Source organism: Leptolyngbya sp. PCC 6406 (assembly GCF_000332095.2).
GTDB lineage: Bacteria > Cyanobacteriota > Cyanobacteriia > Phormidesmidales > Phormidesmidaceae > PCC-6406.
This window is the reverse complement of record NZ_KI913949.1, coordinates 2,829,373-2,887,043: the sequence shown is the minus strand read 5'-3', so window position 1 is coordinate 2,887,043 and position 57,671 is coordinate 2,829,373. Positions and strand designations below refer to the sequence as shown.

Here is a 57,671-nt window from a genome sequence, read left to right as displayed (position 1 = left end):
AATAAGCCCCTTCGCCTGCAATACCTTCTCGCAGAAGGGAAGTGCCCAGATCTGTAAGTTGATTGTTGAAGTGATAGATCAAAATGTTGGTATCAAAGAGGAATTTCATTGACCAACATCCTAAATATCCCAATCAAACTGTCGCTGGTGGTTCAGGGTAGCATCAATCTGGTCAACGCTGGCATTTCCCCAACAGCCTTGAGTCGCTTGCAAGATCCCATCAACCTCTAAAGCCTGAACATCAGCTTTTGTCCCCGCTTTCATGGGAGGCACCTGCGCACTACCAGCGCGAAGTTGATTGATCAAGTGACTGAGTAATTTCCACTGCTCCTCCAGACTGAGCAATTTCAAGTCACTCATCATCCGCAGTAAAATTGGGCTCATCTGACTCACTCGCTCTTCAATTATGCCTATATTGTAATTTCACAGTTCGTAGATTTCCTGCGTCAACCATGAAACCGCTGACCCGAATCACCTTGAACCCCGAAATCATGGGTGAAAAACCCTGTATCCGAGGGCTGTGGATCACCGTCGGTACCCTGGTGGGGCTAGTTGCTAGCGGCCATTCCATCGACGATGTGCTCACGGCCTACCCCTACCTCGAATCCGCTGACATCTATGAAGCCCTCGCCTACGCCGTTTGGCGAGCCGATTAAAGAGTATCAATCCAGCTATCTAAAGTATTACTCACTCTTCAACCTCCCAATCCTGAATCTGTAAACCCTCAACTCGCTCAAACTCTCGTGTATTGTGAGTCACCAAAGTTTCCTAGCTCTTTGTAGGGTGGGCATTGCCCACCATCACTTAGCCGGAGAATGTACGACGTTTCCGTTATGCCATGACTACCATCAAAGCCGATATGCCTTTGGAGAATGTGAGGTGAAGAATATGGGGATGTTAAGTTTTCGTGGAGGGAGTTGGAAGTTTGAGCGGTGGGCATTGCCTGGGCTGTTCATTTTGGGACTCTTTTTGAGTTCATGCACAATTCATGATCAGGTTTTCATCATCTCGACGTAACTCTCACTGTGTAAGCATTACGAACCTTGGACTTGATTCAGAATGTGCATGAATTTCAGCAGCAAAATTTCCACAAAGTAAACGCCCTAGGCATTGCCCACCCTACGACCCTCTGCTACTAAAATAATAATTTATTATTTTTTCTTCTTATCAAAAGCATCACTTAGCTTCTTGCCGAGTTCAGTGAGCGTTCCTCGATCACTAGGCTTGCCAGAATTGTATATGTAGGGAGATACATCCTTATCCAGTAAGGTTTTCACCCAATCCTGCTTCTTTTTAAACTGTAAGTGAAAGCTTTGTGGAGCACAGAATAGAACATAGTCACAAATTTTTACGACCAGCTCAAACTTCCTTAATCGCACAAGCACTTCCAAAAAGTTGTAAAGACCAGCAATTACGTTTTGTCTTGCCCCTGACGATATATCGTCAAGCTTTCTGGATGTGATTTTATTGTATAAAATTATTCCTTGTTTATCATGAATATCCTTGCACATCTGTTTTTGTTTTTCACGAATATGCTTGAAATCAGCACTTGATATCTCGTTGTAATTGCGCTTTTCTTTCAAATCTTGCCAATCCGAAATCACTAAAATGGAACGATACTGAAGAAACATTCCAGAAAGCTCTAAGTCTATATCTTCATTGTAATCAAAACCTGATGCAGCATAGGCAATTAAACTTTCAACAGCCTTTTCTTTCTGCTCTCTAGTTCCGTTAGCCCAATAATAAGTTGCCCACATTTTTGTAAATGTAGCATAGAAATTTTTTTCATTAGAACCTCTGCTAGCATCCTTGTTGAACTGATAGCTGTAGTCATCTAAATACTTTAAAGCAACGTCTTTCTTTCCTCTATCCACAAGGTATGCAGCTAAATTTAAAATTGCAGTCAACTTAATTTCTAGTGGGCTTGAGGCACGATTAATAATCTGCTTGTAGCTATCTATTACTTCAATTTCATTTTTTGCCAAGCGATTTGCATTCGCAGTCAGTAGTAAAGAGTGTTCTACATCGAGAGTTTTATCTCTATTAACTTGCTTTAACCTTTGGATACAATGGCCTTTAAATGCTCTGGTTCGACCTTCAAAATAATCACTCATAATTTGAAATATTTCTTTCGAGTATATTTCAAAAAATCTACGCTCATCATCAAGCTTGATTATCTTTAGCTTAACTAATTCATTGACGGCAGAATTGAATATATCAGACTCATGCTCAAGATTTAGGATGTATTGAGCTTTCTCTATTACGTTACTTAAGTCCTCTTGGGTTACAAGCAGACTTAAAACAACAAATAAATCTTTTGCCTTAGCTGATAGATAATCATATATTCTGCCAAACAAGAACTTGATTGCTGTATCTCCTTCTTTGATTTTAAAGTTAAGCGCATCTCCTAATCCTTTTTGAGCGAGGATAAAAGCGAATTGAAAAATAAACAAAGGTCGACCACTAGTTATCTCAAACACTTTATGAGAACTGTCAGGAGCTTCCAGATTTCTTCTAATAACTATTTCATTTCCGATCTCTTCATTTTGAATAACAGTTAGCAGAAATCTTTTTGTTTCCTCTTCGGTAAGTTCGTTAGTCTGATACTCTTGCCCAATATTGATATTGGCTGCTCTTGTTGTAATAATTACCTTATGATGATTAGTGTTAAGCTCGGAAATAAACTCCTCTATTTTATCTTTTTCTTCCTTTGGGAAAGTCTCGAAGTCATCTATTACCAATAGAATCCTTTTCCCCTCTATGTTTATAATCGGATTTTTATCGTCATTTTCTCTGTTAAACAGAACAGTATTCGCGCCCTTAATAAGCTCAGAAAAAGTTGATATCTTATTACTGATATCCTCAATTTTTCCTGTATAATAATCATATCTCCTGTCTTTTGCGGAAAGAAAGACTATATAATCAAAAACTTTTCTTTCGTCATTTGCAAGATCTTCACAAAGACTCTGAATAGTTGCTGTTTTGCCAACGCCACCATGTCCCCAAACAGTTGCACTAACAGATGATTTGTTTTTGATAAGGAAACTCCTTATCTTGTTCTTTATGCCAATATCAATGTATTTCTTGTAGTTATTTTCATAAGCGTTACGAATAGTTCCATTGTGACTTTTAATCTTAATTCCATCATTAGTTACATCTAGCTCACAAAGTTCATCCCATTCCTTATAAGTTATGCCAGTCTCTAGTAACTGGTTGTATTTTACTTTTCCAAGCAACTTTTCATCTATACTGTTAAAGAAGAATAACTCACGTCCGTATGAATTAACTTCAATGAAAGGAGAGAGGCGAAAATAGCTATTTACATCTGAACTTCCATATAAGCTATTAATTTTAAATTCTGCGATATTAATCGGACAACTCCAAGATGTATAATTCACCCCATCACTTTTATAAGAGATTCCTTTATAGACACTATTTTCAAAAGAATGGATATAAACAAGATCAACATTTTCTTTCAAGATTGACAAATCCGAGAATAGTATGCAGTCATATAGCTCTTGAAGAGCAGAAATTAACTTTTCTGGCGCATCTTCATACACAAATCCATGCCCTAATAGTTCATTTCTTATGGATGGATATTTTTCTAGCGCTTGGCTTAGTTTGCTTCTTTTAAATATTTCCTTGTCAACATCAAGCTTTCGACAAATTGCGACAACGCTTCCAATTGTTGGCTTGATTATGCTTTGAAAGATAAACTCTTTGTCTCCATAATGAAGTTTGAGAAGGTTTTTGTTCCAAAGATATCCTAATAGATAAATCAAAATATATTCAAAACGAGCCTGAAAATGCTGTTTTAGGGCTGACTTTTCACCCATAGATTGCAAAAAATCTATTCTCTGATCAATTTGTTTTCTAATATAGTCCATGGATTGTATTCCTTTTCTCTCTTTATTTTTGGTTCTTCGTTTTTAGTTGTGTTTATCTATTGAAGAGTAGATAATCTGGCTCTTCCGGTCTGGCTATGGTGTTTCAAAAGGAAATACCCACGGCAACAAAGCTCTTAACTTGAAATTGTCAAAATTGCCAAAGCCATAACCTAATCTCTTGATCAACTTAAGCTTGTTATTTATTCCCTCCACAACCCCATTAGTTATTCTCAGTTCAAAGTATGATGTCACCTCATCAAACCATCGTTTAATCGTGCCACAACTCTGATTGAAAAATGTCGATGAATCCGCCATCCAGTCCAGTAACTTTAACGTCCCTTCTGCCCAATTCTCGAAGGATTCAAAGATTTCTCTGAACTCTTCTTTCAATCGATGCATCGTTGCTAATTTAGGGGATACTTCGCTCACTTCTATGAGCTTCTTCTTCTGTTTCTCATTCAAATTCCCTTCGTTCTTTAGTAACGCATACTTACTGCCATTAAGACCCTCTATGACGCGCTCCCTCTCAGCCTTTTTTGCGATCTTCTTGGCCGCTCTCTTCTCCGCTTTCCGTTCGTTATCTAACTCCTCATTGACGAGTTTGGTGACATGGAATCTATCCGCGACAATGGTCGCATTCGGCATCATCTCTTTTACCAAACTTTGGTAGGGCTTCCACAGGTCTATGCTCACCCCTTCAATCCCCTCAAGCACCTCTGGTCCCCATTGGCTAAGGACTTGGCGCAATCCCTCTTGTGTTCGTGAGGGTAGAAGGGTGATCGGCTGGTGCGTCTCTAGGTTCACTAGCACCCCATAATAGTTACCCTGACCTTTGACGACCGCTATCTCGTCTATCCCGAGATATCTAATCGGTTCTGGGCTCTCGGGTAAATACGCCTTTCCGGCATCCTTTATCATCGTCTCAATCTGCTCGTCACTCAGCCCTGTCCGAGCCGCCACACTGTGAATGCTACTCCCTAACACTTGGCCGACAATCTGCTTCGCTAGCCGCTGCGTATACAACCGCCTTTTCTTAACAAAGGCCAGTTCTTCGCTAAACACTTGTCCACATTCCTGGCACCAAAACTGGCGGCGATTGACTCGCAACACTACGGGCTGTTGATTCCACGGCAAATCCTCAATGTTATACCGATGATTCTCATGCAAATGACGACTTCGCTTCCCACACCGGGGACACTCTGCATCTCGGCGGGTGGGGCTAATTACAAAAAATAGCCCCACCCCATCTATCATTGTCATATCCTCTACTTTTGTCTCAGGAAGACCCAGTAGCTCTGTCAATTGCCTCGCGTCAGATTCTGTGATCATGGCGCTCACCCATATATGGCGACTTTCTCTCACCCTTTAATTCTAGCCAATCCCTTGTATATCAAACACTTCACGCCTTTCTAGCGTTTATTTCTCTCTCCATTTCCCCTGCTCAGTAGCCCTTTGTCCATAGCCAGACCGGAAGAGCCGATAATCTCTAGCTGAAGGGAGATAGGCAGATCCCAGTCTATATAAGCACCCGAATAGGAATACTAGGCAGATTATAGCCCGTCTAGCATTTCACCGAGAAGAGATAGGTAGATCGTCAGCAATTATAAATTCAAACGGTATCAACAGATACAGACACGGGAAAGCATGTGATCATGGATTAAAACTGGATCCACTATAGGCATAGGCTTAGCGTCAAATTGTGGTTAACGGGTGAATTTTCCGATCTTTAACCACTGTGAGTGGGAGACTAATTTCTGTCGGAGAAGCTGAAACGCCCGTCTAGCGTTGAATTTACAATTGCTGGTAGATCGTGAGCTGTCTATCTTGCCCAAAGGGGGTGTTTAGACAAGATGGGGGGGTAGCTGAAGTGGTAGGTGGGGGATGGGGGTGGGTCGATCGCGCCCACAAAGCATCGCGATCGCACCTTGTATGGCAGCATAATGCAGAGACACCTTGCAGCAGATCTGGAGTGGTAAACGTGGCGGCCCCCGAAGGACAGAAATACGACCCCGCAGCGATCGAGAAAAAATGGCAGCGGGTCTGGGCAGAGCAGGGGCTAGATGTGACCCCCGAAGACAGGGACAAGCCCAAATTTTATGCCCTGTCCATGTTTCCCTACCCTTCCGGGAACCTGCACATGGGCCACGTCCGCAACTATACGATCACCGACGTGATTGCGCGGGTGCGGCGGATGCAGGGGTATCGAGTGCTGCATCCCATGGGCTGGGATGCCTTTGGCCTGCCTGCGGAAAATGCCGCCATCGATCGCGGCATCCACCCCGCCCAATGGACCTATCAGAACATTGATCAGATGCGCGCCCAGTTGCAACAACTGGGCCTCTCCTACGACTGGAATCGGGAAGTGGCCACTTGCTCCCCCCACTATTACAAATGGACCCAGTGGAGCTTTTTGCAATTCCTGAAGGCGGGGCTGGCCTACCAGAAAGAAGCGGCGGTGAACTGGGATCCCATCGATCAGACCGTATTGGCCAACGAACAGGTGGACAGCGAGGGGAAATCCTGGCGGTCTGGGGCCAAGGTGGAGCGCAAGTTGCTGCGGCAATGGTTCCTCAAAATTACCGCCTATGCCGAAGAACTGCTGCAAGACCTAGACCAACTCCCCGGCTGGCCAGAGCGGGTGCGGACGATGCAGGAAAACTGGATCGGCAAATCCACCGGAGCCCAGGTGGTGTTCACCACTGAGGCCGGGGACGAATTGCCCGTCTTCACCACCCGCCCCGATACCCTGTGGGGGGCCACCTTCATGGTGCTGTCGCCGGAGCATCCCCTAGTGGCAAAGCTGACCACCCCTGAGCAAAGGGATGTGGTCACCGCCTACCAGGCAGCGGCAGCGGCCAAGAGCGACATTGACCGCACCGACGACACCCAGGAAAAGACCGGGGTGTGGACCGGCAGCTACGCGGTGAATCCTGTCAATGGGGCGAAGATTCCCATCTGGATTGCCGACTATGTATTGATGGGCTACGGCACCGGGGCGATCATGGCGGTGCCTGCCCATGACCAGCGGGACTTTGAATTTGCCCGCAAGTTTGGTCTAGAGATCAAAGTGGTTGTCCAGCCCCAGGGGGAAACCCTGGAGGGGAATACGATGGTGACCGCTTGGCCCGGTGAGGGGGTCATGGTCAACTCTGGCCCCCTGGACGGGATTCCAGCGGGGAAAGGGGAGGGCCAGAGCGTGGCAGCGGCCATTCAATGGCTGGAAACTAACGGTAAGGGCAAAGGGGAAGTCAACTATCGGCTGCGGGACTGGCTGATTTCCCGCCAGCGCTACTGGGGGGTGCCCATCCCCGTGGTGCATTGCCCCAGTTGTGGCACAGTGCCCGTCCCCGACGACCAGTTGCCAGTGGAACTGCCCCAGGATGTGGAGTTCAGTGGGCGCGGGGCCTCCCCCTTGGCCCAGTTGGATCATTGGGTCAACGTGCCCTGCCCCTCCTGTGGGGAACCCGCTAAGCGGGAAACGGACACCATGGATACGTTTATTGATTCCTCCTGGTATTTCCTGCGGTTTGCCGATGCTCGCAATGAAGGGGCAATCTTCGACTCTGCCAAGGTGAATGACTGGTTGCCGGTGGATCAGTATGTGGGGGGGATTGAACACGCCATTTTGCACCTGTTGTATTCCCGCTTCTTTACCAAGGTGCTGCGCGATCGCGGATTGCTCAACGTTGACGAACCCTTCAGCCGCCTGCTGACCCAGGGCATGGTGCAGGCCCTGACCTACAAGAATCCCAAAACCGGGAAATATATCCCCCCCGCCCAGGTCAACCTAGAAGATCCCCAGGATCCCACCACCGGGGATCCCCTGGAGGGCTTCTACGAAAAGATGTCCAAGTCCAAGTACAACGGCGTGGATCCTGAAGCGGTACTGGCTAAGTACGGGGCCGACACCGCCCGCATGTTCATCCTGTTCAAAGCGCCCCCGGAGAAGGATCTGGAGTGGGATGATGCCGACGTGGAGGGACAATACCGCTTCCTGAACCGGGTCTGGCGCTTGGTCACCGGGTTCATTGCATCCCCAGGGGCAGATGTAGGGGCGAACGGCAGTTCGCCCCCAGCAGCCCTGACCAAACCGGAAAAAGACCTGCGCCGTGCCATCCACATCGCCATTAAAGAAGTTAGCGAAGACATCGAGGGCGACTACCAGTTCAACACCGCCGTGTCGGAGTTGATGAAGCTGAGCAACGCCCTCACCGATGCTCAATGCACGGACTCCCCTGTTTATGCAGAGGGCATCACCACCCTGGTCAAGTTGCTGGCCCCCTTTGCCCCCCACCTGGCGGAGGAACTGTGGCACCAGTTGGGCCATGCCAATTCCATCCACCGGGAACCTTGGCCGGAGCTGGACCCATCTGCCCTGGTGGCGGATGAAATTACCCTGGTGATTCAAATCATGGGCAAGACCCGAGGCACCCTTGATGTCCCAGCGGATTCCGACAAGGCGGCCCTAGAGCAATACGCCCGTGAATCAGAAGTGGCCCAGCGCTACATTTCCGGCAAGGAAGTGAAAAAGGTGATTGTTGTCCCCGGTAAGCTCGTCAACTTCGTCGTGGCATCCTAGTGCTCTTTCAAGCCTCAATTTGTAGGTTGGGTGCAGCGCTAGCGAAACCCAACATGGCCCACCGCTTTTAGGTGACCCTTCGTTTTACCCAACCTACGCAGACTCACTAGAATATGAAACGGTTTTACCGGCTTCGTAAGTACTTCTCTCGACGGCGACAGGTCTCTGTCTCCACCCTCGAAGCCATGGGGGATAGCCTCGTGGAGGAGTCTACCCTAAACCCAAATTTTTTCTTTCTGACCCTGGGCTCCTGTATCATTGCCAGCCTAGGACTGCTCTCCAATAGTGCCGCTGTGATTATTGGGGCCATGATCGTTGCCCCCCTGATGCTGCCGATCCGAGGGATTGCCTTTGGTATTTTGGATGCGGATCGGATCCTGATCCGGGAGGGGGCCAAGGCTCTGGTGGTGGGGACAGTATTATCGATCGCATTGGCTACCTTCATTGGCTTTTCCTTTGGCCTGGAACAGTACGGTAGCGAAATTGTCGCCCGATCTTCCCCCACGCTGCTGGACCTGGGTATTGCGATCGCGGCAGGGGCCATCAGTGGCTTGGCCAAGGTGGATCCTAAGGTCTCTCCCTCCCTGGCGGGAACTGCGATCGCGGTAGCCCTGATGCCGCCCTTGTGCGTAGTGGGACTGTGGTTGGCGGAGGGCCGTTGGCTAGAGGCTCAGGGAGCCCTGCTACTCTACGCCACAAACCTCCTAGGCATTACCCTGGCCTGCATGGTGGCCTTTTGGTTAGCGGGCTATGCCCCAATCCACCGGGCCAAACGCCCCATTCAGCTCACCCTGGCCCTCACCGGGTTACTGATGGTGCCCCTAGGGGCGGGCACCTTTGAACTCCTGCGTCAGGACCGCCTAGAGGTAAATCTCCGTCAAGCCCTTGTCGGGGGGACTGTCACCTTTCAGCGGGTATACCTGATCAGCATGAACACCCGCTGGGGGCCAGAGATCCCGGAAGTCACCTTAGCGGTCTACAGCGATGAACCTCTCACTCCCAAACAGGTTTTCCTGTTGGAAAACTATGTTCAAGACCGGATGGGGCAGCGCTTTCGCCTGATTTTTCGAGTCAGCAATTTTGATCAGGTGACCAGTTCGGATGTGCCCCTCGTTGAAGCAGGCGGTGAAGGCATCCCAGAAATCCTCCAGGAGTTCTCCGAAGATTTTCTGCCCCCTGGGGAGATCCTGACGCCCCAATCAGAGCCGTCACCCGTTGTTCCCCAATCACCCGTAATTCCCGACCTCCCTGAGGACACAACGGATCCTGAAACCCCGAAGCCATCCATCCCCTGATGTCATCCAGGACCGCTGGGGGGGTTGGGTTTGCTAGCATAGCCCTTACAGGATGTAGGTTTTCCGATGACATCTAGCCCCTCTCAGGAACCGACGATCGCAGATGTCCTCAACGAGTTGAGAGACTTCAAAGCCGATGTTGATAAGCGCTTTGAGCAAGTTGACCAGCGCTTTGAGCAAGTGGACCAACGCTTTGAGCAGGTTGAGCGGCGCTTTGAAAAATTAGACTACAAGTTTGATACCTATGAGAATGCATCAGACAAGCTAGTGCGCTTGGCAACCACCATTATCGTGGCGGCAGCTAGCGTCGCCGTCTTACCCTCCGCCCTGCAAGCCATCGGCCCCCTGCTCACTCAAATTGCGGCCAATAATCAGTAGGGCGGAGCAGGGCAAGTAGGGAGCTATTTCCCGCCAGAAAGTCTCTGCCTTGATCCCATAAGGAACACGACTTGGAAGGTTATGTCTTAAAACAAGCTGAAAAGCCTGCTACGTCGTTGTCTCCATACAGACATCCAGTTCCCTGTTCGCGTTAGCGGCTCCCCTAGGGAGCAACGGAGTCGTTGGCTTTGCCGCCCCAGAGGGGCTAGGGAACGGTCAGAACCCGGTGGTGTGGCTGGCTTTCTCCCTTCGGGAGACGCTGCGAGTTGGCGTAGTCTGTCTGAAAGACTTACGACTCCGCTCAGCCAGCGGTCAACGGGCTCGATTCTCCGTAACCTTCCAAGTCGTGTAAGGAACTCGCAGAAAAATGCAATCAGGTGGGATTTCCTTCGTCAGAAATTACCTTGGGATCAGATTTGGAATCCGCTGGATCTTTGGGACGGTGAAACCGGATTCCTAGGACCAGATCGTAGAGAAATCCAAAGAAGTCTCTGCCCCCATTCAAGATACCCAAGCTCTGGGGAGATCCTTTGGCATCCAGGAGCGGCTTCATGGCCTCGTAGGTGGGTTTATAGCGGTACCAGGGAATTGAGGGCCACAGGTGATGCACCAAATGGTAGTTCTGCCCCATGATCAGCAGGTTCAAAATGGCACTGGGATAGACCCGCGCATTTGTCCAGCGATCGCGGGACTCAAAGGGGCGATGGGGCAGGTAGTCGAAAAATAGTCCCAGGGCAATGCCCACCACCAGGGCGGGGGAAAACCAAAAATTAAAAATGTAGCCCAGGAAGTCAAACTGACAAGCAGTAAACACCAGAGCCGCCACCGCAAACCGTCCTAGGAACCATTCCAGCAGTTCCCAGTTGCGCCATAAGCGCCGACGAAAAAAATAAATCTCGTGATAGAAAAAACGGGCTGCAATTAGCCACAGCGGGCCGCCCGTAGAGACGAAGTGATCGGGATCATTCTCAGGGTCATTCACATGGGCATGATGCTGAAGGTGAACCCGTGTGAATACCGGAAAGGAAAATCCCAGGATCAGGGCGCTGCCGTGGCCTAGGGCCGCATTGACTCCCCGGTTGCGGTGGGCAGCATTATGAGAAGCGTCGTGAATTACGGTCCCGGCTAGGTGCAGGGCAAGCACATTCATGGTGAAAACACACCAATCCGCCCAACCCCACCAAAAATACCCCACCGTTGATGTCAAAATCAGGGCAGTTGAGCCCAAAAACATCAGTAAATTGGGGCTTAGCCCCCCCTCTGTCTTCAAAAACTCTGAGGGTACGGTCCTAGGGATTGTCAGAGGCGCTTCTGCCACCGACATACGCACGGCTCCTTCACTGCTAATTCTGTTAATTCCGGTAGTATACGCTACGAAGACCGCACAATAAAGTTTTGTGACGGTGCCTCATATTGCTGCGTTCCCCCTGGATAGGTCGCGATCGCAGGCGCAATGGCAAGGGGGAACGTGGTAGTATCCCAATTGCTTTTACATACCCTCTCAGGAGTTTAACCGCCTAGGCAGTTATTGTGGGGCACGGGTCGTTACGCCCTTGTTTTGCTCCAGACCGATAAAATTCAGTTCTTCATAGTTTCTCTCTGAATTTAGGCTTCTGAATTCAGCTTTGCGTTCAGCGTCCCAAGTCCAATCCCCTCCGTTACCCCCCCCTACTCCTATGCAACTGCAACCCGCTCTGCGACGCACCAAGATTGTGGCCACAATCGGTCCTGCGACCAGTGATCCAGACGTGTTGCGATCGCTCATTGAAGCTGGGGCCACTACTCTGCGGCTGAACTTTTCCCACGGCACCCACGAAGACCACCAGCGCAGCATTCGCCTCATCCGCCAGATCTCCTTTGAACTCAACCAGCCCGTCGGTATTCTGCAAGACCTCCAGGGTCCGAAAATTCGCTTGGGGCGTTTCGAGAACGGCTCCATCCACCTGAACCGGGGCGACACCTTTATCCTCACTAGTCGGCCCCTGCCCGGAACCCAAGCCATTAGCTCCGTCACCTACGATCCCCTCGCTGATGAAGTGCCCGTAGGGGCTCATATTTTGCTGGACGATGGACGGGTGGAAATGACCGTTGAGGCAGTGGATCGTGAGCAGCGAGAACTCCACTGCCGGGTCGAGGTGGGCGGCATCCTCTCCAATAACAAGGGGGTTAACTTTCCGGGGGTTTACCTCTCCATCAAGGCCATGACGGACAAGGACCGCACCGACTTGGTGTTTGGCCTCAACCAGGGGGTGGACTGGGTAGCCCTGAGCTTTGTGCGCAATCCCCAAGATGTCCTGGAAATCAAGGAGCTGATTGCCAACGCAGGCAAGCAAGTCCCCGTCATTGTCAAAATTGAGAAACACGAAGCCATTGAGCAGATGGACGCGATTCTCTCCCTCTCTGATGGGGTAATGGTGGCCCGAGGGGATCTAGGGGTGGAACTGCCCGCTGAGGAAGTGCCGATCTTGCAAAAACGGCTGATTGCTACGTCTAACCGCTTGGGTATCCCCGTTATTACCGCCACCCAGATGCTGGATAGCATGGCCAGCAACCCCCGCCCCACCAGGGCCGAGGTGTCCGATGTGGCCAATGCCATCCTGGATGGTACTGATGCAGTAATGCTCTCCAATGAAACCGCCGTGGGCAAGTATCCTGTGGAGGCCGTCGCTACCATGGCCCGTATCGCCCTCCGCACTGAGCAAGAGCGGGGAGCCCGTAACGCAGAAGATATGGTGGGTTCCCCCCGTTCTATCCCCAATGCCATCAGTCAGGCGGTAGGGCGCATTGCCTCCCAACTCCATGCCGCTGCCATCATGACTCTGACCAAAACCGGGTCCACCGCCCGCAACGTTTCCAAGTTTCGCCCCCAGACTCCCATTCTTGCTGTTACCCCCCATGTGGAGGTGGCTCGCCAGTTGCAACTGGTGTGGGGTGTCCGGCCCCTGCTGGTGTTGGATTTGCCCTCGACTAGCCAGACCTTCCACGCCGCCATGAATGTGGCCCAGGAGAAACATTTGCTGCGGGAGGGGGATCTGGTGGTGATGACGGCGGGCACGCTGCAAGGGGTTTCGGGGTCCACGGACCTGGTGAAGGTGGACATCGTTACCGCCGTGCTCGGTCGAGGGGTAGGCGTTGGTGAGGCGACGGTGAGTGGCCGTGCTCGGGTGGCCCACAGTGGGCTAGAGGTGAGCGACTTTAACCCAGGGGAAATTTTGGTGGTGCCCAGTACCAGCGCAGATTTTGTGGATGCCATCCGGCGGGCGGGCGGGGTGATTACGGAGGATAGCAGCCTCACGGGCCATGCGGCGGTGATTGGCCTGCGTCTGGGGGTTCCGGTGATTGTCGGGGTCAGTAATGCCACAGAAACCATCCGTGACGGTACCATCATTACTCTGGATACCCGGCGGGGCTTAGTCTATTCTGGAGCCCTTGGGTCCATTAAGGCCGATGCCCCCCTCTCGGTGTAGAAAAATTCTCTTCACCAATCTGGGCTAGCGATCGCAAATGGATGCGATCGCACTTTTCCGCTGCTGCCCGTTCCGCCACCGTGTTGTAGCCCCAGTCCGCCAGAAATAGGGTGACCGAGTCGAGGCTGGGCTGGGCCATCACTTTTTCCAGGGTTTTGTAGCGGTCTTCCATAAACCAGATCTGGGGTGGAGCACTGGCGTTGGCGGGGGGATGGTGAAGGAGCTGACTGAGGGTTTCCGCCTTAGGCCGCTTTACCTCCTTGCCCAAAATTTGCTCAGGGGACAGGTCAATACCCTCCCCCTGTAAAAGCTGGGCAATAAAGCGCCCTTCCTTGGTGGAAATGATTACGGGATAAATTCCCGCCGCCATCGCCCGTTGCACCCAAGCCACCGTGCCGGAATAAAACCGATGCTGAGACAGCCAGCCCTCCAGATCGGTCTGAATCCAGCGATCGCGCACGTCGTCCACCGCTGCCATTAAGCGACTCGGTTCCAGCCCTGTATTGGCCAGGAGATCGGGCACCATCCCGGCCCAACCAGACAAGACAGCGGTGTCCTCCACCCCATGGAGGAGGCCATGGAGGAGGAGTGGCATTTCCCAGCCCGTCTCAATCACGGGGCGGAGGGGATAGAATCGCGCCGCTAGACCGGGGGGTGGGGTGTCATCAGCGGGCTGAAAAACCTGACAGTAGGCTCGCCATGCCGTCTGGAAATATTCCACCAAGCCATCGCAGAGGACGCCGTCAAAATCCAGTGCCAGAATTGTAGGGGCTGCCATAGAATCAGTCTTTCAGAAGGTCAATAGGTAAGAACGCGATCTCGGGAAGTGCGATCGCTCTCCACTGTATCCGTTCTTCCTACCGCCGCCTTGGTATTAGCCAGGTCTGCCTCCCCATCCTCCACCAAAGGCAGCAAAATCTCGAACTCGGTGCCATAGGGGGGCGTCGTCTCAGTGGCCGAAAAACAGGGCGACCGCAGAATCATCTGTCCCCCATGCTTTTCCATCACGATCTGGCGAGTAATGGGCAATCCCAACCCCGTTCCCTGCCCCGCTGGCTTGGTGGTAAAGAAATCATCAAAAATCCGCCGCTGAATCTCCAGGGGAATCCCTGGCCCATTGTCCACGATCCGCACCGTTGCCCAAGGGCCAAGGTGGCTGCTGGGATCTAGGGCATCCTCCGGGAGCTGCTGACGCACCCCAGTAATGAGCCAAATACAGGGCTCCCAAGCTGCGAAAGAATCTTCCCCGCCGTTACGGAACTGCTCTGGGGCAGGGGGCAACGTCTCCAGGTGCTCCATCAGGGCATCAATAGCATTGCTGATTAAATTCATAAACACCTGCCCCATCTGGCCGCTATAGCAGTCCACTGCTGGCAGATCGCCGTACTGCTTCTCCACCACCACCCCTTCCTTGAGGCGGTTGCCTAAAATCAACAGCGTGCTGTCAAGGCTCTGGTGCAAATCCGCCAGATCTCGCTGCACCTCATCCATACGGGAAAAGATCCGCAAACTCGTCACCAAGTTGCGGAGTCGATCGGTGCCCGTCTCAATGCTCTGGATCACATTGGGCAGATCTTTCAACACAAAGGCCACGTCAATTTTTTTCTTGAGCTGTTGCAGCTTGGGGCTGGGAGACGCCAACTCGGCCTCATGGGCTTGAATCAAGGTCGCTAAATCAGCACTGTATTCCGCAATGTACTTCAGGTTGCCCCAAATGAAATTGACCGGATTGCGAATTTCGTGGGCCACCCCCGCCATCATCTTGCCTAGACTGGCCATCTTTTCCGTCTGCATCATTTCAGCCCGCGTTTTCTTGCGGAGCAACTCCGCTGTGAGCTGGTAGATAATAGCCTGGGCCTGCAACAAATCCTGCATATCCAGAAGAGCATGGGAATCGCCCAGAGCTACCACAATAGGCTCGTAGAGCCACTCTGGCGGACGCGCCACCGCCTGGAGGGCCGCAGCGGTAATGGCGCTATCGGCAGATAATTGCAGCAGCTCAGACCCCACAAAGTTATGGAGCATAGCTAGAGATCGGCGCAAAAACAGTTCTCGCCCATAGGCACGGCTCATGGCCTCTAGAAACCGGCGGCGAGAAATCATGCCGATGAGGATTTTCCCCTCGTATAGGATGACTCCTGGCAAACTCGGATCTGCTTCAAACTGCTGATAGGCGACCTGCCCTAAACAACTCCCCTCTACCACAAACTTATGGAGCCGCAGGGCTCCTAGGGTCGAGTCAATTTGCAATTCCGCCATAGACGCTGAGGAGGTAACAATAGGGCAACCATGGGCAGATGCATGGATAGTCTTTACCTTAGGTATAACAGCAAACCATCCCTACCTAAACCACGCTAACATCTGAAAAATTTAGGACGGGAAACAGGTTATTAATCAAGGGTTAAGTTCGGGTTAAGAGTACTCTCTAGGCGGACTAGATGGATTTCGGTCTATCCCTTTGGAAAGGGGGAGGGCTAGTACTAGTCTGGCCAAGTCACCCCCTATGCGACCGAGGCTCTCCCTCAGTATCCTCATAGAGCACCATTAGCGCGTCAGGCAAAGGGCATCTGGCTATGACTGGGATCCCGGCATCAGGAATTGCCTTAATCAAAGAATTTGAGGGCTGTAGCCTCACGGCCTATCCCGATCCCCTGTCGGGGGGAGCACCCTACACCATTGGGTGGGGCAGTACTCGCCGTAAGGACGGATCTCCCTTTCGCCTGGGGGATCGCCTCACCCAGGCCGAGGCAGACGATCTGCTGATGTGGAAGGTGGAGCAGTCCTTTTTGCCTCCCCTACGGCGGATTCCGGTTTGGTCCCAGTTGAATGACCAGCAACGGGGGCCGATTCTGAGCTTTGCCTACAACTTGGGGGCGGGCTTCTATGGCATCAGTGGTTTTGAGACGATTTCTCGGGTGCTGCGGGAGACTCGGTGGGCCGAGATGGAATACGCCCTGACCCTCTATCGCAATCCTGGGACCAATGTGGAGGAAGGGCTCCTGCGTCGCCGCTTGTCGGAGGCACGGGTCTTTCTCTCCGGCACGGCGAACCTGGGACTGAGTCAAGCGGGGCTGGACTATCTGGCCCGATCGGGGGCGCGCACCTATCGCCAAAATCGGCTCCTGAGCGACCAGGCCATTGCCTATGTGGCCTTCATTCGGGCCAATCCTCGGCCTACATCCGCCCAGAACAGTGGCACACCCTCGGTTCCTTCCCCCTCTCCTACGCCTACGCCCCGGCCTGCCCCAACCCCCACGCCTGCCCCTACACCTGCCCCTTCTACGCCAAGTACTCCACCGCGCCTGCTCTACCTTACGGAGCCCTACATGCAGGGGGCGGATGTGCGGGAAATTCAGTCCGCTTTGGCCCGGTCTGGGGCTGGCGTAGTAGTGGATGGGGTGTTTGGCCCTGGAACCAAACTGGCGGTGGAGCGTTTTCAGCGGGTGAATGGACTGGCGGTAGATGGATTGGTGGGGGAGCAAACGCGATCGCGCCTTCTCCAAAGAGTGCTCCGCCTAACGACCCCCTTGATGACAGGCAATGACGTTGCCACCGTCCAGCAACAGCTCCGCGCCAAAGGCGTCACCGTCACTGTGGATGGTGTCTTCGGCCCCGGTACTCGGCAAGCCGTCGAGCAATTCCAGCGCCATGCGGGGTTACTGGTAGATGGGGTAGTCGGCCCCCAGACCCGCAATCTTCTCAGCGCCCGCACCCTCTCCCTGACCTATCCCAACCTCCAGGGAGAAGATGTCGCCGCCGTCCAACGCGCCCTCACCCGATCCGGCATCTCTGTGACTGTGGACGGCATCTTTGGCCCCGGCACCGACTGGGGCGTAAAGCAATTCCAAGCCCGCAATAACCTCACCGCCGACGGCATTGTGGGCCTAAGAACCTGGGGGCGGCTGGGCCTATAATGACGGCAATCATCTACTTACAGCAGATTGGGCTGGTAAGAGGCAAAGTGGTGGGTGCCTCCCTTGGCGACGGTGATCACTGTCTTGACGCCTCCCCGGCGGGTGTAGTCTCCAATGACCCGCAGACCAATGGGGGCTAGCTCGGTCCAGAGACGATCTGCGATCGCATTTGTCACTGCTTCATGGCTAATGCGCTGGTCTCGAAAGCTATTGACATAGAGTTTGAAGGCTTTCAACTCCACCACCCAATCCTGGGGCTGATAGTCCACCACAATGGTGCCAAAGTCGGGATAGCCAGAGCGGGGGCACAGAGCGGTGAACTCAGGATGTTCGAGGTGAATAGTGTAGGCATTGGGGGAGGGACTGGGCCATTTTTCCAAAGGTTCCGCTGCCGCCTGCCAAATAGCGCGATCGCCATAGTCCCGATCTGGCCCAGGGGCAGGAGTGGGCAGCGTCGCCTGACTAGGAGCGGCCACATTGGCAGCAGCGACATTGGCAGCAGGGATACTGTGCGCCCCCAACGCCGCCACCAGATCTCTCTGCACCGTCGCTGTCGCCGCCACAATCAGACCGGGCGTCCGGTAATCTTGGCATTCATAGAGGGGGGGCAGGGGAGATCCATCCAGAGCAGTGACGAGGTGTCCCGCCTCTCGGGCTAGAAAGGCCAAAGCGGCTCCGTCAATAAACTGACCCGATGCCAGCACCACGCCGGCCAGCCCACCGTTGAGGATGCCATTCACCGTAGGCACTGCCACCGTGGCGGAATAGTCCTCAGCGATACTAATCACCTCATAGCGATCGCGCAGACTTTCCTTCAGCGCCGCCATCAGGGTTCCGAGAAACACCTGCTTACCGGGGGGGATGACCAAGCGATCGCACTGATCTAAATCCTGATGGAGCTGGCCCTGGAACGTCCCCTGCCCCCGCAGCCCATAGTAGTAATTCTCAAAGGCGGGATTAATGGCTAGCACCGCCTCGTAGTCATCCCGGTTCAGCACCGTCACGATGATTTGATAATTGGGATGGCCATCCATATAAAAGCGGGTACCATCGATGGGGTCCAGCGTAACCAGATAGTCCCCCATTTCCCCTAGGTCAATGGCACGGAAATATTTGGTGTTGTAGGACTTTTCATACTCCTCCCCATAGAAGCGAATTTGGGGAAAGGCCCCCAGCAAGGCCACCTCCACAAAGGTCTGGATGGATAAATCCGCGTCTGTTAGCGCAGCAGCAAAGGGATTAGCGGCATTTTCCTTCTCGGGCTGGGCCACAATTTTGTTCTGGATATGGCGAGCATAGCCAGCAGCGAGGCGCAGGGGCGGCAGCAGGGTTTCCAGGATTTGGCGGGGGGTGGGGCGCTCAGTCATGGGGGATGGAGGGCAAACATCGCCCCCATTATGGGGCGAATTGGGCATCGGCCTACCCTGATGACCGTCCTTATCCTAGTTATCTTATGCTAGGTATGGTCAGTCAACGCCCGATTCATGCTGTGGTGGCCAAGGATGCAGAGACACAAACGGTATTTGTCGTAACCGCCTATGAACCCGATGAAAACCTATGGCAAGCTGACTTCAAGGCTCGGAAAAACGTATGAACTGTGTAATCTGCAAACAAGGTACGACCCAAGCTAGCCTAGTCACGCACTAGAACGAGAAGGTGCAATTGTCGTGTTTAAGCGTGTGCCTGCGGAGGTCTGTGATAACTGCGGTGAATACTACCTCAGCGATTAGGTGACTGGGAAACTGCTAGAACGGGCGGAATCAGCTATTGCTAGTGGTGCTGAGGTTGAGATTCGTGGCTATGCTGCTTGAGGGGTTTAGTTAAAGGCAAGACATAGTAATCCGCATCTGCCGTTCCTCCTAGTCAAACCTCAATAGCCAAAATTTGATCAATCCCCCATATTAGATGGCAAAAACTCCTTGAACAATTCCTAGACGCATCCAAATCAAGATTCAGAAATGGAGCGATCGCCCGTGAACTAGCCACCTCCTGATATCGATTTCGAGTTAATTTCTTCAATTCCTGCTTAGCATTATTTAGATCATCTGGAATCCGAAACTTACTACTGACCTGCTGCTTCACAAGTTGCGGCATCTCCATCGCTGTCGCCACTGCCGGCAAATCCCCTAAATAAAAACTTTCCAACTCTCGGCACGCAATACGCACTAGCCCCTTTTGGCCACGTACCTCGGCCAAACCTCGACTCCCACCCAAGCGCCCCAAAGCCGCATTGACATTGCTGGCCATGGCTTCCTTCAGAAACTCAAACACGCTAAAAATCGTACTCTTGCCCGTCCCATTGTGGCCAACAAAAACACAGAACTGAGGCAAGTCTTTGACTTCTACCGATTGAAATACCTTGAAATTCTTGAGCCGTAGACCCTCAATTTTCATTTGACCTACCGATAAACGCCTGCCCCGGCTCCAACACCTCCACAATGGTGCCCATCGTGCTAGCAGAGACCGATTCGGCGGGTTCCAGCGCATTACTCATCTCCCCAGATAGGGAAATGGCCTCTTGCAACTGCACCTGGTCTAGTCCGTTAAATTGCTCCATCATTCTCCCTTAGACCGTTCTGGAACCGCCGTCACGAACCGGGCTACCGTCTCCCGCAACCGAACCATCCATCCAGTCCTCACCCACCAGGCGGTATCCGCCATCTCTTGAATGAGGCTCACGGTCTGATAACGTTCGCCATACTGATCTTGCCGCCTAAATTCCAAATCTGTCACCGCTACGCTGTCTAAAATGACCTCCCGGATGATCAAACTCAAGTCCGAGATTTGCGCCAAACTGCCCTCACGGGTTTCACCGCCTATGATTTAGGTCATGTCAATCCAATCGGATTGGGGCCGAATAGGGGGTGGGGTTGGATCTGGTTCTGTGCCATACGACGGCGGATTTTGACACCCTGGGGGCAGCGGTGGGCATTACTCTGCTCCAGCCCGGAACTCGGATTGTTCTGGCAGGGGGCTGCCATCCCACCGTGCAAACCTTTCTCGCCTTTCACCGGGACGAATATGCCCTGATCGAGCGACGGGCGGTGCCCTTGGAGCAGGTGGGACGAATCACAGTGGTGGATACCCAGCGGCGGGAGCGGTTGGGCTCCGTCGCGGACTGGATCGATGGGGTGGTGAAGCGAGGGGGCGCGATCGCACTTTACGATCACCATCCCGGAGGTGAGGGCGATATCCCCGCCACTGAGCGCCATGTGGAAGCCGTGGGGGCCGCTACCACCCTGGTGGTGGAGCAATTGCAGGCCCAGGGGGCGACCCTCACCGTGGCCCAGGCGAACGTCATGGCTCTGGGCATCCATGTCGATACCGGCTCTCTTACCTTTGAGACCACCACCCCTCGGGATGCCACCGCCCTGGCTTGGCTCATGACCCAGGGAGCCCTCCCCCGCATCGTGAGTGAGTTTATAGAGCCGGAACTGTCGCCCCTGCTGCGCCACTGGTTGGAAAATGCGATCGCAGATCTGCACCGGGAGCGCCACGGGGGCCACACCCTAGCCTGGGTTCACCTCGCCATGGACCACCACATTCCTGGCCTGTCGGGCCTTGCTGATCGCCTCATCACCCTCAGTGATAGTGATAGTTTGCTGCTGGCGGCCAGCTATCCCCTGGCGGCGGGCTCCGAGGGTAGTAGCAAACTTGTCCTCATTGGTCGTGCTCGGGGCCGAGGCGCTGCCCAAGGCGATCGACCTGGCTTGAACTTTGGTGCCCTATTTTCTCCCTTAGGGGGGGGCGGCCATGCCGCCGCCGCCGCCGTCACCCTCACGGTTTCAGAGCCATCAACGGGGGAAGTAGGGGAAGCAATAGGCGGCGGCTCTGCGAGTGAAACCCTGGTTCAGCAGATACTCCAACAACTCCGCCAGCAAATCCCCACCGCCCCCACCGCCCAAGAAATCATGTCTTCCCCGGTGCGGACGCTTCGGCCACACACCTCGATTCAGGAGGCCCAGCGCATCCTCCTGCGCTACGGTCACTCCGGGCTCTCGGTGGTGGATGAAGAGGGCTCTCTGGTGGGCATTATCTCCCGCCGCGATATTGATCTGGCCCTCCACCATGGCTTTAGCCATGCTCCAGTGAAGGGCTACATGACCACTAATTTGAAAACCATCACCACCACCACGCCCCTACCTGAAATCGAGGCCCTGATGGTGACCTACGACATTGGTCGTCTGCCCGTCCTTGACCAAGACCAACTGGTGGGGATAGTCACCCGCACAGACGTGCTACGCCAGCGCCACACCGACGGCAGTGAAGATTCCGCCCTGCTGTCGGCTCCATCGGTGCCCCGGTTGCCGTCCCCCGCCCCCACCCTCCTGCTACGGCAGATGAAGGCCCGATTAAGCCCCGACCTGTGGACCATCTTGAGTGCGATCGCAGATCTGGCCACCCGCCAAGGCTGGCATCTGTACCTCGTCGGCGGAGCCGTGCGAGAACTGTTTCTCACCCCAGACCCCATGCCCCTGAATCTTCAAGACGTAGATCTGGTGGTAGATGGGGCCGACCCCGCGCCCCCTGGAGGAGCCGGTCCTTGGTTGGCCCAGGCGGTGCAGGTCCAATACCCAGAGGTGGAGGTGCAGATCTATGGCCGCTTCCAAACCGCTGCCCTGGTTTGGCATCGGGCAACGGGAGAGCCCAATCTAATGATTGATATCGCCACTGCCCGCACAGAGTTTTACCCCTACCCCGCCGCCAATCCTGAGGTAGAAGCCAGTTCCATTCGCCAGGATCTCTACCGACGAGACTTCACCATTAACGCCATGGCCCTGCGCCTGACCCCCCCCCAGCCCGGACTGCTGCTGGACTTTTTTGGAGGGCGGCTGGACGTGCAGCAGCGGCAGGTGCGGGTGCTCCACGCCAACAGTTTTATCGAAGACCCCACCCGCATCTACCGAGCGGTACGGTTTGCGGTGCGGTTGGGGTTCACCCTCGATCCCCAGACTGAGGGCTTCATCCACCACGCCATCCATAGCGGCATCTACACCCAACTCCAGCGGGAAATCGTCCGCCTTCCTGGCCTTCAAACTCGGCTCAAGGCGGAACTCAAACTAATTTTTCAAGCCCCCTATTGGCAGACCGCTCTAGCCCTGCTGGATCGACTGGGGGCACTAGGGTGTTTACACCCCGACCTAGTCCTGAGTCATCGTCTTTGGCACCAGATGCGGCGGGTTAGCCGCTGGATGACCCAGGTGCCCGCCTTGGCCGGACTGGTGCCCTGGCAAATGCGCCTAGAGGTGCTGATCGCCGCGATTCCCGCCGACCCAAATCCCGATCCCAATCCCAGGGACAAACAAGAACTGACCCCTCAGAACCAGCGCGCCGTTGTAGCCACAAACCTACAACTGCCCCAGGAAACCGTGGACCGTCTGACCCACCTCGCAGATGTTGAAACAGCCCTAATCCCCATTCTGTCTCAGCGCCAGCCCCCTAGCGTTTTGGCCCAAGCCCTCAGTCCCTACGATCTCGGTACACTGGTGTTGGTGAGTGTGCGCCATCCCCGACCCATGGGTCAGATAATCTGGCGCTATTTGATGGCTTGGTCCCAGGTCAATGCTCCCCTGAACGGCCATGATCTACAAGCTCTGGGCTACCGCCGGGGTCCCCACTACCGGCAGATGCTCACCGCTCTGCTAGCGGCGACCCTGGATGGAAAGATCTGCGATCGCGCTAGCGCTGAAGCCTTTTTGCGCCACCACTACCCACTGCCAGAGTGATCCCAACTGATCCCAACAGTGTCCTTTGTATCTGCACCAAGGGGGTACAACAGGGTAGATTATGGAAAGTTTGTCTAAAAGTTTTCCAAACTACCTTCTGCTAACCTTCTTCAACCCACCGCCGTTCAGCGGCGTTCCTGAAATCTATGCCCCTGGCTTCCGGCACCGCCCTCCAAGACGGCCACTACATCATTGATGCCCTCCTAGAGGACGCCCCCAATGGAGCGCTCTACTGGGGCACCCACATCCCCACCGGGATGTCCGTTTACCTGCAAGTGCTAACGCCAGGGACCACGCCCCTCGGGGATACCGTCCAGCGGCGGCTCCAGAGCCTCGCCTTTGCTCCCCGCCCGCCGCTGCCCCAGCCCCTCCAAACCTTTGCCGAGGGAGATACCCACTACCTAGCCATGGGCACAGCCTTGGGGCAACCCTGGTCGCAACTGTGTCGCCACCGGTCTCCCGCCTCCCCCAAAGTGGCCCTGGCCCTGACCCGCCACACCGCAGAGGGCGTGCAGTGGCTCCTGACCCAGGGGCTTCCCTCCGTAGACCTGTCCCCCAACCGAATTTGGCTTCCCACCGATGGCCTCCCCGTTATTTTGACAGGATTGACTTCCTCAGCCCTGCCGACCCCGACTCAGGAGCTAGCCACCCTAGCCCATCCCCTGCGGGGCTTAGCTGCCCTGCTTTACAGTCTGCTCATGGGGCAATTGCCAGAGCTAGAGCATCTCGCCCAGTGCAGCCAGACCCTAGGCCAGCAGCAGCCCACCCTGAGTCCCCTAATCATTCAAGCCGTCCAGGCCGGTCTAGGGAATCTGTCCCCAGAGGCAATGTCCTCGACCCATCAGGCCCTCGCCGATCAGATTGGGGCATGGCTCCAGACGTTACCAGATAGCCTGAATCCAGTGGCGGTAACGGTGGGGGCGACAGCAGCGGCAGTTCGGTCAACGGTGGGAACGGATGCTCCGGCAGCACCGACCGCTGCGTTTCCTCCAGAGGCAAAGGGGGCTGGTCCAGATCTGGCCTTACCGGACCCGTCTTCGGACCTATCATCAACATCGGCTGAGGTCAGCGCAACGGTGGCTGTTGCCCCGTTGCCCCAGCCTAACGCCAGCCTCCAGCAGAAAAATCCCCAGCAAAAACCGCGATGGTCAAAGACCAGCCCTAAAGGCCCATCGCGATCTTCCCACCGTCGGCTCTCCATTGCTCTTTTGGGGACAGCCCTCGTCGCCGCTGTCGGCGGCGTGGCGGCAGGTGCTGCTTGGCGACTCACCCCCAGCGGACTACCGGGTCAGGTCCGCTTAGACCCGGATCAGAGCTTCCCCTCCCGCAGCGATTGGTCTGGTGATCGCCTAGACGCCACCTTCGAGAGTCCCTTCTTACCCGAGGGTGATGGTATTCGCCCCCCCATTTCCGATCCCGCCTGGAATCGGCCCCCCACTTCAGATGATTGGCCCAGCTCAGATTTTGGATCCCCCACCGATTCCCAAAATTGGGATGCAGACTTCAACAGTCCAGCCCCCCCGCTGACACCCCGCAGCACTCCAGTAGAAACGGACAACACAGCCCCCCCTGAGGTGAACCAACCCAGAAACCCCATGCCAGAGCCAATGCAGCCCGAAGTCGCCCCACCCCCCCCTATCGCTCCGGCTCCCATCCCCGAAAACGTTCCCGCTCCTGCCCCTGCCCCATCCTCCGAATGAAATACACCCGTACCTACCCAGAGGCAGATTGTTTACGGGGGAATAGGCCATAAGTCAGGGCAGCTTGGAACGAGCGAGTTATAATTTTCCGTAAGCGGCTGTAATAAAGTGTGACAATAATGAGTAACCCAATGGTGCGTGCCTTTTTTCTCGGTCGCGCCCTGGCCTCAACGGTGGGGGAGCAGGTAGAGCGAACCGTGACCGATGCCCTCAGCAGCCTAGGGCAGTTCGATGCAGAACAGCGAGAAACTCTCCGCCAGTTTGCGGATGAGGTCATCGCTCGGGCTGACCACGACGAGGCCGAAGCCTTGCAAAATCGTCCCACCAGTCCGGGAGCAACAGCGGCAGGATCGGCCCAGCCAGATCTCCAGGCCACTATTGATACGCTGCGGGCAGAAATTGCCCAAGTGCGCGCATCCCTGCAACAATATCGAGCCGCGTCTAACTAGGCTGGGTTTTTCGCTGGCGGTAAAGACAGACAGAAATTGAGACTCTGTCTGGTTCTAATCTGTCTGGATCTAGATCCACAGCATTCCTGAGACAGGAAACGGGATGGGTTGGGGTGCAGGGCTCCGCTAGGTCAGTTTTGTCCATGGCTACGTTGTAATGGTTAGGAGCCTGAGTGTCTGCGCTGTCTAAAGATTCTTCCGTTTTCTTGTCGGCCTCCCCTGATCATGGCACTGGGGCCGATGCTGTTGAGAACCACGGGGCTGGGGATTTAACCCCCGCGCCGAAGGGAACCATTGTTTTGGTGGATGCGATTTCATCCCCCCCTTCTGAGGAACCTCCCCTCCCTCCGGCAGTGCCCAAGGAATCCCTCCCGACCCATAATGCCAAAGCCTATCGCTGGAGTCGGCGGCGCTATTCTCGCAGTCGGCGCACCATTGATATTTGGTCCTTTGTGTTGCGTTTGTTGGGGGCTCGTTGGCTCTATGGCAAGGCATGGAGCTACGGGGGCACCATCACACCAGAAAAACAGGCCCAGCGCCGACGGCAACAGGCGGTCTGGATCCGAGAAACTCTTTTAGATTTAGGGCCGACCTTTATTAAGGTGGGGCAACTTTTTTCCACTCGTGCCGATCTGTTTCCGGCGGAATATGTGGAGGAGTTGTCGAAACTCCAAGACCGAGTGCCCGCCTTTAGTTACGAGCAAGCCCAAGAAATTGTGGAGGCGGACTTAGGCAAGCGCATTCCCGATCTGTTTCGCAGTTTTGACCCTATTCCCCTCGCTGCCGCTAGTTTGGGCCAGGTCCATCGTGCCCAACTCCACTCTGGTGAAGAGGTAGTGGTTAAGGTGCAGCGCCCCAGCCTCAAGAAGCTGTTTGAAATTGATCTCTCGATTCTGAAGGGGATTACCCATTATTTCCAAAACCACCCCGACTGGGGCAAAGGTCGGGATTGGTTGGGAATCTATGATGAATGCTGCCGCATTCTTTGGGAAGAGATTGATTACCTGAACGAGGGCCGCAATGCTGACACCTTTCGCCGTAATTTTCGGGGACAGGACTGGGTCAAGGTGCCTCGGGTTTACTGGCGCTATGCGTCTCCTCGGGTATTGACTCTGGAATATCTCCCCGGTATCAAAATCAGCCACTATGAAGCGCTGGAAGCTTCGGGTCTGGATCGGAAGCGACTGGCTAATTTGGGGGCGCGGGCCTATTTGCACCAATTGCTGAATGATGGATTTTTCCATGCCGATCCTCACCCCGGTAATATCGCTGTGAGTGCGGAGGGGGCCTTGATTTTCTATGACTTTGGCATGATGGGCCAGGTGCAGCCCGCTACTCGCGATCGCTTGATGGTGACCTTTATGGGGGTGGCCCAGCGGGATGCGGGGCTAGTGGTGGCTTCCCTGGTGGATCTGGGGGCTTTGGTGGAAGTGGATGATATGGGGCCGGTGCGGCGGTCAATCCAGTACATTCTGGATAATTTCATGGATCAGCCCTTTGAGGAGCAGTCGGTGACTGCAATCGGGGACGATTTGTATGCGATCGCCTATGATCAGCCTTTCCGCTTTCCCGCCACCTTTACCTTTGTGATGCGGGCCTTTTCCACCCTGGAGGGGGTGGGTAAGGGGCTGGATCCGGATTTTAATTTCATGGAAGCCGCTAAACCCTTTGCAGCACAACTTATGTCCAACGGCAATTCTCCTAACTCTACTGATACCCTATTCGGTGAATTGGGTCGGCAGGCGGCCCAGATGAGCAGTACTGCCCTAGGGCTACCCCGACGCCTAGAGGACACCCTCGATAAGCTGGAGCGGGGTGATATTCGGGTGCGGGTGCGCTCAATTGAGACGGATCGGATTCTGCGGCGGGTCAGTGGCGTTAATATGGCCACTAATTACACTCTGCTGGTGGGAGCTTTTCTTCTATCAGCTACGATTTTGTTGGTGTATGAATATCTATGGCTAGCGATCGCAGCTGCCGCTGTGGCTACTGTGGCAGGTTTTGCTCTAGTGCGGCTACTGTTGCGTATTGGGCGGGCCGATCGCCTACCGTAAGGGTTACGAGGGAACGTCAATGTTAAAGCGCTTCTTTTCTGGAATGACGGACCTCGGGCTGCTGCGTTCCAGTAACCAAGATGATTACTATATCGACCCTGAAGGACGATTTTTCATCGTGGCGGATGGCATGGGGGGCCATGCGGGCGGATAGGAGGCTAGCCGGATTGCGACCAGTACTATTCGTGAGTACCTGGAGAAGGAATGGGAGTCTAATGAACCCACTCAGCGCCTGCTTCAACGTGCGTTTCTCTTAACCAATCGGGCTATCCTCAACGATCAATCGAAACACCCTGAGCGTGGTGACATGGGCACCACCGCCGTCGTGATCATCTTTCGTGACGAGGATGAGCATCCCTGGTGTGCCCATGTGGGGGACTCGCGCCTGTATCGGTTGCGCGGCCCTAAGCTCGACCAAGTGACTGAAGATCACACCTGGATTGCTCGTGCTGTGCGAGATGGGGAGTTGAACATATCCCAATCTCGTACCCATCCCTGGCGGCATGTGCTGTCTCAGTGCTTAGGGCGTGCAGATTTGAACCGCATTGATATTCAGCCTGTGATTATCCAGGCGGGGGATCGCATCCTCCTGTGTAGTGATGGGCTAACGGAGGAACTCTCCGATGCTCTGATCGCGTCCCATATCAAGTCCATTCGGGCCTGTGACAATGCTGTCAAAGCTCTGATTCACTCGGCTAAGCAGCGCGGTGGACGGGACAATATCACTGTGATTTTAGTTGCGATCGCAACCGAGAAAGACCTCGCCGACCTGCCTGAGGTAGAAACCGGATTTGTAAAACCCTAGAAAGGGCGAAAGGGCGTATCTAGGATTCACAGTGGACGACCTTAGGGTATAATGTGAGTTTTGGAACGCTTTTGACGGAGAAGACACTATGGCGCGTTATCGAGGCCCACGCCTCAGGATTGTACGCCGACTGGGCGAACTGCCTGGACTCAGCCGCAAATCCCCCCGGAAGAACTATCCTCCTGGTCAACACGGGCAAGCCCGTAAGAAGAAGACCGAGTATGCCGTTCGTCTAGAAGAGAAGCAGAAGCTGCGCTTCAACTACGGCCTGACCGAAAAAAAACTCCTGCGCTATGTGAAGAAAGCTCGTCGGGCCGGTGGGTCCACCGGGCTGGTATTGCTGCAACTGCTGGAAATGCGGTTGGACAACACCATCTTCCGCCTTGGCTTTGGGCCGACCATTCCCTCTGCTCGTCAGGCGGTGAATCATGGTCACATCACCGTAAATGGCCGGGTGGTGAGCATTCCCAGCTACCAGTGTCGTCCTGGTGATGTCATTGGCGTGCGCGATCGCGATGCCTCCAAGAAGCTGATCGAAGCTAACCTGGAATTCCCCGGTCTGGCCAATGTTCCCAGTCACCTAGAGCTGGACAAGGCCAAGATGGAAGCCAAGGTCAACAGCGTCATTGAGCGGGAGTGGATCGCCCTCAACGTCAATGAACTGCTCGTGGTTGAGTACTATTCTCGACAGGCTTAAGGCTGCCAGCCTGAGAAGATTTTTGGCGTACCGTTGCGTACCCTTACCGCGCTAATGTTCTCAAAATGAAACCCCCAGAGTCCGTCAGCTCTGGGGGTTTTCTGTGTCTTGCTAAGGGGCAGCGGGGGGCAACACCGGTAGAGATTGATTCCGATTGGTATTGGTGGGGGCTGTGCCTCCATTGGCCGGGAGGGCATTTAACACAGCTTGGGCAATGGCCTGTTGAGGATTGAGCTCCAGCGCCTTGGCCAGCGCTTGGCGGGCTTCCGCCCCACGCCCCAATTGCCCCAGTGCGACCCCAGCCCCCGTCCAAGCGTCGGCATTGGTGGGGTCGAGGCCAATTACTTGGACAAAAGCATTGAGGGCTTCGTCATAGCGCTGTAGAGAGATTAGGGCAGTGCCCCGGTTGTACCAGCCCGTGATAAAACGTGGATCCAGATTCACAGCCCGGTTCGCAGATAGCAGCGACTCCTCGTAGCGGGAGAGGTGCCACAGTACCACGCTACGGTTGGCCCAGATTAGGGGATTGTTTGCATCCCGCTGGAGAGCATTTTCGTAGGCGGCTAGGGCATCGGTATGCTGCCCCACGCTGCGGAGGATGCTGCCCAGGTTGGTCCAGGGGCGGGCAGCGGTGTCGTCAAGCTCAATGGATTGCTGGGTGGCGGCGATAGCTTCGCCATAGCGCCGCAGGTACCACAGCACCACTCCACGATCGCCCCAGGCAGCGGCATAGTCGGGGCGAATGCCCACCGCTCGACTAGTGGCAGCCAGTGCTTCCTCATATTGGCCCTGGCCCGCTAGGGCTTGGGCATACTGTGCCCAGGCTTCGGCAGGCCCTAGATCCCACCAGTCGCCATCACTCTCCTGGAGAGCTTGCTGACAGGCAGCGCCAGCGTCTTCGTACTGGCGGGTTTTGTTCAGGGCGGCACATTGCCCCACCAGGGCTCGGGCAGACCCGGAGTCTAAGGCTACTGCCTGGGTATAGGAGATTAGGGCCTCGGTATGGAGATTTCCCTGGGCCAGCACCCGACCCTGGTAGGTCCAGGCGAGGGCCAGTTGGGGGTTTAAATCCACCGCCCGATCAAAGGCGGCTACGGCTTCTCGGTAGTTGGCCTGCTGGAACTGGGCAATGCCCTGGTTTAGCCAAGCTAAGGCCGGCGCTGTAGGCCCCCAATTCCCATTCCCCGCCAGCGCCGCCTGACAACTGGCAATGGCATTTCGGTAATTTTCCAGAGCTAAATAGGCTTCGCACTCGTGCAGGAGGGTGCGCGAGTCTTCTGGCTCCAGCAGCAGGGTTCGGGCATAGGCCACTAGGGCTGCCGCCGGATCGGTCTGGCCCGTGAGAATCAACCCCCGGTATTGCCAAGCCAGTGAGGGCGACTGGTTGCCCCAACTGCCATCGACCCGGAGGGCATCGTTGCAGGCATCCAAAGCGGGTTCCAGATTACCCAGTTCATACTGGGCCATGCAGATATAGGTAAAGGCCAGGGAGTTCTGGGGGTTAAATCGCAACGCTTGCATAGCAGATGCGATCGCATTGGGATACTGATCCTGGGCTAGCAGTACTCCACCATGGCGTGCCCAGAGTCCATCATTGCGGGGCTCCAGTTCAATCGCCGCCTCACAGGCTTTCTGAGCTTCGGCATACTGGCTAGCAGCGGCTTGCAAGTCACACAGGTTACGCCAATAGTCCACGTCCTGAAGATCTTGCAGGTTTTCTTGTGCAATGGCAGGCACCCCGCTCCAGACCATTAGGCCACCCACCACCAGTCCCAACTGCCACCAGATTCCCCTTTTTTCCCTGCTTTGTGCTGCAACGTCCTGCGCCATTAGCCTCACCTTTCCTACCCCCATCAGAATAACGGCGTCCCCGTCCCAAATCCCTAACTTTTACGGACTCCCTGCTCCACCCATCAGTCCATCCATCTATGTCAAGTACGGAAAGGGTGAAGGGGGGAGGGCTGTGCCCGTGCGAAGCAGGGGGGAGGGTAAAGGGCTGTGCCCGTGTGTAGCAGGATGGAGGGGGATTGTAGGGCGCACCAGGGTTCCATTTTAGCAAATTGGAAATTGCTGGGTCGCGCTGGCTATTGATCCCGTAGGTTGGGAGACCCAACAAACTGCTGACTTCGTAACTCAAAATTCAAAACTCAAAACTCAACCCCCCATCCGGCTTCTATACTGAAATTCCAGACCAACTCCCTATCATCATTCACCCTTGATTCAAGCCGAAACCCTGGCCCTTCTGGAGTGGCCTCGCCTGTGTCAGCACCTAGCAACCTTCACCGCCACCAAGTTGGGTGCGATCGCGGCGCGGCAGTTGCCTCTGCCCACTACCCAGGCTGAGAGCGAGGGGCTATTGGCCCAGACCCGTGAAGCGACTCAGTTAGAAACCCGTCCCCCCGGCCTGAAATTTGCTGGCATCCAGGACATTGGGGAGTCGTTAGAACGGGCGGTGCGCCAGGGGCTACTGGGGGGGGAAGAATTACTTGCGATCGCAACTACGGTGAACGGAGCCCGCCAACTGCGGCGGGCCATTGATGGACAAGACGCAGTGCCCGTACTGCAAGGTCTGGTGGCGGATCTACGGACCTATCCCGAACTGGAACAGAGCATCCACCACTGCATCGACGATCGCGCCCAGGTGACGGACCGGGCCAGCCCCAAACTGGGGGGGCTGCGGACCCAGATTAAACAGTGCCGGAGCGAGATCTACGCCAAACTCCAGCGGATTTTGCAACGCCAGAGCGGGGCCATTCAGGAAGCGGTGATTACCCAACGGGGCGATCGCTTCGTCATCCCCGTCAAAGCACCGCAAAAGGATGCCATTCCCGGCATTGTCCACGACGCCTCTACCAGTGGAGCCACCCTCTATGTAGAACCCCACAGCATTGTGGAGATGGGGAATCGTCTGCGCCAATTACAGCGCCAGGAAAAGACCGAGGAAGAGGCCATCTGCCGCGCCCTCACCGCCCAAGTGGCGGCGGTGGCGACGGATTTGGAACGGCTGCTGGCCATTGTCACCGCCCTGGATCTCGCCGCCGCCCGCGCCCGCTATGGCCTATGGCTCCAGGGGAATGCACCCCAGTTCATCACCCCAGGGGAACAAACCACCCTGCGCCACCTGCGCCATCCCCTGCTGTGGTGGCAGCACCACCACGAAGCAGGACCGGAAGTCGTGCCCATTGATGTCGTGGTCAACCCTCGTCTGCGGGTGGTGGCCATCACCGGGCCAAATACGGGGGGCAAAACCGTCACCCTCAAAACCCTAGGGCTGGCGGCGCTGATGGCAAAGGCGGGGATGTACGTGCCCGCTAAGGAGCCGGTGGAACTGCCGTGGTTTGATCAGGTGCTGGCGGACATTGGCGATGAGCAGTCCATCGAGCAAAGTCTTTCGACCTTTTCCGGTCACATCAAGCGCATTAGCCGGGTTCTGGCAGCGCTGGAAACGGAAGGAAATGCCCTGGTATTGCTGGATGAGGTCGGAGCTGGTACCGATCCCTCTGAGGGGAGTGCTCTCGCGATCGCATTGCTGCGCTACCTGGCGGACCAAGCCCGCTTCACCGTCGCTACCACCCACTACGGTGAACTCAAGGCCCTGAAGTATCAGGACGACCGCTTTGAAAATGCGTCGGTAGAATTTGATGAAAATACCCTCTCCCCCACCTATCGGTTGCTGTGGGGCATTCCTGGACGCTCCAATGCCCTCACCATTGCCCGTCGCCTAGGGCTAGCAGCGGAAATTGTAGATCAGGCCCAGAACTATGTGGGGCTGGGCAGCGGTCAGGATGTAAACCAAGTGATTGCAGGGTTGGAGGCTCAGCGCCAGCAACAGGAGACCAAAGCAGCGGCTGCCGCTGCCCTGTTGGCAGAGACGGAAAAACTCCATGCTGAAGTATCTCGCAAGGCGGCGTTTTTGAAGGAGCGGGAACGGGAGCTGCAACAACAACAGCAGGCGGCAGTGCAGGCAGCGGTGACCGAGGCGCGAGCAGAAATCGCCCAGGTGATTCGGCGACTGCAACAGGGGGAACCTACGGCCCAATCGGCCCAGAAGGCGACGGCGGCGGTGGCCGCGATCGCGGCCCGCCACCGGCCAGCCCCACCCCCGAAACCCGTAGGCTTTCGGCCTCGGGTGGGGGATCGCCTCCGCATCCCCAGTCTGGGGCAGACCGCTGAGGTGCTGACAGATCCCGATGGCGACGGCAAGTTCGCCGTCCGCTTCGGCATCATGAAAATGACCGTGAGCCTAGAGGATGTAGAGTCTCTCCAGGGGGAAAAGGCAGAACTGCCCGCCCCCAAACCCCCCGCTCCAGATCCAACTCCACCGCCCCCGGCTCCAGCTATCCGCACGTCAAACAATACCTTCGACCTGCGAGGGATGCGGGTTCATGAGGCAGAGGCGCTCCTAGAGGATGCGATCGCAAGTGCCCTAGGGCCAATCTGGATCATCCATGGCCACGGCACGGGTAAACTGCGCCGTGGGGTGCAGGAGTTCCTTCAGCACCATCCCCAAATCCAGCGATTTGAACCCGCCGACCAAGCCGACGGTGGCACCGGCGTCACCATTGCCTATCCCTAAAACAGAAACGGAGGTGAACGGCTACATATAGCAGGAGTCCCTATCGTTAGAACGGTTCAAAGCCTGGAACGAACAAGGGGCCTAGGCCCCTTGTCCTAACCTGGATGACCACTGCTATACCTGGGCCTCGGGGGACTTTTGCTTCGCCTTCGCCTCCAAATCCTCCAAGCGGCTTTTGAGATCTTGGTTGGACTTTTTCAACTCCTCCAAATCCTGCTGGAGCTTTTGCACAGCAGCATCCTTGTCGAGGCGCTTCTGCACCTTTTGCATGGCTTCCTCCGCCCGCCGCCGCACACGACCATCGTCGATGTGGTCGGCGATGGAGCCCAGCACCGACACCGCTCCCCCATCTGCCATCAGGCCCAAAGCCGCGATCGCGGCCATCTGGGTCCGGAACTGGGGTTCACGGGAGATCGCCTCCAACCGCGCTAAAATCCGCGTCACATTAGCCTTACTTTGTCCCGTCGAGATAGAGCCCAAGGCCCGCACTGCCCCAAGGCGCAGCAGGTTGGGCAAAGTCGGATCAGTGTACTGGAAAATAATCTCCAACGCCGCCTCCGAAGTTTTGAACTGGCTGACGCCCCCCAAAGCTGCCGATCGCACCACCTCATTCCAGCCCGCCCGTTCCTGCAAGACCCGCTTCAGTAGCGCCAGGGTCTCTCCCTCCTCAGGAATCTCGGGGAGTCGGGTCGCTCCCACCTGACCTAGGGCACGGGCAGCAGCAGCCTCCACCGCATAGCTCGCATCTCCCTGGACTACGACCTGGGTCAGTGCTTGGTAGCTGGGGAGGGTTTTAACGCTCCCCAGGGCCGTGACCACCGCCCGTCGCACCTTGGGATGGGGATCCTGAAGTCCTGCCAGCAGAGCCTCTACAGCTTGATCGAGCTTTAGCTCCGCCAACTGTTCCGCCACCTCGGCCTGCACCCCCCAGAAAGCATCCCCCTTCAGTGCCGCTCCCAGAACCTTCACCGCCTCTAGCCCCCCCTTTTGTGCGATCGCTTCGGCAGCGTAAATACGGGAAATGGGGTCCGGATCATGTTCAAGTTGGGCCTTTAGCTCCGGCAGGGGATAGTCCAACTTCACCGTCTTCGTGTAGGGGTTACCCAGGTCAAAGCTGATGAAGTCGGGCTTGTGCTCCAGGGGAAAATAGAGGGCCTGCTCCTGCTCATGAATGCGCACCGTCACCGGCTTGACCGTCACGGTTTCCCCGCAGTAACCCAGGCCAATGGAAACTTTTAGATCAAACAGACCGCTCTGGGGGCTCTTGTCCCCCGCCTTAGCCTGGGTTTGGGTGACAGTGATTTTAGCCATATTGCTGTCGCCATCCCACTTGTAAGCCACCTTGTAGTCGGGGTGACCGCCTCGGAACACGTACTGATCAAAGAGGAACCGCAGATTGCGCCCGGTGCTGGCCTCAATGGTGCGGATCAGGTCTAGGGTTTCCACGGTGCGGTGGGCGTACTGGTTCACAAAGCCGTGGATGGCTTGCCAGAACAGATCATCCCCCAGTTCCGCCCGGATCATGTGGTAGACACAGGCTCCCTTTTCGTAAATGTGGCAGTCGTAAAGTTCGATGGGCTCCCGGTAAACATGGGTAACCATGGGGCGACGGTAGCGACTCTTATCCTCCGAGAGATAGCTGCGCATTTCCCCCAGGCGATAGTAGGCCGCTTCCTCTGCGCCATAGACGTGGTCCGTCCACAGCACCTCAGAGTAGGTCGCCATACCCTCCTTGACCCAGGCGTGGGACCAGTGATTGATCACCAGCAGATCGCCAAACCATTGGTGGGCCAGTTCATGGGCCACCAGCATTTCTGGAAAGCGATGGTCGAGGGCGGCCCGCTCATCAATCAGACATTGATCGGTGAGCAGGGTGCAGGAGGTGTTCTCCATACCGCCAAAGGTGAAGTCGGTGATGCAGACTTGGGCGTATTTGGGAAAGGGGTAGCGGTGGCCGAAGCGATCGCTAAAGAAGGCGATCATTTCTGGGGTTTTGCCCATGGTGCGCTGGGCATCCGCCTTGCGCCCCTTGTCTACGTAATAGGTGACGGGGATGCCCTCCCACTCGTCACGAATTTCGTCAAAGTCCCCCACCGCCAAGGTCATTAGGTAAGTGGGATGGACCTGCTTTTGCACCCAGTGAAAGATTTTGAATTCGCCGTCCTCCAGCGTTTCCAATAATTCCCCATTGGAGAGGGCTTGGTAGGGCTTGGGCACCCGTACCCGAATCTCACTGGTGGCCAACTGTCCCGGATAGTCAAAACAGGGAAACCAGTAGCGGGAGTCTTCATCTTCTCCCTGGGTCCAGACTTGGATGGGCTTCTGGGGCTGGTGTTCGGTGGGGGTGACGAAGTATAGCCCCCGCTGGGGATTGTCGCTGCGGTAAGCAATGGTCAGTTCTAGGCTGGTTTCCGCTTGGGCGGGCTGACTGAGGGTGATGGCCAGTTTTTCCCCGTCGTGGTCAAAGGTTTGGGCGATGGAGCCGATTTGGACGGATTCGATGTGGAGGTTAACGGCATCTAGGCGCAGGTGCATGATGCCATCTCGCACGGGGCGCAGACGAATGCGACAGGTGCCGCTGTAGCACTGTTGGGGAATGTTGAGGTCTAAATCCAGGGCCACATGTTCGACTTGGCCGGGGCGGTCGGGGGTGTAGTGGGGCCGTGCTCCTGGCAATTCAAAGGATTTGTGGGTGGGGGTGTCGGTATCCAGGTGGGAACGGTGGCGGGAGACATTCAACATTGCGCGTATCCTTGCAGCGGTGATTCAGGGCGGGGGGAGGATAGTGCTGTGGGGGGGGCAGTCTGGGGTAACACCCCGCGCCATCGCGCCACCCTGGCCCTTCTAACAGAGTAACGCTTGAGTTGGGCCGGACGGGGGTAGGATTTTCAGCGTTTTCCCATGGTTTCCCATGGTTTCCAACCCATAGCCCTACACCCATCGTCGAGAAACTTCTAGCGGCGAACTGGGAGCCAGGGTAAGGCGGCAAAGGAAAGCGTCTTTGTGAGGGACTCGCAGGAAAATAACGTACCCGCAGATCCCTAACGGGAAAATTCTGAAGGGGACATCATTCTGGGGCGCGGTGGAACTGGCCTAGTAGGGTATTGGGAATAACTGAATCGTCCCACTGGAGAGGATCTTCGCCCATGCGCACAACGATGAGGTCCAGAGAAGGAATGATATAGACTCGCTGGAGTCCTCTTCCGTCTAGGTAAAAGGTGGGGGCAACGAAGGGAGCCGTAGCTGCCTGATTGACGTTGGGGTAGTCTGGCGTACGGGCCTTAACCCAGATGTGGTAGCCGAAGGTGGGCTCTAGGGGAGAGGGCGTGACCATGGCCTCAATCCAGGTGGCGGGAACGATCTGACGATCCCCCACTCGGCCTCCGTCTAGGATGAGCTGCCCCACCCGTGCCCAGTCGCGGGCGGTGGCAAACACACAGCAGAAGGTTTTGGGATTGCCGTCGGGGCGATCTAGCCAGATGGTGGCATCGGCAGTTCCTAGGAGTTGCCACAAACGGCTGGAAAGGTAGTCAGCATAGGGCTCCCCCGTGGCTCGCTCAATCACGAGGCTGAGGATCTGGGTATTCACATTGTTGTACTCATAGATCTCGCCGGGGGGCCGGAGACTGGGGATCGCCAGCGCTGTAGCCATAACATCGGAGCCCAGGTACATTTGCACCAGATCGGAGGTGACGGTGTCGGAGCGGTCATCATTTCTTAGTCCCGACTGCATGTGGAGCAAGTCTTTCAAGGTGATGGCGGCTCGGGCGTCATTTCGCCACTCCGGTAGGTATTGGGCAGCGGGGGTCTCTAGGGATTCGATGTGCCCTTCTGCGATCGCAATTCCCATCAGCAATGCCAGCAGGGTTTTGGCCATGGACATGGAATTGAAGGTGGAGTTAGGGCCATAGCCCTGCCAATAGTCCTCCAGCACAACATGACCCTGGTGCATCACGATCAGCCCCATGGAGTCGCGTTGCTGAGCATAGTCGCGCACCTGTGCTAGGGCCGCTGGATCGAGGGGGGTCTCCCCTAAGGACCGCTCGGGCAAGGGGGGGGCCGAATCGCCGGGAATGGTTTGAAGCGGCTCGTACCAGTCCACCGCCATGATCGGTGCAGCGGGATAGGTGGCAGCGCGGGTGAATAGCCGCCAGTCGGTTAGGGTCGCGAGGGCGATGGGAAGCACTAGACCACCTGCCAGCAGAGGATATTTCCAGAAATGAGCCATCGCGATTGTGCCAACAATATTCCATATTCCATCTAAGAAATCATTCCCTGCATTGGACCAAAGGGCTCGCTCTGGCTGGTTCACACTTTGGCCTCATCCTTCAATCCGAGATAGGAGACACTGGCACCTTCTGCTATAGCGGTATTTATCTCAATTCAGTACGCCCACGGTAGAGGCGCACAACTGTGCGCCCTTAGGGATGTAAGCAATCCAAATGCATGTTGCTATAGAACAGGCTCAGTACGCTCCCACAGTAAAGGAGTTTAAGGTATGGGAGAATTACGGCACAGATTGGCATGAGGAACCTTTTGGGACTGAAAACCCTCAAACCTTCAGAGGGGCATCGGGGGCAGAAACTCCCGTCCCCCAGCTAGGCTCAACCCCTACCCCGCCCCTGTCTTGAGGTAGGGGGATAAAACGTCACAAAATGATGGCTGTGGTAGTATCTTGATGTTTTTGCAAAGATTCTCGCCCGGTACCGCAGCCCCAATTTTAGGAGGCACAGGCGTGCACAGCGACTCAACCCCTCAGGACCTAGCCCAAGACTTCGATATGCATAATAACCGCAACTGCCCTATCCCCATTCGCGTTGGCGTTATTGGCGTGGGTAACATGGGGCAGCACCATGCTCGGGTTCTAAGTCGGCTAAAGGATGTTGAGCTGGTCGGGGTTGCCGACGTTAATGTCGAACTAGGACTGGATACCGCCAGTAAGTATCAGGTGCGGTTTTTTGAGGTCTATCAAGATTTGCTCGACCATGTGGACGCAGTCTGTGTGGCGGTCCCCACCCGTCTCCACCATGCCGTCGGTATGGCCTGTTTGCAGGCGGGCATCCATGTGCTGATTGAAAAACCCATTGCCGCCAGCATTGCCGAGGCAGAATCCCTCGTAAACGCAGCAGCCGAATATAACACCATCTTGCAGGTGGGGCACATTGAGCGCTTCAACCCCGCGTTTAAGGAACTTCACAATGTCCTGCGGACCCAGGAACTCCTAGCCCTGGAAGCCCGCCGCATGAGCCCCTATTCCAACCGCGCCAATGACGTGTCCGTGGTGTTGGATCTGATGATCCACGACATTGACCTGATGTTGGAGCTGGCTGCGGCCCCGGTGGTGAAGCTCACGGCCAGTGGCAGCCGTTCCCCCAATTCCAGCTATCTGGATTACGTGACCGCCACCCTGGGCTTTGCTAATGGCATCGTCGCCACCCTCACCTCTAGCAAGGTAACCCATCGCAAAATTCGTGCGATCGCGGCCCACTGCAAACATTCGTTGACGGAGGCAGATTTCCTCAATAACGAGATTCTGATCCACCGCCAAACCACCGCCAACACCATGACCGACTACGGTCAAGTCCTCTACCGCCAGGATGGGCTGATAGAAAAGGTGTACACCAGTAATATTGAACCGCTCCATGCGGAACTAGAGCACTTTGTCAACTGTGTTCGTGGGGGAGAACAGCCCTCTGTCGGAGGAGAACAGGCCCTCAAGGCTCTACGTCTAGCTAGCCTAATTGAACAGATGGCCTTGGATGGTAAGGCTTGGCAAGGCCCAGACTTGGCGGCCTCCAGCCTGGAATCCGCCGCTGCGGTGGCGGTTTAGTATCCGATACTGACAAACGTTAAGGGACGGTTAGTTAAAACCGCGCCTATACAGCCACTAGCGCAGCATACCCGAAGGGTTATAACCCGCCTGCGCGGGTGAGTGAGTCTTGTAGATACTGTGTTAGCACCTCAGCAGTCTTGACCCTGAGGCGCTAGCACAGTATCTTCCGGAACTACTGCCGCACCAGTCCAACATTTTCCGATCCCTTCTCCCAGGAGGCTACGGTGTACACATATAGCGCTTCTCACTCGGGTTAAGTACAGGCAAGGGGCTTAAGCCCCTTGTGCCCCGAATTGCCATCAAGTTGAGCTGTACCTCATCCATTAGGGAACCGCTATAAGTCACTGTTTGATGTGCATCCCGGCCTGACCCCCTCCAGTCCTCCCCCTTGGAAAGGGGGAGGACTGGAGTTTCCCCCGGAGATTGCCTTAGAAACTGCTGAAGGGGGGTAGCACCATGGGCAGGATAATCCCCGCCAGGATGCAGCCGACACCCAAAATCAACGACCAGAATCGGTGGTAGCTGTTGATCGTTTTGCCGCCACTGGTGTAGCGAATCAGATCCATCCAGGGCGCAATGCCCCGGCGGAACCATCCCAGGGTGCTGCCGCTGGTGTTGATCAGATCCTTCACCTGACTGGCTCCAAATAGGAAATTCCCAATGGGGCCAAACCGCGAAGAATAGCGCAGGAATAGCATTCCCGTTTTGTCCTGGAGCTTCAGATCAGAGCCAAAGCTGTAGCCCGCCTGTCCCCGGCCAATCAGTTTGCCATCCAACTTCACCGGCTGTCCCCGCAGGGGGCTGGCGTAGGGATCCGACATCAGGGTCAGCACATCGCTCTGGGGAGCCCGGTTGAAGTCCGGGTACATCACCGAGCGCTTCACCAATATTCCAGCTCCCAGACCCAGAAATGCTCCCATCAAGAAGCCCCAGTCCGTGGGCAGCAGCAGTAAGCCCACGATCAAGCCCACGATTAGGCCCAAGGGTTCAGCGGTGTAGAGCAGAATATCTAGGGCAAAATTGCCGTAGAGCCGATGCTTACTGAGGCGTTTACCCTCCTGCACCACCCGCCCCATATCGAATTCAATGGTGAGGCCCAGTTGCTCGGCATAGGTGCTCAAGGCCCGCACCCGTTTGCCCGTCAGGGGATGGGTGGAGTTCAATTCCATCCACCAGCCCCAGGGGTTAAACAGATCCCACAGGAAGACCCGACCCACGCGCTCAGGGCTGGCGGCTACCCGGTAGGCGGTACCCGTTGAGTTAGCGGACTTAGCATCGTAGATCCCCAAGGCGCGGGTGCCCTCCATCAGACGGCTGGGTTCCTTTTCCCGTTGTCCTTCCTCCACAATGCCGTAGGCGATTTTTACCAGGGCACGGGAGAGCGCGTTGGGGTTACCCGTAGACTCAGCAGCAAAGTGGTCGGCAAAGTATTCCCGAGTCCGAGACAGGTAGAGAATCAGGTAGGTGCCCACGATATAGAACACATAGGCGGCCAAGGCCAAACTTTGGGCTACATCCTTGGCCTTGTTATCGCCGCCACCTCGGGACATCCGCTGACCAAAAACGTAAATCAGGTACATGACCTGCACTAGGGTTGCCGCCAGGGTCATCAGGGCAAAGTCCCAATGGACGATGTGGCCCAGTTCATGGGCATACACCGTGGCCACCTCTTCATCCTCTAGATAGGTGAAGAGCCCCTGACTCACCACCAATCGGGCGGTGTCTGGCAAAGATCCGTAGGTGAAGGCGGTGGGATTTTGGTCGTCGATGATGCCGAGGCGAGGCTGCTTGAGTTTGTGCTCTCGGCAGACCTGCTCAATCACTTGGGCCGCCTCAGGGCTCTGGCGGCGGATATCTGCTAGGGAAACCCAGCGGGTACCGTAGAGCCAGCGCTGGGTCAGGTCCATGAGGAATGGCGACAGGAAAAAGACGACGGCGTTGAAAAGGATGGTGAGTACAACTGCGATCGCTAATCCAAAACTGGGGTTCTCACTCTCCATGATGAAGACCAGCCCCAGCAGCAGCACAAAGACCATGCCAAAGAGAAGCCCCATGGTTACTAGGGAGGCTAGGGCTAGACTGCCCCCGATACCCTTCATAGCGACTTTGACGCCCCTGATCGCAGCTCGACTTGCTTTGGGCGAAGAGGAGAACCTCTCCTCAGGATTGACAGACGACATACCAACCTCCCACGGGGTGTAACTGTCAGTGGATAGTACGGAAATGGCCGAATACGCCATGGCACTATCGGCCATGGTTTGTTCTCGCAGGCTTCCAGCCTGCCTTTAGCTACCGCAAGTGCAACGCTTGTGCAACGGTGAAGTTCTATGCCATCCGATACGGGTTTCAGGCGGGACATCCAGCCTAGATTCGACACTGATGCTATCCACAACCATAGGCTAAAGATTTCGGAAACCCCCACTCTTTTTCCATGAAACTTAACGACTCCGAGTCTTGACACGGTAGCCGGAGCCTACAAATCCTGCTTAGGGACTCGCAGGAAAATAACGTCCCTGCTCCGCTGATCGGGCTTGCTCCCGAAGGGAGAAAACCTGGCCACTGGGTAGACTATTAACCCGCAGATCCCTTAGGGGATTTCTGGCCCAGCAAATCCCGGCTGACCGAAGGGCCATCTCGTAGGGATACATGGCTATGGGTCCAATGCAGAAACTATATTTTTGGGAAATGGCCTTAACAAATGCGGGCCACACCGTCCGGGAAAATCGTGCCGCAGAAATTGGTGGATGCCGAAACCCGAATGCCCTCCAGACTGGCTTGGTCTAGGGAGGCATCGGTGAGGTCAGCGCCACTCAAGTCCGCCCCCGTCAAAATCGTACGACTCAGATCCGCCCCCCGTAGATTCGCCCCCGTCAGGTCTATTGCGGATAGGTCAGAACCGCTCAGATTGGCCCCGCTCAGGTTAGCTCCCCGCAAATTTCCCCCCGACATCTGCACATCCACCAGATTAGCCGCCGTCAGCACCGCACCACTCAGGTTGATGCCGCGCAAATCCGATCCCTGAAGATTGATATTAGGTAGATTCGCCCCCGCCAAATCCACCCCTTGCAGGGAAGCCCCTTCGGAAATCACCGCCTCCAACTGTGCTCCCCGGAGGTCACTGAGACTGAGGGTGCTGCCCGTCAGGTTTGCCCCCACCAAGCGCGTCCCCTCCAGCCGCGCCCTCGTCAGATCCGCTCCCTGGAGATCGGCGAGGAAAAGATTGGCACGGAGGAGATCGGCGTCGGTCAAGTCGGCACCAGTGAGATTTGCTGAAGACAGGTTCGCCAACCGCAGTTGGGTCTGGGTCAGATTTGCCTCTCCCAAGTAAGACAAACCCAAATCCACTTCAGTGAGGTTTGTTCTCGTCAAGTCCGCCGATCGCAGATCCGCTGCCCGCAGGCTCCCTCCCTGGAGATCGGCATCGATCACCGTGGCCAATCGCAGATCCGCCAGGAAGAAATCCGCCGCCGCCAGATTGGCTTCCGACAAGGTCGCTCCGTTGAAGCTGGCTCCCTCCAGGGAGGTTCCCGCTAAATTCGTAGCTGTCAGATCTAAGTTACTGAAGTCCACCCCGTCCAAATTGGCATTGCTCAGGTCTATCCCAGCCAAGTTCACGCCAGCTACCCCTAGGGTGACAAGCTGGTGCACCAGTCGCCATTTGTCCGTCAGTACGGTCTGCTCGGTCACCACCGCTCTGTGCAGGCGAGCCCGGTTGAGATTAGTCTGGGTCAGGTTGGCGCGGGTCAGGTCCGCGTTACGCAAATCTGCCCCTGACAGATTTGCTCGGGTTAAATAGGCATCCCGCAGGTCTGCCCCATTTAGCCGCGCCCCTTCTAAATTTGCTCCCCGCAGGTTGGCATGGCGTAGGTAGGCTCCATTCAGGTCCGCCCCCCGTAGATCGCAGTCGGTGCAGGTACGGGTTTCCACGAGACGGGTCACGTGGTTGGGATTGGCTGCGATGGCCTCTGGACACAGCAGTAGCATTCCCCCCAGCAACCAGGGCAAGCTGTGGCGCATCGTAATAGGAGTCATAACGGGGGTCTCTAGGGGATGTTCCTATGATGGCGATCGTGGTGGCGGGGGGCAAGGGTGGGGTGATGGGGTGATGGGGTGATGGGGTGATGGGGTGGTGGGGTAAATCCTGTAGGGGCGGGTTTAGCCCTTATGTAGCGGGTAATTCAGGATGGGAGGCTCAAAACCCGCCCTACCCAGTGCCGGGTAATCCAGGATTGCCCCTACGTTCAATCCCTTGTGGTTGCCCTTGTTGCCGGGTGACCCGTGTGTGGGCTTTGGGGTAGGGGCGCGGTTTCCGCGCCCAATGCAAGATGTCGCGTAGGGGCAATCCCTTGCTTGTCCTATGCCCTCCGGGCAGGCTCCGCCCTAGCGTTAGCCTTAGCGTAGCCATGCCGGAGGCTATTGCCCGAAGGGCTATACAACTCGGTTGCTCCCCAGGGCGGTTGCTCGCGGTGGTGGGTGGTTCCCCGGTCGGCTATTGCCCGAAGGGCTATACAACTCGGTTGCTCCTGCGGAGCAACCGACCCAACTCAAAATGTTAGGTAATGCCCGGAAGAAACTTCCCTTACCCTGGCTCTGCCCTTGGGACTGCTGTGTCCACACATCTTGGCCCTCACCCCTAAGCCCTAAGCCCTATCGGGCAGGCTAAGCCATAGGGTGAGGTCATACAAAACCGGGGAGATCACGAATGATCTCCCCGGTTTTGGCTCTATGGCGTCAGGTTAGGAGCAAGGCGAGGACTACATCATGCCCATGCCACCCATGCCACCCATGCCACCCATGCCACCCATGCCGCCCATGCCGCCCATGCCGGGATCACCACCACCAGCAGGGGCCGGAGGCTCAGGTTTCTCCACAATGAGGACTTCTGTGGTCAGCACCATACCGGCAATGGAGGCTGCATCTTGCAGGGCAGAACGCACTACCTTGGCGGGGTCAATGATGCCGCTGGCTACCAGGTCTTCTAACTCCCCGGTCATGGCGTTGTAGCCATAGTTGCCATCCAGAACGCGGACCTTTTCTACGATCACGCTGCCTTCGGCACCGGCATTATCGGCGATCTGACGTAGCGGAGCTTCTAGGGCTTTGATGACGATGTCTACACCGGTTTGGGTTTCAGCATCCAGGCCCGTCTTAACCGCCTCCAGCTTTTTCGCTAGGTGCAGCAGGGTGGCTCCACCACCGGGTACAATGCCTTCCTCCACAGCGGCCTTGGTGGCACTGAGGGCATCTTCAATGCGGAGCTTCCGATCCTTCAGTTCGGTTTCCGTGGCGGCTCCGACCTTGATCACGGCGACACCACCTGCCAGTTTGGCTAGGCGCTCGGCCAGTTTTTCCTTGTCGTAATCGGAGTCGGTGCGGTCCAGTTCCTGGCGGATCTGGGCGATGCGTTTGTCGATATCCGCCTTATTGCCGCCCTCAGACACGATGGTGGTGGTGTCTTTGGTGATGGTGATCTTGCTAGCGCTGCCCAGCATTTCCAGAGTGGCTGTTTCCAAATTCAGACCGACCTCCTCGGAGATGACTTGGCCGCCGGTGAGGACAGCAATGTCTTGCAGCATGGATTTGCGGCGATCGCCAAAGCTGGGAGCTTTCACTGCTGCAACATTTAGCACCCCCCGAGCTTTGTTCACGACTAGGGTGGCGAGGGCTTCCCCTTCTAGATCTTCAGCAATAATCAGCAGAGGAGTGCTTTCCCGAGCAACACGCTCTAGCACCGTGACGAGATCTTGGATGGAGCCGATTTTTTTGTCGGTGATGAGAATGCGGGCATTCTCTAGCTCCGTGACCATGCGTTCTTGGTCGGTCACGAAGTAGGGGGAAATGTAGCCGCGATCGAACTGCATCCCTTCTACCACGTCTAGTTCGGTGGTGAGGGATTTGGATTCTTCAACGGTGATCACGCCGTCTTTGGTCACCTTGTCCATGGCGTCGGAGATCATCCGGCCCACTTCTTCGTCGCTGCCTGCTGATACGGCGGCGACTTGGGAGATCGCATTGCCTTCGACGGGACGTGCGATCGCGGCAATTTCTGCCACCAGGGTAGCGACGGCTTTATCAATACCCCGACGCAGACTGATGGGGTTGCTGCCAGCGGCCACGTTTTTCAGCCCTTCCCGAATCATGGCTTGGGCTAGGACGGTTGCGGTGGTGGTACCATCCCCGGCCAGATCCTTGGTTTTAGAGGCGACCTCTTGGATGAGTCTGGCCCCGGTGTTCTCATAGGGGTTCTCTAGTTCAATTTCTTTAGCGATGGTGATGCCATCGTTGACGATCTGGGGTGCCCCATATTTTTTCTCTAGGACCACGTTGCGGCCACGGGGACCGAGGGTAATCTTGACTGCGTCTGCGAGCGCGTTGACCCCCTTTTCGAGCGCCTGTCGTGACGCTTCATCGAAAATGACTAGTTTCGCCATATCCCGTCTCTGTAGGTTTCTGCAATTGAAGTGCTGGCACTCCCATTGGGTGAGTGCTAACTCCGATAGCATACCGCTCTCTGTAGGGGGGGATAAGTCGCAATAACCGTCCTCTGGGGGGTGTTGGGGTATTGGGGTGATGGGGTATTGGGGTGTTGGCGAAGCCTGCCCGGAGGGCTTAGGGGTGATGGGGTGGTGGTGACAGGTGACAGGTGACAGGTGACAGGAATTTTAAGTTTTGAATTTTGAATTGCATTTGCCGTAGGGGCGCGGTTTCCGCGCCCAATGCAGGATGCCGCCAATGGTAGGGGTGTGGTTTCCGCGTCCAATGCAGGATGTGCCACCAATGGTAGGGGCGCGGTTTGTGCGCCTAGGGTTGACGTTTTCGGGAGGGGGTTGTTACGCTAACCAGCAGGTCATAGCACAGGCAATCCATGCAGTCCTTGACGGCACAAGTTTCTTTTTTCTATTTTTGGTGGTTTAGCAGGGTTCACGGGTCGTGAATTCAGCTTGTGCTGACCACCCCCAGTGAACCGCAGAGTCCCCTCTGCGGTTTTTGCGTTTTTAGGCCACCGCCTGCCCCAGTCTCTACCGTGAGTTTCCCCATGTCCTATTTCCCTAGTTCCACCTACGGTTTTTGGTTTTACTTTTTTGCCGGGACAGGCTCCGGGTGACTCGGCATGGTGCCCGATGATCAGCCCTGGAGCCGCCCCCGGTTCCAGGGCTTTTTGTTGGTGCCCTTTGCTATCACCGCTTGCCCAGAAGTTCTGCCTAGCGTGTGTGTTTCATCCTTTTCTGCAACGCTCTAAACCTTTTTCTATCGCAAATCTCTTTTCAATTCTAAACCCATGCAAAACGCCAAACTGATCGCTAAAACTGACGCTACTGTACCGACTACCGTGATTCACTTGACCCCTGAGGTTACGGTGGGTGGCCCTGAGTTGCTGATTGTGGGTGGTCCCTGTGCTGTGGAGAGTCTAGAGCAAATGGAAACCGTGGCTAAGGCTTTGGCAGCGGCTCCGGTGCAGGCGCTCCGGGGTGGGGTCTTCAAGCCTCGCACGTCTCCCTACAGCTTCCAAGGGCTGGGGGAAAACGGGCTGGCGATTCTAGATCGGGTGCGCCGTTTGTACCGGGTGCCGGTGATTACGGAGGTGATGGCGATGCACCAGATCGATGCGATCGCAACCCATGCTGATGTCCTCCAAGTGGGCAGCCGCAATATGCAAAATTTTGACCTGCTGAAGGCGTTGGGGCAGGTGGATAAGCCTGTGGTGCTGAAGCGGGGGCTAGCGGCCACGCTGGAGGAGTTCGTCATGGCGGCGGAATACATTGCGGCCCACGGCAATACTCAGGTGATTCTCTGTGAACGGGGCATTCGCAGTTTTGACCCCTATACCCGTAATGTTCTGGACTTGGGGGCGGTGGTGGCCCTGAAGCAAATCACCCATCTACCAGTGATTGTGGACCCCAGCCACGCGACAGGGAAGCGAGAGTTGGTGCTGGGGTTGGCCCAGGCTGCGATCGCGGCGGGGGCTGACGGGGTGATGGTGGAATGTCATCCGGTTCCGGAGGCGTCGGTGTCTGATGCACGGCAGGCACTATCCCTGGAGGCGATGGTGGCACTCGTGGATCACCTGCGACCCATTGCAGCGGCGGTGGGTCGTCACATTCCCCAACCGATGCCACAGGTTCAGCCTTGTCTAGGGGTCGTTAGTGCCCGATAGCGCCTTCCCCGAGGGAATAGACTCCCTCGGGGAACCGCTCAGGGGCGATTCTGGTTCGACCTATCCGGTTCAGCCCAAAAAAGGCTTGGCGAGGAAAAAGCTGGCGATGGATTTTGCATCTACGGCTTCCCCCGCTAGGATGGCCTTCTCAAGGCGTTCGGGAGACATGAGCACGACTTCGATATCCTCGTCGTCGTCTCCCGCTGGGGGCAGGTCGATCTTTTCTAAGTCGGTTGCGAGGAAGGCGTAGATCAACTCGTCGGAGTAGCCGGGAGCCAGGGGAAAACTGCCTAGGGATTTCCAGGTTTGGGCACGGTAGCCCGTTTCTTCTTCGATTTCCCGTTGAATGGTGGTGGCGGGGGTTTCGTCGGGTTCTACGGTGCCAGCGGGGAACTCTAGGAGGCGACCTTGGAGGGCAAAGCGATATTGCCGTACCAGCACCAGTTCTCCCTGGGAGGTGACGGGCACGGCCAAGGCCCCGCCGGGATGGCGAATGCATTCCCATTGCCCTTCGGCTTTGTTGGGCAACCTGAGGGCGTTAACCTCAAAGTTGAATTTGCGACCCTGATAGAGGAGATGTTGCTTGAGCAGTTGGGGCGGTTCTTGACCGAGGGGCATAGCTAGGTAGAACTCTATAGGTCTATGTATTCTACCTGCCTATCTTCTCTGGTCAGGGTGAGGGGGGAGAGTGGGGTCAGCCCACAGGTCAACGCCAGTGGTGGAAATGCCTTGAACTAGCTCGGCAATGGTTTTGCCGGAGATGGGATCTACCCAGTCCGCTGCGATCTCCGCCAGGGGCACTAGGACAAAGGCCCGTTCGTGCATTCGGGGGTGGGGTAGTTGCAGGGAGGGGGTCATCATCACTAAGTCGCCGAACAGCAGTAGGTCGAGGTCGAGGTGGCGCGGACCCCAACGTTCACGGCGCTCTCGCCCAAAACTGGCTTCGATGCGGAGTAGGCTGCGGAGCAGTTCCTCTGGAGCGAGAGCGGTGGTGAGCCGTACACAGGCATTCAGATAGTCGGGCTGGGGTGGCCCTACGGGGGCGGTTTTGTAAATGCGGGAACCTAGGACGCCTTGGATTTGGGGATGGCGGGCTAGGGCCGCGATCGCACCTTTGAGAATATCCGAGGACGGCCCTAGGTTGCTGCCTAGGGCGATCGCGCAGGAAACCCACGTCATGTTGCGTCCCTCCCTCAGACCCCCAATTCTCCCCATCTCCACTAGAGGTGGGCCTGGATACGTTGCACCAGTTGTTCTGCCTGCTGAACCCCTTCGATGCGGGCAATGGGCTGGCCCTGTTTGAACAGTACCAGGGTGGGTAGGGCTTGGATTTGGTATTGGGAAGCCAGTTGGGGATAGCGATCGCTATCAATCTTGACGATTTTGATCTGCCCCCGGAGTTGGCGGCTGACCTGCTCCAAAATGGGGGCCATCATTTGACAGGGACCGCACCAGGTGGCGTAGAAGTCTACGAGGATGGGCAGGTCGCTTTGACTCAGCAGGTCTGAGAAGCTAGTGAACTGTTGCTTAGTAGCCATGGGTGATCCGGGGAGAGGCTGACCCCTCCATGGTAAAAGTAGCCGTGGTGGGCCTGGTGTTTTCTTCGGAAGTCTGTAGATTTCTTCTGGGCGGTTGGGCGTGGAGAGGCTGGTGTTGAAATATCTGGGATATCGGCTGAAAGCAACCGCGATGGCCCCTTCGGGCCGGTCCCTGACCATCGCCCTTCTCTGCCTGTTACTGATCCTGCTCACTAGCTTTGGGGGCGGTAGTTCGGCCTGGGCAACGGATAGCCCGGTGCTGCTCACGTCGGAACTGTTACAGCAACGCCTCGACCATCCCATCCAGCGGGAGGGAAAACCCACCCTAGATCTGCGGCGACTGGTGATCGACCTACGTCCCGAGAATGGGGAATTTCGCGATCGCTTTTATCGCCAAGTGCGGCAGATGCTCCAGAGCGGCAATACGGCCATTACCCTAGACCTGAGCAATAGCCAGATTCAAGGGGAACTCGACCTGCGCCAGTTAAGCCTGCGGGAACCCCTTTATGGGGAGGCCCTGTTTCCCCTCCTCACCGAAGCCGAACAGGCCCAACTCAAGCAAGATCGCCGTCGTCTGTTACAACTCAGTCAACTATCGCGATCGCTATTGCTCCAGCCCCAGGCATCCACCCAGGGCATTTTTCTGTTTCGAGGGCCGCTGATTCTGGCCCAGACCCGGTTTGAGGGACCAGTGAATGGGGCCGATATTTTCTTCCTCGGCCCCGTAAATGGGCCAGGGGTCCGGTTTACCCAGGGAGCCGCCTTCACCGAAAGCCGCTTTAGCCAGCCCGTTACCTTTATTGCCAGTCAGTGGCAAGGGGATACCCGCTTTCGCAATAGCTTATTCTTTAACCGGGCGCGCTTTATCCAAGCTAGCTTTACTGGCCCCGTTACCTTCCAGGGCAGTGAGTTTGGGGCCACAGCAGGATTCGCCCAGGTGCAATTTGCCACCGACGCCAGCTTTAGCCGGGTCCGGTTTCAGGGCAACGCTGACTTTGCCAAAACCATCTGGCAGGGGGCAGGCTCCTTTGTCAAAAGTAGCTTTGAGGGGGAATTGTTTCTGACGGAGGCCCGTTTGGAAGCTCCTCTAAGTTTGCGACAGGCCCGCTTTAGTCAACTGGTGAACCTACGGGGGACGACGGTGCTGCGTCGGGTGGACTTTGGTGATGGCGTTTTTCTGCCAGGGGTGCGAATTAATGGGGCGGCGATGGAGTTCAACGCCGACCAAGGGGAAATTCTGGGCAGTCCGGGGCAGATTGGTCAGGTGCTCTCGGTCCCGAATTTGGTGGGTAATGAAACCCTGTTACGAAACTGGGTGCGCAACTTTCGCCAACTGGAGCAGATTGCCGATGCCAACCAGATTGAATACACCACGGAGCGGCTGCGATTGGAGGTTTTGCAAAAGCAGCTCACGGCGGTGAACCTGAATACGGCCTCCACTGCCCGTCTCATGACCCTGGGCTTTAGTGCCAACCAAGCTGATGCTATCCTCCAGCAACGTCAGGAATCGCCGCTTCTCAGCGCTCAGGATGTGCTCAACCTTGAGGAGGTGGATCTCGCGGCCTATGTCAAGGTGCGCGATCGCATTGTGGCCCTTCCGGCACGGCCCTGGGGGGCACGGTTGGCCTTAGCCCTGCGCTGGCTGGGGCTCTCGGTGCTGCTCTTGACCAGCCACTACGGCACCAGCGTCGGACTAGTGCTGGGGGTCGGCATGGTGGCAGTGACAATGTCAACGCTGCTGTTTTGGGGCATGGATCGCTATCGCCGCCGCATCCCCACGCCCATTGCCCCTTCCCCCGAGGATGTCGCCTGGATGGGGATGAGTAGCCTGGGAATCGGTGGAGCTGGTGTCCTAACGGTGGTGCGCCTCAGCGACTGGCCGGGACTCACCCTCTTGACCCTAGTTCTTGTTGTCCTCCCCGTGCCGTTGCTGCTGATCGCAGCCCTCTATCGCCAAGGGCGCTACCACGATTTGCTAGACAGCAGTTACTTAATGGAGGATGGCAGCGCCCGTCAGTTGCGTCTGCTTATCGCCCGCCTACCGATCCTGCCCAGTTTTGCCTTCTTTCGCGATCGCTATGTACCCATCCCCTGGGACCGCCGCCGCACTTGGCTGTACTACTACGACTTCAGCCTGAATAACTGGTTTAAGTTTGGCTTCAATGACTTGCGCCTGCGGGACGAGCAGGTGCCGGGACTGGTGACAGCGCTGGTGTGGTACCAGTGGGCCGTGGGGCTGCTCTATGTGACGCTGCTGCTATGGACTTTTTCCCGCACGATTCCGGGACTAAATTTGCTCCTGTATTTCTAGTACTCTGCGGCGGAAATACCCTGGCCGTTCCATCGTGGCACACTCGGCCCCTCACCCTAGCCCTCTCCCCTTGGGAGGAGGGGACCGGAAAATGTTGAGCTGGTGCGACAATAGTGAACTGATTTACGCCCTGCGGTACTAGGGCAAGCATCAGGGTTTCAACTCCTGAACTAGAGGCTGAAATCCCTGATTCCTCTTTCTAAAAACAGCCAACCTTCCAAAGTTGTGCCCAGAACCAACAGTCACAGCTTGTCAATAAGCTTGTCATACTCCGTGTGTGTCCCAATCCAGAAATTCCAGTTTCAACCTCAACTCCCAAAGCTCGATGACTCAACCCAGCCCGCACTGACCAATATTTCTTGCCCAATTTTTTGAAATGCAGAGACGGATGGGCTGGGTTAGCCTTGCTTCAATTTGCTCAAGAGTTGACATGAGAATAGGTGAATGCTGAAACGGATTGCCAAGATTATAGCTATGGATCTCACCCTAAAGGGATCGTGGGATCAGCAGAGGGGTTCTCGACACCCCACCAGTCCCTAAATCTATTCTCCTGTAGTTTCCGCATAAAGTGCCCAAGCCAGAAACCGTTCTGTGTAATAGAGTGCCAACTGGTTGCTGACGCCGTTGAACACGGCATCAAAAGCGTGTTCGGCCCAGGGGATTTCTAGAAAGATGGCCTGGTTACCTGCGGCTTGGAGTTGGCGGTGCAATTGGCGGCCAAATTTGGCCTGCACCACATGGTCCCGTCCGGCATACACCAGGAGGGTGGGGGGCAAATTGGACCGGACGTAGGTAGCGGGGGATGCCTGGTGGTAAAGATCGGGCACTGCTTGGGGAGAGCCCCCCAGAAAGGTTTCCAGCACGCCACGGGTATCAATGGGGTCGGGAAAGGGGGGATCTGCGTACCCCGCCGTCAGGTCCACGGGGCCGTAATAGTTCACGACCGCCCGCACTGAAGGCGTATTGGGGATAGGAGAATCGGGGGCATAGGCTGCGATTGCGGCTAACTGTGCCCCCGCCGAACGGCCCATCAGCGCGATCCGGCTAGTATCCACCCCCCAGGCTGCCCCATGGGTCTGAATATAGGCCAAGGCCGACTGCACATCTTGCTGCTGGATGGGATAGCGAAATTGGGGGGCATGGCGGTAGGCGATGGCGATCACCGCGTACCCCTGGGTGGCCATATAGCGACTGAAGGCTTCGTTACTCTCTGGACTGCCCGACTGCCACGCCCCACCGTAGATCATGACAATGGCCGGATAGGTTCCCGGAGCCAGGGGGCGATAGAGGTTTAGAGCCAGGGGAATGCCCTGGGGGCGGGCAAAGACGATGCCCCGATCGATACGCCCTGGGGCCAGGGTCAGTCCCCGGAAGCTATCGACCCAGACAAAGGGTTGGGGCCGCATGGTGGCCTGCACCGCAGCGGGGATGGGGGTGAGGTAGTCTGCCCCCAATGCCTGCGTCATGGCCCTGGCCATCTGAGCATTGGCCGCCCCCACTTGGCTCAGGGGTACCAAGCTGAGACCCAGGCCCAGCAGACTGCCCACCAGGGGAACCCAATGCCCCCCGTGGATGATACGGGATGCTGTTGACGACTGGAGCACCCTGGCCCAAAGTGCGATCGCAAGGGCTAGACCATTGCCCGCACAGAGCCAGGGGCTCACCTCAGGAGCCCCTACCCCCAAGGGCAACAGAATCCGCAGGGGCGCGGGCACCAGGATCCAGAGGCTCAGGAAGAGGCCAAGGGCGCTCAGGAGAAGCGGCATCCCGAAGGTCAAGTAGGGCATGATTCCCATCAAGTCAAAATTTCAGGACAACATCCTGGGAGGTCAAAACCTTTGCCCACGGTTGGTCCTGTTTCGAGGACGCAGGATTGTCGGGGAGGGAGGTATCAACGCGAAAGCGTTGGCACGATTATCACCTGAACAGGGATCCCCTACCCTTCTATGACCGACTCCGGGGCACAAGGGCATACTTCAGGTTGTCACCTTCTACAGTCAGGTATCCCAAGGGGGTCTGGATATACAGTTTGCCTTGGTAATAGCGGGTCACCTGTTTCAGCGCCTCAGCAACCGTGGGAGAGCAGTTCTCCTGAGGAGAATCAGGGCTACTGGCGGCAGGAGAAGCTGGCAGATCCGGCTGGGGGGAGGTGGGTCTGACGGCTATTTGGGGAATTGCTGTAGCGTATCGAGCCCTTAGCTGAGCTTTTTCCACCTCCGTTTGGGGAAAGAAAAGCTGAGTCCTATCCTCCTCAGACTCTAGAGTTGCCTTTGACAACCACACCAATTGATCGGCAGCAGTGTGGCCAGTTTCATCCACCCAGGTTTTGATGAAGAGGGTCCCGCGATCGCTGATCACATCTCGTACCGGATACCATTTCCGCTGGGTAAACACCATTAAATCCGTTTGGCTGCCCCCCCGCTTTGCCGCAGCTAGGAAGCGATGGCGGCTCCACCACTTTTTCCAGAAATCCATAGCAGGAGTGACGTGGAGCCTATACCCATCGGGAACGGGATGGTAGTCATAGCAAGAGAACCTATTCCCCTCGCATTGACCCTCCGGTATAAAATGATGTGCCACCAGCATTTTATGCAGCAGGGCTTCATAGTTACTACCGGGGCGAATAGAGACCCGTGGCGGCAGGTGGTTAAAGTCTGCCGTTGCCAGCAATTGCCCGTTGCGGGTGATCAGTTGTACTACATTTTCTTGGGGGGCCTGAATCCGCAGTTGCGGATTAGACAGCAGTGTGGATTCTTGCCGCAAATACTTGCGGATCAGAGAAATATCGTCCAACATAATGGGCCATGACAACTTTCAGGAAGAATGGCTCTTCTGGGTCTAAGGCCATAAGCTAGGCTTATGCTACGAGACCAAAGGGTTTCAGCCACCTAGTAGGCAAGGTTTCGTATCCTTTGATACCGTTTCAGCCCCAAATCCGGAAGAGCCGGAAGAATTGAAATCTTCAATTCATGAGGTGCAGGATCACCTCTAACCCCACGATCCCAAGGACAAGCAGAGTCATCTCTACTTGTTCAAATCTCCAGGATCCCCATCCGGATAAATTTGGAATTACTCCGGATTTTCTGGCCACGGAGCTGTAAGGGCAGGAATTTATCGCGGTGCAGTGGATTGGAGGAAGCTAGGGATGTGGCGTTTAAGGGGCAATTCTGGCCCAAAGTGCGATCGCGAGGGCCAGACCATTACCCGCACAGAGCCAGGGGCTCACCTCAGGAGCCCCTACCCCCAGGGGCAACAGAATCCGTAGGGGCGCGGAACGATCCACAGACTCAGAAATAGGCCAAGGGCGCTCAGGAGGAGCAGAATCCCGAAGGTCAAGTAGTTCATGATTCCAATTAAGTGAATACTCTAACCGTTCCATCGTGGAACACCTCGACCCAGGGAGGGAGAGGGGATCAGAAAAACCTTCGCCCACGGTTTGTCCCGTTTCGAGGACGCAGGAACGTCGGGGAAATTACCTGACTTCCTTGCCGCAGACGCTTCAGGTGCAGACGTATGGGTAGCAGTCCCTGTACCAACCGGGTGCTTCAGGAATAAAGTTGCTCCCCGCTGAAGGTATTTCTGACGAACCCATCAAACTTATTAGGAGCGCTTCACCATGAAAAAGCTGGCTGTCATCGGTATTGGCATCAGTGCAGCAACGGTTGTGCTGTATGCCGGCATGAATATCTACGCTACAAAGACGGCTGAAGCCAGGATTAATGAGTTTGTTGTAGAGGTCGAAGATGATCTCATTATTGAATATGGGAGTGTCAGCGCTAGTCCGTTTCGATCTAACGTGACTGTGAAAAATGTCAGTATCGTGCCGATCAACGCTCAGCAGGAAGGCGTTACTGTTGATCAGGTCGTCATTCGGAAGTTTGACCACGAGGCTGACTTTGTGACGGCCTTGGATGCTTCGATGAAAGGGATTCAGTTCATTGGAAATCCCGTCGATGATGTGCCCATCCTACTGCCTTCCATGCAGCAGGCTGGCTATGAAGACCCTGTTGTGTTTGACCTAGACACCCAATTTGAGTATAAGAAATCTTCCCAGGAAGCTACGCTGGAAAAGTTTCGCATCGGGTCTGATCAGGTCGGCTACCTGGAGGTGACCTTGAAGGTCAGCAATTTTGATCCTAGTGTCGCTGCCAACCCTGACCTGACCTTGCACGCGGCAAAAATCGTGTACCAGGACCACTCCTTTGCAGAAAATCTACTGGCTTCTATGGCTGCCGAGAGCAACCAAGAAGTTGGGGAGGTTAAGACACAGCTAGCAACCACCCTATCGGAAACAGCGCAGCTTTTCATCTCGCCGGATGACCCGGCCTCAGCAAAGGTGCTTCAGGAAACGATGGCCTTCATTGAGAATCCCAAGGGCTTCAGCATTGTGGCAAATCCTTCACAGCCTCTGCTGGTCAGCGATTTGGCGGCGGCAGGTAGCCCACAGAGCTGGATTACGATGCTGAACTTAGAGATTGAAGCTCATTGAGCGCTTTAGTCAGGGCACTCCCTGACGAGTTGCCCTAAATGTCTGATTTACTCACAAGTGGCTGCCGGTTTTCAGGATGCAAACAGATTGCACGGCGAATCAATCAGATTACCAAAACCAACGCATAACGCCACGTTCGTCTTTTTCCAGCCATTTTTCGGCTTTTCTCAGCCATTTAAATAGGGTAAATTCCGATCGCAATCTGAATCCCTTGCTGAATCTGTCGCAGTAGCCCAGCGCTAATCTGACCGTAGGGACCTTGCTCTAGATAAGGTTTGCGAATCGCCAAAATGTTATCGCAGATTGCTAAAGAATCCATTTCCAGTCCCCCTTCCCCAGCCGGAACGAGGATTCGCGTTGGGGTCTCACCACTGCCGACATCGCTGGTGAATGGCACCACCAGTACCGTGCGGCTCAACTCGTTGCGTAAATCCATCGATACCACCACTGCCGGACGCTTTTTCGTATCGCCTAGCGATTGCAGCGCCTTGATCAAATAGACCTGCCCTTGCTGCGGGTAACTCGCCCCCATGCCTTACAACCCCTCGGTTTCTAGGGTTTCATCAAGTTGCTGCTCAGCCAGAGCGGCCCACTGCTCTTCCTCCTGGATGTCTGCCTGACTGCGGTACTGGTAATACTGCCTCAACTGATCGTCGATTTTCTGGATGCGCCACAGCCTTAGCGCCTCTTCAATCGCCGCCGAGCGGTTGTCCGCAAACTGATCGACAGCATCCAGCAACTCAGCATCGATCGTCACTGATATCCGACGCTTGGGTGGGGAAATGCTCATGGGTTAGCCACATCAATAGTATGATGCAATATATTATTGCTAATCATACTATTGATGTCATTCATTGGGCGATCGCGAGGGTCAGACCATTACCCGCACAGAGCCAGGGGCTAACCTCAGGAGCGCCTATCCCCAAGGGCAACAGAATCAGCAGGGGCGCGGAAAGATCCAAAATCATCGCTTTTAGCCCTTGCCCAGGACTCACGATCTGCTGCGCATGGGTGCCCAGGCAGTTATTAACGCGCTCCTCTAGACCCATCTGATCTATGGTCCCTGCGATGATGGGGTCATCCAACTCATCATCAGAAGCAACCCACAAAACCGCGATCGGTCCTGATCCTACTGTCCCCTAAGCCTTAGCTTCTTTGGAGCGGCTTCACTTACGGGCACAGGCTATGCCTTTCTTGAATGCCGTTAGGCTATACACGCCCTCACCCCTCTACAAAGTAATCCCCCGTAGGAAAACATCCTGGGACGTTCAAATCTTTGCCCATGGTTGGTCCCGTTTTGAGGACGCAGGAGCGTCGGGGAGGGACGTGTCAAAGTTCGGTTCTCCCCACTTGTACCTACTTTGCCGTGAGTAGAAGATTGGGCTAGATTGTATAAAATTACTCTTTAGAGGAAGCGGCATAATGAAGAGTGGTAAGGGCGAAGGCAAGGGTAAGGATTTCAAGGAAGCAGCAGGGTTTGCTGCTGGTGGCGGTTTTGTGGGAGCTGGTATCGCGGCTATGGTTGGAAATATGGGTTTGGCTGGAGGTTTTGGTGCTATTGCAGTTGGCGCTACTCCAGTTGTTGGAGCCGGAGTAATAGTTGGGATAGCAGCCTACGGCATTAAAAAGCTTTTTGAGTAAGAAAACACATCTGCTTTCATTGATCCTTTACAGAAGGGAAGAGCTATGGATGACTTGAAAATTGTAAGCGCTATTACTAGTGCAGCGGCAGCTACTGGGACAGGCTCTGTAACAATTGCTACAGTTACTTCTTCGGCTCCTGGCATTCTTGGAATTCTAGGGTTTACCACAACTACA

The 57,671-nt window shown here is 55.7% G+C and carries 46 protein-coding genes and 2 pseudogenes (1 of these 48 running past the window's edge); 21 read left to right on the top strand and 27 right to left on the bottom strand.

The window, feature by feature from the left end:
* Positions 1-109, bottom strand: partial view of a type II toxin-antitoxin system VapC family toxin gene (locus tag LEP6406_RS0212810; protein WP_008311175.1) — the 5' portion only. 269 nt of this gene lie to the left of the window's left edge; only the first 109 of its 378 coding nucleotides appear in the window; it begins with the start codon at positions 107-109; the stop codon falls past the left edge of the window.
* 11 nt (positions 110-120) lie between these two features.
* On the bottom strand, positions 121-384 hold the full coding sequence (locus LEP6406_RS0212805; RefSeq protein ID WP_008311173.1) for a hypothetical protein: 264 nt from the start codon (positions 382-384) through the stop codon (positions 121-123).
* A 68-nt stretch (positions 385-452) separates the two neighbouring features.
* Here LEP6406_RS0212805 and LEP6406_RS0212800 point away from each other — a divergent pair, with 68 nt between their 5' ends.
* A complete protein-coding gene (locus tag LEP6406_RS0212800; RefSeq protein WP_008311172.1) occupies positions 453-656 on the top strand; it encodes a DUF433 domain-containing protein in 204 nt (67 codons plus the stop codon).
* Between the two features lie 495 nt (positions 657-1,151).
* Here the strand turns inward: LEP6406_RS0212800 and LEP6406_RS0212795 are convergent, their stop codons facing one another.
* Complete coding sequence (locus LEP6406_RS0212795; protein WP_008311171.1) at positions 1,152-3,887, bottom strand: NB-ARC domain-containing protein; 2,736 nt, start codon at positions 3,885-3,887, stop codon at positions 1,152-1,154.
* 93 nt (positions 3,888-3,980) lie between these two features.
* On the bottom strand, positions 3,981-5,216 hold the full coding sequence (locus tag LEP6406_RS0212790; RefSeq protein WP_027268755.1) for an ISL3 family transposase: 1,236 nt from the start codon (positions 5,214-5,216) through the stop codon (positions 3,981-3,983).
* A gap of 649 nt (positions 5,217-5,865) precedes the next feature.
* On the opposite strand from LEP6406_RS0212790, the gene leuS reads away from it, so the two are divergent.
* The 3 genes from leuS to LEP6406_RS0212775 all read left to right on the top strand — a co-directional run bounded on the left by leuS (position 5,866) and on the right by LEP6406_RS0212775 (position 10,139).
* Positions 5,866-8,466, top strand: a complete 2,601-nt coding sequence (gene leuS, locus LEP6406_RS0212785) for a leucine--tRNA ligase (RefSeq protein ID WP_008316439.1) — start codon at positions 5,866-5,868, stop codon at positions 8,464-8,466.
* Positions 8,467-8,579: 113 nt separating this feature from the next.
* The gene (locus tag LEP6406_RS0212780) at positions 8,580-9,761 is read left to right on the top strand and encodes a DUF389 domain-containing protein (RefSeq protein ID WP_008316442.1); all 1,182 of its coding nucleotides are present in this window, start codon (positions 8,580-8,582) and stop codon (positions 9,759-9,761) included.
* A 66-nt stretch (positions 9,762-9,827) separates the two neighbouring features.
* A complete protein-coding gene (locus tag LEP6406_RS0212775; RefSeq protein ID WP_008316444.1) occupies positions 9,828-10,139 on the top strand; it encodes a ssr2422 family thylakoid membrane protein in 312 nt (103 codons plus the stop codon).
* A gap of 373 nt (positions 10,140-10,512) precedes the next feature.
* Here the strand turns inward: LEP6406_RS0212775 and crtR are convergent, their stop codons facing one another.
* Positions 10,513-11,463, bottom strand: a complete 951-nt coding sequence (crtR, locus tag LEP6406_RS0212770; protein WP_008317666.1) for a beta-carotene hydroxylase — start codon at positions 11,461-11,463, stop codon at positions 10,513-10,515.
* A 352-nt stretch (positions 11,464-11,815) separates the two neighbouring features.
* On the opposite strand from crtR, the gene pyk reads away from it, so the two are divergent.
* On the top strand, positions 11,816-13,606 hold the full coding sequence (gene pyk / locus LEP6406_RS0212765) for a pyruvate kinase (protein ID WP_008317667.1): 1,791 nt from the start codon (positions 11,816-11,818) through the stop codon (positions 13,604-13,606).
* On the opposite strand, the gene LEP6406_RS0212760 is transcribed toward pyk, so the two are convergent.
* Together LEP6406_RS0212760 and LEP6406_RS27960 are read right to left on the bottom strand one after the other, a co-directional pair.
* Positions 13,578-14,384 (bottom strand): HAD family hydrolase, encoded by an 807-nt coding sequence (locus LEP6406_RS0212760; RefSeq protein WP_008317668.1) that lies wholly within the window; start codon positions 14,382-14,384, stop codon positions 13,578-13,580. The two genes, pyk and LEP6406_RS0212760, sit on opposite strands and share 29 nt — an antisense overlap.
* Before the next feature lie 20 nt (positions 14,385-14,404).
* On the bottom strand, positions 14,405-15,865 hold the full coding sequence (locus tag LEP6406_RS27960; RefSeq protein ID WP_008317669.1) for a sensor histidine kinase: 1,461 nt from the start codon (positions 15,863-15,865) through the stop codon (positions 14,405-14,407).
* Between the two features lie 314 nt (positions 15,866-16,179).
* On the opposite strand from LEP6406_RS27960, the gene LEP6406_RS30290 reads away from it, so the two are divergent.
* Positions 16,180-17,520 carry a peptidoglycan-binding protein gene (locus tag LEP6406_RS30290; protein WP_008317670.1) on the top strand — a complete coding sequence of 447 codons (1,341 nt, stop codon included), beginning with the start codon at positions 16,180-16,182 and terminating at the stop codon, positions 17,518-17,520.
* Positions 17,521-17,537: 17 nt separating this feature from the next.
* Here the strand turns inward: LEP6406_RS30290 and queF are convergent, their stop codons facing one another.
* Positions 17,538-18,887: a preQ(1) synthase gene (queF, locus tag LEP6406_RS34800; RefSeq protein ID WP_008317671.1), complete on the bottom strand. Its 1,350-nt coding sequence runs from the start codon at positions 18,885-18,887 to the stop codon at positions 17,538-17,540.
* A gap of 5 nt (positions 18,888-18,892) precedes the next feature.
* On the opposite strand from queF, the gene LEP6406_RS35655 reads away from it, so the two are divergent.
* Together LEP6406_RS35655 and LEP6406_RS35650 are read left to right on the top strand one after the other, a co-directional pair.
* Positions 18,893-19,114, top strand: a complete 222-nt coding sequence (locus LEP6406_RS35655) for a DUF4258 domain-containing protein (protein WP_036028408.1) — start codon at positions 18,893-18,895, stop codon at positions 19,112-19,114.
* A 61-nt stretch (positions 19,115-19,175) separates the two neighbouring features.
* A pseudogene (locus tag LEP6406_RS35650) lies at positions 19,176-19,250 on the top strand (YgiT-type zinc finger protein); the annotation flags it as partial.
* A gap of 133 nt (positions 19,251-19,383) precedes the next feature.
* Here the strand turns inward: LEP6406_RS35650 and LEP6406_RS34275 are convergent.
* The 3 genes from LEP6406_RS34275 to LEP6406_RS27920 are packed head-to-tail and all read right to left on the bottom strand — an operon-like array spanning position 19,384 to position 20,313.
* The gene (locus tag LEP6406_RS34275; protein ID WP_008317673.1) at positions 19,384-19,914 is read right to left on the bottom strand and encodes a DUF4276 family protein; all 531 of its coding nucleotides are present in this window, start codon (positions 19,912-19,914) and stop codon (positions 19,384-19,386) included.
* The gene (locus LEP6406_RS32865) at positions 19,904-20,080 is read right to left on the bottom strand and encodes a hypothetical protein (RefSeq protein ID WP_008317674.1); all 177 of its coding nucleotides are present in this window, start codon (positions 20,078-20,080) and stop codon (positions 19,904-19,906) included. The genes LEP6406_RS34275 and LEP6406_RS32865 overlap by 11 nt, the downstream gene beginning before the upstream one ends.
* Entirely contained in the window at positions 20,077-20,313 is a 237-nt protein-coding gene (locus LEP6406_RS27920; RefSeq protein ID WP_008317675.1) for a DUF6883 domain-containing protein, read from the bottom strand. The genes LEP6406_RS32865 and LEP6406_RS27920 overlap by 4 nt, the downstream gene beginning before the upstream one ends.
* Positions 20,314-20,384: 71 nt before the next feature.
* Between LEP6406_RS27920 and LEP6406_RS0212715 the strand changes: the two genes are divergently transcribed.
* The 7 genes from LEP6406_RS0212715 (at position 20,385) to rpsD (ending at position 28,951) form a co-directional block, all read left to right on the top strand.
* Positions 20,385-23,246 carry a CBS domain-containing protein gene (locus LEP6406_RS0212715; protein WP_008317676.1) on the top strand — a complete coding sequence of 954 codons (2,862 nt, stop codon included), beginning with the start codon at positions 20,385-20,387 and terminating at the stop codon, positions 23,244-23,246.
* Positions 23,247-23,392: 146 nt separating this feature from the next.
* Positions 23,393-24,946, top strand: coding sequence for a serine/threonine-protein kinase (locus tag LEP6406_RS0212710; RefSeq protein ID WP_008317677.1), 1,554 nt, complete (start codon positions 23,393-23,395; stop codon positions 24,944-24,946).
* A 119-nt stretch (positions 24,947-25,065) separates the two neighbouring features.
* The gene (locus tag LEP6406_RS0212705; protein ID WP_027269101.1) at positions 25,066-25,395 is read left to right on the top strand and encodes a DUF6825 family protein; all 330 of its coding nucleotides are present in this window, start codon (positions 25,066-25,068) and stop codon (positions 25,393-25,395) included.
* A gap of 173 nt (positions 25,396-25,568) precedes the next feature.
* On the top strand, positions 25,569-27,449 hold the full coding sequence (locus LEP6406_RS0212700) for an ABC1 kinase family protein (RefSeq protein WP_008317679.1): 1,881 nt from the start codon (positions 25,569-25,571) through the stop codon (positions 27,447-27,449).
* A gap of 19 nt (positions 27,450-27,468) precedes the next feature.
* Positions 27,469-27,603 carry a hypothetical protein gene (locus tag LEP6406_RS35465; RefSeq protein ID WP_008317680.1) on the top strand — a complete coding sequence of 45 codons (135 nt, stop codon included), beginning with the start codon at positions 27,469-27,471 and terminating at the stop codon, positions 27,601-27,603.
* A 12-nt stretch (positions 27,604-27,615) separates the two neighbouring features.
* Positions 27,616-28,254, top strand: a complete 639-nt coding sequence (locus LEP6406_RS27915) for a PP2C family protein-serine/threonine phosphatase (protein WP_317133872.1) — start codon at positions 27,616-27,618, stop codon at positions 28,252-28,254.
* Between the two features lie 88 nt (positions 28,255-28,342).
* Positions 28,343-28,951 (top strand): 30S ribosomal protein S4, encoded by a 609-nt coding sequence (rpsD, locus tag LEP6406_RS0212690; RefSeq protein ID WP_008317682.1) that lies wholly within the window; start codon positions 28,343-28,345, stop codon positions 28,949-28,951.
* Positions 28,952-29,062: 111 nt separating this feature from the next.
* On the opposite strand, the gene LEP6406_RS27910 is transcribed toward rpsD, so the two are convergent.
* The gene (locus tag LEP6406_RS27910) at positions 29,063-30,781 is read right to left on the bottom strand and encodes a tetratricopeptide repeat protein (protein ID WP_008317684.1); all 1,719 of its coding nucleotides are present in this window, start codon (positions 30,779-30,781) and stop codon (positions 29,063-29,065) included.
* A 385-nt stretch (positions 30,782-31,166) separates the two neighbouring features.
* On the opposite strand from LEP6406_RS27910, the gene LEP6406_RS0212680 reads away from it, so the two are divergent.
* A complete protein-coding gene (locus LEP6406_RS0212680; protein WP_008317685.1) occupies positions 31,167-33,527 on the top strand; it encodes an endonuclease MutS2 in 2,361 nt (786 codons plus the stop codon).
* Positions 33,528-33,641: 114 nt separating this feature from the next.
* Here LEP6406_RS0212680 and LEP6406_RS0212675 read toward each other — a convergent pair whose 3' ends face one another.
* Complete coding sequence (locus LEP6406_RS0212675; RefSeq protein ID WP_008317686.1) at positions 33,642-36,269, bottom strand: M1 family metallopeptidase; 2,628 nt, start codon at positions 36,267-36,269, stop codon at positions 33,642-33,644.
* Positions 36,270-36,594: 325 nt separating this feature from the next.
* Complete coding sequence (locus LEP6406_RS0212670) at positions 36,595-37,755, bottom strand: serine hydrolase domain-containing protein (RefSeq protein WP_008317687.1); 1,161 nt, start codon at positions 37,753-37,755, stop codon at positions 36,595-36,597.
* A 552-nt stretch (positions 37,756-38,307) separates the two neighbouring features.
* Here LEP6406_RS0212670 and LEP6406_RS0212665 point away from each other — a divergent pair.
* Positions 38,308-39,357, top strand: a complete 1,050-nt coding sequence (locus LEP6406_RS0212665; RefSeq protein WP_036030336.1) for a Gfo/Idh/MocA family protein — start codon at positions 38,308-38,310, stop codon at positions 39,355-39,357.
* 431 nt (positions 39,358-39,788) lie between these two features.
* On the opposite strand, the gene LEP6406_RS0212660 is transcribed toward LEP6406_RS0212665, so the two are convergent.
* From LEP6406_RS0212660 to groL, 3 genes are all read right to left on the bottom strand, one after another.
* The gene (locus LEP6406_RS0212660) at positions 39,789-41,459 is read right to left on the bottom strand and encodes a zinc metalloprotease HtpX (RefSeq protein ID WP_263971172.1); all 1,671 of its coding nucleotides are present in this window, start codon (positions 41,457-41,459) and stop codon (positions 39,789-39,791) included.
* Between the two features lie 592 nt (positions 41,460-42,051).
* Positions 42,052-43,392, bottom strand: a complete 1,341-nt coding sequence (locus tag LEP6406_RS0212655) for a pentapeptide repeat-containing protein (protein ID WP_008317691.1) — start codon at positions 43,390-43,392, stop codon at positions 42,052-42,054.
* A 722-nt stretch (positions 43,393-44,114) separates the two neighbouring features.
* Entirely contained in the window at positions 44,115-45,791 is a 1,677-nt protein-coding gene (gene groL, locus LEP6406_RS0212650) for a chaperonin GroEL (RefSeq protein WP_027269099.1), read from the bottom strand.
* Between the two features lie 848 nt (positions 45,792-46,639).
* Here groL and aroF point away from each other — a divergent pair.
* A complete protein-coding gene (gene aroF / locus LEP6406_RS0212645) occupies positions 46,640-47,515 on the top strand; it encodes a 3-deoxy-7-phosphoheptulonate synthase (RefSeq protein WP_008317694.1) in 876 nt (291 codons plus the stop codon).
* Positions 47,516-47,584: 69 nt separating this feature from the next.
* On the opposite strand, the gene LEP6406_RS0212640 is transcribed toward aroF, so the two are convergent.
* From LEP6406_RS0212640 to trxA, 3 genes are read right to left on the bottom strand one after another with little or no spacing between them, the layout of a single operon-like run.
* Entirely contained in the window at positions 47,585-48,133 is a 549-nt protein-coding gene (locus LEP6406_RS0212640; RefSeq protein WP_008317695.1) for an NUDIX hydrolase, read from the bottom strand.
* A 39-nt stretch (positions 48,134-48,172) separates the two neighbouring features.
* The gene (gene folK / locus LEP6406_RS0212635; RefSeq protein ID WP_008317696.1) at positions 48,173-48,694 is read right to left on the bottom strand and encodes a 2-amino-4-hydroxy-6-hydroxymethyldihydropteridine diphosphokinase; all 522 of its coding nucleotides are present in this window, start codon (positions 48,692-48,694) and stop codon (positions 48,173-48,175) included.
* Positions 48,695-48,735: 41 nt separating this feature from the next.
* Positions 48,736-49,053 carry a thioredoxin gene (gene trxA / locus LEP6406_RS0212630; protein ID WP_008317698.1) on the bottom strand — a complete coding sequence of 106 codons (318 nt, stop codon included), beginning with the start codon at positions 49,051-49,053 and terminating at the stop codon, positions 48,736-48,738.
* Positions 49,054-49,165: 112 nt separating this feature from the next.
* Here trxA and LEP6406_RS0212625 point away from each other — a divergent pair, with 112 nt between their 5' ends.
* Positions 49,166-51,364, top strand: coding sequence for a pentapeptide repeat-containing protein (locus tag LEP6406_RS0212625; protein ID WP_008317700.1), 2,199 nt, complete (start codon positions 49,166-49,168; stop codon positions 51,362-51,364).
* A 542-nt stretch (positions 51,365-51,906) separates the two neighbouring features.
* Here the strand turns inward: LEP6406_RS0212625 and LEP6406_RS0212620 are convergent.
* The 3 genes from LEP6406_RS0212620 to LEP6406_RS34790 form a co-directional block, all read right to left on the bottom strand.
* Positions 51,907-53,151, bottom strand: a complete 1,245-nt coding sequence (locus tag LEP6406_RS0212620; protein ID WP_008317702.1) for an alpha/beta hydrolase — start codon at positions 53,149-53,151, stop codon at positions 51,907-51,909.
* Between the two features lie 157 nt (positions 53,152-53,308).
* Positions 53,309-54,160 carry a hypothetical protein gene (locus tag LEP6406_RS0212615; protein WP_008317704.1) on the bottom strand — a complete coding sequence of 284 codons (852 nt, stop codon included), beginning with the start codon at positions 54,158-54,160 and terminating at the stop codon, positions 53,309-53,311.
* Positions 54,161-54,518: 358 nt separating this feature from the next.
* On the bottom strand, positions 54,519-54,647 hold the full coding sequence (locus tag LEP6406_RS34790; protein WP_263971171.1) for a hypothetical protein: 129 nt from the start codon (positions 54,645-54,647) through the stop codon (positions 54,519-54,521).
* A 333-nt stretch (positions 54,648-54,980) separates the two neighbouring features.
* Between LEP6406_RS34790 and LEP6406_RS0212610 the strand changes: the two genes are divergently transcribed.
* Entirely contained in the window at positions 54,981-55,853 is an 873-nt protein-coding gene (locus tag LEP6406_RS0212610) for a hypothetical protein (protein ID WP_008317708.1), read from the top strand.
* A gap of 175 nt (positions 55,854-56,028) precedes the next feature.
* Here LEP6406_RS0212610 and LEP6406_RS0212605 read toward each other — a convergent pair whose 3' ends face one another.
* The 3 genes and pseudogenes from LEP6406_RS0212605 to LEP6406_RS32125 all read right to left on the bottom strand — a co-directional run.
* Positions 56,029-56,385 carry a type II toxin-antitoxin system PemK/MazF family toxin gene (locus LEP6406_RS0212605; protein ID WP_008317710.1) on the bottom strand — a complete coding sequence of 119 codons (357 nt, stop codon included), beginning with the start codon at positions 56,383-56,385 and terminating at the stop codon, positions 56,029-56,031.
* A gap of 3 nt (positions 56,386-56,388) precedes the next feature.
* A complete protein-coding gene (locus LEP6406_RS0212600) occupies positions 56,389-56,643 on the bottom strand; it encodes a CopG family ribbon-helix-helix protein (protein ID WP_008317712.1) in 255 nt (84 codons plus the stop codon).
* A gap of 124 nt (positions 56,644-56,767) precedes the next feature.
* Positions 56,768-56,971 (bottom strand): annotated as a pseudogene (locus LEP6406_RS32125) (DUF4277 domain-containing protein); the annotation flags it as partial.
* A 304-nt stretch (positions 56,972-57,275) separates the two neighbouring features.
* Between LEP6406_RS32125 and LEP6406_RS27900 the strand changes: the two are divergent.
* Positions 57,276-57,494, top strand: a complete 219-nt coding sequence (locus LEP6406_RS27900; RefSeq protein WP_008315412.1) for a hypothetical protein — start codon at positions 57,276-57,278, stop codon at positions 57,492-57,494.
* On the opposite strand, the gene LEP6406_RS34270 is transcribed toward LEP6406_RS27900, so the two are convergent.
* Positions 57,467-57,671: hypothetical protein (locus LEP6406_RS34270; protein ID WP_225886522.1), on the bottom strand; the 205-nt coding region annotated here is incomplete at its 5' end. The genes LEP6406_RS27900 and LEP6406_RS34270 overlap by 28 nt on opposite strands.

Coding starts and splice junctions, on each gene's coding strand:
- trxA (WP_008317698.1), bottom strand. CDS start 49,053: ATGGCTACTAAGCAACAGTTCACTAGCTTCTCAGACCTGCTGAGTCAA.
- LEP6406_RS0212675 (WP_008317686.1), bottom strand. CDS start 36,269: ATGTTGAATGTCTCCCGCCACCGTTCCCACCTGGATACCGACACCCCC.
- LEP6406_RS34275 (WP_008317673.1), bottom strand. CDS start 19,914: ATGAAAATTGAGGGTCTACGGCTCAAGAATTTCAAGGTATTTCAATCG.
- LEP6406_RS0212805 (WP_008311173.1), bottom strand. CDS start 384: ATGAGCCCAATTTTACTGCGGATGATGAGTGACTTGAAATTGCTCAGT.
- LEP6406_RS0212790 (WP_027268755.1), bottom strand. CDS start 5,216: ATGATCACAGAATCTGACGCGAGGCAATTGACAGAGCTACTGGGTCTT.
- aroF (WP_008317694.1), top strand. CDS start 46,640: ATGCAAAACGCCAAACTGATCGCTAAAACTGACGCTACTGTACCGACT.
- folK (WP_008317696.1), bottom strand. CDS start 48,694: ATGACGTGGGTTTCCTGCGCGATCGCCCTAGGCAGCAACCTAGGGCCG.
- LEP6406_RS0212800 (WP_008311172.1), top strand. CDS start 453: ATGAAACCGCTGACCCGAATCACCTTGAACCCCGAAATCATGGGTGAA.
- LEP6406_RS35655 (WP_036028408.1), top strand. CDS start 18,893: ATGGAGGGCAAACATCGCCCCCATTATGGGGCGAATTGGGCATCGGCC.
- LEP6406_RS0212775 (WP_008316444.1), top strand. CDS start 9,828: ATGACATCTAGCCCCTCTCAGGAACCGACGATCGCAGATGTCCTCAAC.
- LEP6406_RS0212670 (WP_008317687.1), bottom strand. CDS start 37,755: ATGGCTCATTTCTGGAAATATCCTCTGCTGGCAGGTGGTCTAGTGCTT.
- LEP6406_RS0212665 (WP_036030336.1), top strand. CDS start 38,308: ATGCATAATAACCGCAACTGCCCTATCCCCATTCGCGTTGGCGTTATT.
- LEP6406_RS0212600 (WP_008317712.1), bottom strand. CDS start 56,643: ATGAGCATTTCCCCACCCAAGCGTCGGATATCAGTGACGATCGATGCT.
- LEP6406_RS27910 (WP_008317684.1), bottom strand. CDS start 30,781: ATGGCGCAGGACGTTGCAGCACAAAGCAGGGAAAAAAGGGGAATCTGG.
- LEP6406_RS0212610 (WP_008317708.1), top strand. CDS start 54,981: ATGAAAAAGCTGGCTGTCATCGGTATTGGCATCAGTGCAGCAACGGTT.
- LEP6406_RS32865 (WP_008317674.1), bottom strand. CDS start 20,080: ATGATGGAGCAATTTAACGGACTAGACCAGGTGCAGTTGCAAGAGGCC.
- LEP6406_RS30290 (WP_008317670.1), top strand. CDS start 16,180: ATGACTGGGATCCCGGCATCAGGAATTGCCTTAATCAAAGAATTTGAG.
- LEP6406_RS0212760 (WP_008317668.1), bottom strand. CDS start 14,384: ATGGCAGCCCCTACAATTCTGGCACTGGATTTTGACGGCGTCCTCTGC.
- groL (WP_027269099.1), bottom strand. CDS start 45,791: ATGGCGAAACTAGTCATTTTCGATGAAGCGTCACGACAGGCGCTCGAA.
- LEP6406_RS0212640 (WP_008317695.1), bottom strand. CDS start 48,133: ATGCCCCTCGGTCAAGAACCGCCCCAACTGCTCAAGCAACATCTCCTC.
- LEP6406_RS0212795 (WP_008311171.1), bottom strand. CDS start 3,887: ATGGACTATATTAGAAAACAAATTGATCAGAGAATAGATTTTTTGCAA.
- pyk (WP_008317667.1), top strand. CDS start 11,816: ATGCAACTGCAACCCGCTCTGCGACGCACCAAGATTGTGGCCACAATC.
- crtR (WP_008317666.1), bottom strand. CDS start 11,463: ATGTCGGTGGCAGAAGCGCCTCTGACAATCCCTAGGACCGTACCCTCA.
- LEP6406_RS0212620 (WP_008317702.1), bottom strand. CDS start 53,151: ATGCCCTACTTGACCTTCGGGATGCCGCTTCTCCTGAGCGCCCTTGGC.
- LEP6406_RS0212655 (WP_008317691.1), bottom strand. CDS start 43,392: ATGACTCCTATTACGATGCGCCACAGCTTGCCCTGGTTGCTGGGGGGA.
- LEP6406_RS0212605 (WP_008317710.1), bottom strand. CDS start 56,385: ATGGGGGCGAGTTACCCGCAGCAAGGGCAGGTCTATTTGATCAAGGCG.
- LEP6406_RS35465 (WP_008317680.1), top strand. CDS start 27,469: ATGTTAAAGCGCTTCTTTTCTGGAATGACGGACCTCGGGCTGCTGCGT.
- LEP6406_RS0212710 (WP_008317677.1), top strand. CDS start 23,393: ATGCCCCTGGCTTCCGGCACCGCCCTCCAAGACGGCCACTACATCATT.
- LEP6406_RS27960 (WP_008317669.1), bottom strand. CDS start 15,865: ATGGCGGAATTGCAAATTGACTCGACCCTAGGAGCCCTGCGGCTCCAT.
- rpsD (WP_008317682.1), top strand. CDS start 28,343: ATGGCGCGTTATCGAGGCCCACGCCTCAGGATTGTACGCCGACTGGGC.
- LEP6406_RS0212660 (WP_263971172.1), bottom strand. CDS start 41,459: ATGAAGGGTATCGGGGGCAGTCTAGCCCTAGCCTCCCTAGTAACCATG.
- LEP6406_RS0212780 (WP_008316442.1), top strand. CDS start 8,580: ATGAAACGGTTTTACCGGCTTCGTAAGTACTTCTCTCGACGGCGACAG.
- LEP6406_RS0212705 (WP_027269101.1), top strand. CDS start 25,066: ATGAGTAACCCAATGGTGCGTGCCTTTTTTCTCGGTCGCGCCCTGGCC.
- LEP6406_RS27900 (WP_008315412.1), top strand. CDS start 57,276: ATGAAGAGTGGTAAGGGCGAAGGCAAGGGTAAGGATTTCAAGGAAGCA.
- queF (WP_008317671.1), bottom strand. CDS start 18,887: ATGACTGAGCGCCCCACCCCCCGCCAAATCCTGGAAACCCTGCTGCCG.
- LEP6406_RS0212615 (WP_008317704.1), bottom strand. CDS start 54,160: ATGTTGGACGATATTTCTCTGATCCGCAAGTATTTGCGGCAAGAATCC.